Below are 57193 nucleotides of genomic sequence, written 5' to 3'. Positions count from 1 at the left end.
ACCGGACTGGAGCTCGGCGCCAGCGGCAAGCTCAGCGCGCGCCTGTCGGTGGGCGCCAGCGTGACGGCCACCCGTGCCCGTGCCAGCGACACCGGTACGGCCGCCTATGACGACCGGCAGGTCGTGAACGTGCCGCGCCTGCGCAGCAGCGTCTATGCCGACTATGCCCTGCCGGGGGTGGAGGGCGTGAACCTCATGGGCAGCTGGCTCTACAGCGCCAGCAAGCCCGCCACCCGCGATGGCAGCGTGAACCTGCCGGCCGTGCACGTCTTCAATGCCGGCCTGCGCTACCGGCTGCGCATTGGCGGCCACACGGCCACCCTGCGCGCCAATGTGGACAACGTCTTCGACAAGCGTTACTGGAAAGATGCCGGCCAGTACCTGGGCGACGGCTACGTCCACCTGGGCGCACCGCGCACGGCGCGCCTGTCCTTGCAATATGATTTCTGATCTGCTGTTCTGCTGAGAGCCCATGGACGCCGCTTCCCATCACCTCACCCGCGTCATCAGCCACGGCATGGGCGTGGAGCCTGTCATCTCCGACTGGCCCGCGCTGACCTCGGCCGAGGTGGCGCGCGTGCTGCGCCACTATCCCGGCGTGGGACAGCCGCTGCGACTGGAATGGCACAGCCCGCGCCCGTTCTCGGCAGCCTGCGTGATGCAGACCGAGAGCGGCCCCATCATCGTCAAACGCCATCACGCGCGCGTACGCGATGTAACGGCGCTGGCCGAAGAACATCGCTTCGTGGCGCACCTGAAGGCGCGCGGCCTGCCGGTCAGCAGCGCACTGACCACCACCGACGGCGCCACTGCGCTGGCCGACGATTACTGGACCTATGAAGTCTTTCCGCTGGCGCCGGGAGTGGATCTGTATCGCGAGGCGATGTCATGGACGCCCTTCACCAGCTGCACCCATGCGCATTCGGCGGGTCAGATGCTGGCCCGTCTGCATCAGGCCTCTGCCGGTTACGATGCCCCGGCAAGACCGGCGCGGCCGCTGGTGTCGAGCTTCACGATCTTCTCGCAGGAAGATCCGGTGCGTCCGCTGCAGCACTACATCGAGCAGCGCCCGGCCATTGCGGAATATCTGGAGAACCGCCCGTGGCGTGGCGAGGTGGCGCAGCACCTGCTGCCCTGGCATGCCGCACTCAAACCCTATCTGGATGAATTCGTCCCGCTGTGGACACACAACGACTGGCACGCCTCCAACCTGCTGTGGACCGATGCCACCGATCAGGCCAGGGTACAAACCGTGCTCGACTTCGGTTTGTGTGACCGCACCTGTGCGCTGCACGACCTGGCCACGGCCATCGAGCGCAACATCGTCGAATGGCTGGCCATCCCGCAGCGCGCCGTGCAGCTGGTGCATCTGGATCTGCTCGATGCGATGCTCGACGGCTATGCCGCCACGCTGCCCCTGAGCGCACGCCAGGTACGCGCGCTGGCGGCACTGCTGCCGCTGGTCCATGCGGAGTTTGCGCTGGCCGAGCTGGATTATTTCCATGGCGTCACGCAGTCGCCCCAGAATGCCTCGCTGGCCTATGACACCTACTTCCTCGGCCATGCCGACTGGTTCCACTCTGACGAGGGACAGCGCTTGCTGTCGCATCTGGAACAGCGGGCACAGGGGCTGGCAAAAATCTAAGTTTTTTCTGGCAGCACATTAAGAAAACGCGACCGCAAAACTTAGTTTTTAGGTCGCGCCGGATGCCAGACGAAGCAGAGGATCAGGAAAAGTCCTTGATCGTCTGCGGTTCGATCAGCACCATGTTTTCATTGGCGCCCAGCCAGATCTGTCCATCCTGAATCGTGCATTGCAGCTGCATGGTGCGCTGGGCCAGTGCGGCCAGCGCCTGGCTGGCCTCGGCGGGGATGTTGACGACCTTGAGATTCCTGGCGCGGTCGACGCGGCTGCCGGTCTGGTTCCACCAGATGTGGGAGGTGCTGCTGTAGCTGTACACCAGGACCTGTTGCGCGCGGCCACAGGCCTTGAGGATGGCGCGGTCGTCCGGTTGCCCGACCTCGATCCACAGCTCGATGGCACCGGTCAGGTCCTTCTGCCAGAGGTCCGGCTCGTCGGTATCGGACAGCCCCTTGCCGAAGGCCAGCGCCTCGCTGGCATGCAGAGCGAAGGCCAGCACGCGGATCATCATGCGCTCGTCGGTCTCGGAGGGATGGCGGGCGATGGTCAGTGCGTGCTGCTGGTAATAGTGCCGGTCCATGTCGGAGATCTGCAGGTCGGCCTTGAAGATGGTGGATTTGAGCGCCATGGGAATCTGTTCGTGCAAAGGAAAGGCAAGCGCGCGTGGCGGGCCGCCGTCAAAGGTTGGCAAGCATAGCCGATCTGGCGCGGCTGTGGGCGATTGTGGTGAGCTCCTGGTAGTGCGTGCGACAATGCCGCTATGAGCACTTCTTCACCTTCCCCCGCATCCCTTACGTCCTCTCCCGCTGACGCAGAGGTCGTCGCGCTCACGCGCGCCTGGCTGGAACAGGCCGTGATCGGCTTGAACCTGTGTCCGTTTGCCAAGTCTGTCCATGTGAAGGATCAGGTCCGCTACCGCGTCAGCCGGCATCAGGATTGGAATGAACTTTCAGTTGATCTGGAACAAGAACTGAGTTTTCTGGCAAAGGCCGACCCGGAACAGGTCGACACGACCCTCTTCATCATGCCGCTCGCATTAGCCGATTTTGTCGAGTACAACGATTTCCTGGACTGGGCCGATCGCCTGCTGGAAAGAATGGGACTGGAGGGCGAGCTGCAGATTGCCAGCTTCCATCCGGACTACCAGTTTGCCGATGCCGAGGCCGACGATATCGAGAACTACAGCAATCGCTCGCCTTTTCCCATCCTCCATCTGTTGCGAGAAAGCAGCATCGACCGGGCGGTCGCCGCCTACCCCGATGCGGCAGCGATCTTTGAGAAAAACATGGCTACCTTGCGCAATCTGGGCCTAAGTGGCTGGAATATGCTGCCATTTGTCGTATCAAAAGAACAACGCTAGCAAATGGGCAAAAAATCCTGTTAATATCTGTTACAAATTCGAAAATGAGTTTCTGCAACTATTGTGGAATAGAATTTTCTGACTGCATGAAAAATGTGCAATTATTTCTATATAGACATAGAATTATTGTTGTGCTGCTCCAAGCGCACTGGGTCAGAGAACAGAGAATTAGATAAGTGTTGTTTTGAAGCCGTTCTTTGATAGGGCTTTCGATATCTTGCAGAAAAAGGCAACGCCTTCTCGGATAACGTCAGTCGCGTTTTGCAGTTTTACAAACAATTAATGCATAGGCGCACAGCCTTCCACAAACATCTGCATAATGGAACGTCCCGATCATGACTACCCACGATACTGCTGAATCCAACTCGATCTCCGATCAAGTCAACTACGATCCCAACCACCTGCTCGATGCGCTGATCGAAAAGCTGCATCTGAAGAACGATGCGGCCCTGTCCCGCGCGCTGGAAGTGGCGCCGCCGGTGATCAGCAAGATCCGTCACCGTCGCTTGCCGGTGGGCGCATCGCTGCTCATTCGCATGCACGAGGTGAGCGAACTGTCGATTCGTGAACTGCGCGAACTGATGGGCGACCGTCGCGAGAAATTCCGCATCAGCGACAAGCAGTTCAAGCCGAAGCCAGGCGCAGCGCCGGCCGCACCGGCACCGAGCGGCAGCGGCATGCCGGAATGACACGGCCCCGGCTGGGCCACATCCCCACGCCGGACGATATGAAAAACGGAGCCATCGGCTCCGTTTTTCATTGCAACTCACTGCCTCGCTCAGGCCGGGAATACGCCGGTAGAGAGATAGCGATCACCGCGATCGCAGACGATGAAGACGATGGTCGCATTCTCCAGCTGATGCGACAGGCGCACGGCCACCTCGCAGGCGCCCGCAGCCGAAATGCCGCAGAACAGCCCTTCGGTCACGGCCAGCTTGCGCGCCATGTTCTCGGCATCGGCCTGGCTGACCGACTCCACCTGGTCCACGCGCGACCGGTCGAAAATCTTGGGCAGATAGGCTTCCGGCCACTTGCGGATACCGGGGATGGATGAGCCCTCTTCCGGCTGCGCCCCCACGATCTGCACTTGTGCATTCTGCTCCTTCAGATACTGCGACACGCCCATGATGGTGCCGGTGGTGCCCATGGCACTGACGAAGTGGGTAATGCTGCCCTTGGTATCGCGCCAGATTTCGGGACCGGTGGTCTCGTAGTGCGCCAGCGGATTGTCGGGGTTGGCGAACTGGTCGAGGATGAGGCCCTCGCCATTCTTCTGCATCTGCTCGGCCAGGTCGCGGGCGTATTCCATGCCGCCGCTCTTGGGGGTCAGCACGATCCTGGCACCGTAGGCGGCCATGCTCTGGCGCCGTTCTTCGGACAGGTTCTCCGGCATCAGCAACACCATCTTGTAGCCGCGCATGGCCGCCACCATCGCCAGGGCGATGCCGGTATTGCCGCTGGTGGCTTCGATGAGGGTATCGCCCGGCTTGATCTGGCCGCGCGCTTCGGCGCGGGTGATCATCGAATAGGCGGCACGATCCTTGACCGAGCCGGCCGGATTGTTGCCCTCGAGCTTGCCGAGGATGAGGTTGTTGCGGCGCCTGGCTTCTTCGCCGCCGATGCGTGGCAGCTGGATCAGCGGGGTATTGCCGATGGTGGATTCGATGGTCGGATAGGACATCTGCTTGGCTTCCTTGCGCAGCCGTGCGCGGGCACGGGGCGTTCTTTGGTCGAAACGGCCATTCTAATATGACTGCTGCGCATGTGTTGGCGGCGCGACCTAACAAGATCCTTATAAGGATATAGCCAAATCATTTAAAGCATGGCTTGTGACGGAGGGCGATGCCGCCCTCCAGAGCAGCTGTTTCAGCTTGCCGGCGTGGACAGCAGCAGTTGCCGCAGTGCCTCAGCGGCATGATCGGCCAGGTACCGGGCGCCGTATTGGCTCAGATGACCGGCATCGAAATAAAGGATGCGCGGCCCATCGATGACCTTGCAACCATGCTGATCACACAGCGTGGGGAAAGGATCGAAGACGGGGACCTGGAGCCGTTGCAGCAGCGGCAGAAGGCGATCGCGATAATGTTCGTCCATCTGCTCGGCCCTGGCCAGCGGCAGGTTGCAGAAATCGGCCTCGGAGAGGTGAATGCCACGCAGCACACAGGATTTGGGATTGGCGCCATTGGGTGGAGACAGCAGTACCACCACCCGCTTGCCCAACTGGCGGTAGTACAGGATGGTACGTTCCAGGGCGACCGGGAAACCGCTCTGATCGGAGGCGAAGTGCCCCGGCCAGTTCAGCGCCAGGACCACGGTGTGGATGGACGGCGTCTCGCGTGCATACTGCGCCACGCGTTGGGCAATGTCCAGGCAATAGCCGCTGGTGTAATCGATCAGGGATGGACAGCCGCCACGGGCAAACTGGCGGAAGGCCCATTGCGGCTGGGGATTGGTTTCATACAGCCGTGCCAGCATGGGCGCATAGGCCCCGGAGTAACTATCTCCGATGAGCAGCAGTTGCGGTGGCTCGGCACTGACCGGCTCGGCGCACCAGTCACGGGAATGCGCTTGCCCCATCAGGGAGGCGCAAGAAGGATGCGGCAATTCAAATTGGTTCAGCGAGGCCGTCTGCCTGACCTCATCGTTGAACAGCATCGCCAGACCGCCCAACTTGCGGAACGACATGCCGTCACGCTTGACGACAAGCCCGCCCAGAGCCGCCATGAGCAGCATCAACAGCAACAGCATCACCACCGTCTTGCGACCGGATGCACGCAGGCGCACCGGGATTTCCACCAGCCGATAGGTGAGCCAGGCCAGCACCAGTGCCAGCAAGAGCGCGCCCAGACGCACTTGCACCGAAGGCGTCTGCCCCATCAGCAGACGTGCGAAGGCCAGCAGTGGCCAGTGCCACAGATAGAGCGGGTAACTGATCAAGCCCAGCCACACCATGGTCCGCTGCGACAGCAAGCGACGGTTGACGCCGGCCCCAGGTCCGGCGGCCAGCAACAGGAAGGCGCCTGCCACCGGCAGCACGGCCCACCAGCCCGGGAAGCGGTCCTGCTTGGTGATGACGACAAGGGCCACGACGATGAGCAACAAGCCGATGGCCGCGAGCCGGTTGGCCAGGGATTCCCCGAGCGCTGCACTCCTGCTGCGCCAGTAGGCCAGCAAGGCACCTGCGCCCAGTTCCCAGAAACGCGACATCGGCAGGTAGAAAGCGGCGACCGCATCCTGATGAACCGAGACGAGGTTCCACACGAAGGACAGCGCCATGACCGTCAGCAGGATCGCCAGCATGGCGCGCCGACGTTTCCAGGCGGCCCACAGCAGCAGAGGCCAGAACAGGTAGAACTGCTCTTCCACCCCGAGCGACCACAGGTGCAGCAGGGGCTTGGTCTCGGCTGAGGTATCGAAGTAACCGGCCTCGCTCCACAGCACGATGTTGGAGACGAAGCCGGCGCCGCCCAGGACATGCTTGCCCAGTTGTCGATACTCTTGTGGCAGCAGGATGAACCACCCCGCCAGCAGAGAGGCCAGCATCACCAGCAGCAGCGCCGGGAAGATGCGTCTGATGCGCCGGATGTAGAAGTCGATGATGCTGAAGTGACCACGCTGCAGTGCCTCGAACAGGATGCCGCTGATCAGAAAACCGGAAATGACGAAGAAGATGTCCACCCCGACGAATCCCCCCGGCAGACACTCAGGGAAGGCGTGAAACACCACCACGCAGAGCACGGCGATGGCCCGCAGGCCGTCAATGTCGCGACGGTAGGCACCATGACTGGAGGGATGAGGACGGACACCCGCAGGTGTCTGGTGATGGCTGGCAAGCATGAATGCTTCGGGGCAAAGCTGCGTATTATATGGGCATTGCACCGCGCGCAGAACACGCGGGCGGTCTGGCCAGACAACAAGGCTTGCGCTGTTCATGGAGACGACATGCACACCCACGACATCACCAACCAGGTCCCGGACCTGTGCGACTACAACCTCTACCGCAGCGATGCTGCCCTGGTCGAAGCCGTACAGCGCGAAGGCGCACACTGGCACGACTGCACCCTGGCCAGCCAGGGCGAGGCGCTGGGCACGGCCGAGATGAGCGAGCTGGCCGACCTGGCCAATCGCCACGGCCCGGTGCTGCGTACCCATGACCGCACCGGCCATCGTATCGACGTGGTGGATTTCCATCCGGCCTGGCACACGCTGCTGGACCAACTGCGTCGCGCCGGACTGCATGCGCTGCCCTGGGTGCAGCCCGGGGACGGCGCCCACGTGGCACGTGCAGCGGGATACTTCCTGCATGCGCAGGTCGAGGCCGGCTCACTGTGCCCGACCACCATGACCTTTGCCGCCATCCCGGTGTTGCAGCAGGAGCCCGCCCTGTTCGCGCAATTGCGCAGCCGGCTCTTCTCGCGCGAGCACGACGGCCGCGACCTGCCCATGACGCAGAAGCGCTCCATCCTCATCGGCATGGGCATGACCGAGAAACAGGGCGGCTCCGACGTACGCAGCAATACCTCCATCGCCACCCCGGCCGATCCGCTGGATGGCGGACGCGGCAAGGCCTACCTGCTGTGCGGTCACAAGTGGTTTTTCTCGGCACCGATGTGCGATGCGCACCTGATGCTGGCCCGTACCGAGAATGGCCTCTCCTGCTTCTTCGTCCCGCGCTGGCTGCCCGAGGGCAGCCGCAATCCGATACTCATCCAGCGTCTCAAAGACAAGCTCGGCAACCGCTCCAACAGCAGCAGCGAAGTGGAATTCGAAGACGCCATGGGCATCATGGTCGGCGAGGACGGGCGCGGCATTGCGACCATCCTCGAGATGGCCAACCACACGCGCCTGGACTGCATCATCGGCAGTGCCGCGCTGATGCGCCAGGCGCTGGTACAGGCGCTGCACCATGCACGCCACCGCAACGCCTTCGGCCGCCGATTGGCCGAGCAATCCCTCATGCGCACCGTGCTGGCCGACCTGGCCCTGGAGAGCGAGGCCGCCACCCTGCTGATGCTGCGCGTGGCACATGCCTTCGATGCACCGGATGACCCGCTGCAGCGCGCATGGAAGCGCATCATCACGCCCGCAGCCAAGTTCTGGATCTGCAAGCGCGCGCTGGAATTCACCGGCGAATGTATGGAAGTCTGGGGCGGCAACGGCTACGTGGAAACCGGACCGATGGCCCGGCTCTATCGTGAAGCCCCCGTCAATTCGATCTGGGAAGGTTCGGGCAACGTGATGTGCCTGGATGTGCTGCGGGCCATGAGTCGCGAGACCGAAGGCCTGGCACGGTTGCTCATGGAACTGGACGATGCTGCCATGGCCCATCCCGCCCTGGCGCTGCGGGTGCATGCGCTCAAGCAGATGCTGGCGGCAGGCGAAGAAGAACAGCAAGCCGGCGCCAGGCGCCTGGTACAGCAACTGGTACTGGCCTTGCAGGGCATGCTGATGCTGCGTCACGCGCCGGCGGGATCGGCCGAAGCCTTCCTCGCCAGCCGTGCCGACAGCGATGGCGGACGGGTCTACGGCACCCTCAATGGCACCAGCGCAGCCGCGCAGCAGGCCATCCTGCAACGCGCCTGGCCCGAAGCATGAGGGCGCGGTATCAGCCCGGCAGTGACGGCATCAGCGGGCTGCGTTCGGCCCAGGCCACGAAGAGCTTGCCCCGACGCGCGCGCGGGCGACGCTTCTTCATGGCCGAATAAACCAGCTCGGCCAGGGTGCGCTGTTCGGCCGGACTCATGGTCAGCGACATGCGATACATGCGCAGCAGCATCAGGGCATTGTTCATGAAGGCGGTATCGGCAGCATCGCTGCGCGCCAGCGCAGCCATCTGCGCCGCCACGGCCAGGGTGCGCGCGCCCTCGGCGGCGGCTTGCGCGGGTTGACGCGATGCCAGGGGATCCTGTAGGGCGATGCGTTCGAGCACCATGCGGTAGGAAGCCTCCACCTCGCCGGCGCTCTCACCGATGGCGACACCGGCCAGACCGGCCAGCAGTTTTTCCAGTGCGCTCAAACTGACGGCATGACCGCTCCGCCCACCATCGCGCCAGCCGCCCCCGGCGGGATCCACCAGCCAGGCCAGGAAACCATGATCAAGCTGCGTCATCCGGGCCGCACGGCTGGCCAGCAGGCGCCGTGCGATCGCGGCCTCTTCGCTGCTCATGCGAGCGGCATGAGAAGCCAGCTCGGCGACGGCGTCCATGCTGCCGACCTCGCTCGTGGCGCTCGCCTGGCCGGTGGCAGAAAGGCCGGCATCGGCACGCCAGCGGCGATAGGCCGCCAGGTCGTGTGCCAGCGCGTCAATCTCTTCCAGTGCCATCGCGTGCGTCTGCGCATAGGCGTAGGCCTCGGCCAACAGGCGTCGATCTCCATAGGCAAGGAAGTCGCGCGCACTGGTCCCCGTTGCGGCACGGCGTACCGGAGCCGGTTCATCCTCACGGCGCGCAATGCCGAAGACACGTTGCAACAGCATCAGGTAAGCGCTGTCCTGTGCAGCGTGGGCACTGTTGCTGACCTGCAGCAGATCGGCCAGGCGCGGAGCCGCAGCGATCAGTTCGGCCAGCGACGGTCCCAGGCGCGGCAGCAACAGGCCCCGGATCACACCACCGGCCAGCGCCAGCGGCCCCAGCGGCAGCACCAGAGTTTCCAGCATGCGTGCCAGTTCGGCCTGTTGCTGCGGCGGCAGTGCGGCCGGCGCAGACGGTGACGCCAACTGGTAGAGATCGAGATATTGCTGCAGCAGTTGCGCGTAGTTGTCCGGATAGGCAGTCTGCTCCAATGCAGACAAGCTCGCATGGAACACCAGCGCCGCCGTGATGACCGGCTGCCAGTCACCACTCTCCAGCGCGCGCTGGAATACCGGTGCCCAGAACTTCTGGTCCAGGACAGTGCGCTGGTTGGCGGCCGCGTAACGTTCATTGATGGTGTAGGCCCCGCTGTCGTCATAGACGATGGCCGAGAGATCAGCGCGCGACTTGTCTGCAAACGGATTGTCGGCGCGTCCATACAAGGACTCGGTGGCCTGCTGCGCCTGGCGCAGACGTTGCGGATCGTCCGAGGGCGGCAGCTCGGCATCGGCTGCGGCAATCGCCTCGGCGCCACGGCGTGCCGCCACCAGGCGCGCTTCAATGGCAAAGAGCGTGTCGCGTGTGATGGGGCGCACCGCGTCGATGACGGACTTGGTAACAGCCTGCGACGAACTGTCCTGGACCGCTTCGGTGGAATCCACCGCCGCCGTGGTCACGCTCTCGACCGCCGTGGCCAGGGCGGCCATGAGCTTGCCCTGGGCCGACAGCGAGAGCGTTACGCCTTCTTCCGGCAAGACGGTCGCCGCCGCAGCAGGCGTGGGCGCAGGCGCCAAGGCCGTGTCATTGCGTGGCTGGTTCTGCTGGTTCAGTTGCGCGAGCGCTTCACGCGCCATGATGACCAGATCGGTTTCCATTGCCATGTTCACTCTCCTGGTTCGGAGTTCTCATGACTTGGTTACGGTAAAAGATCGTCAATCTTTACACTTGCAAACCGGCATCATCCAGGCGGGACGCGGCGTCTCGGGCGATGACGGCCCGTCGCGATGAGACCGGCGGCTCAGGATTTCTCCGATGCGCGTGGCCGCGTACAAACGCTACAGTGGTCTGCATCGAGGAGAATCCCATGAACAAGACCCATGCCCTCATCGCGCTGCTGGCGCTGATGCTGACCTGGCAAGCTGCGCGCAGTGAACGTGCCGTGGCCGCCAATGCCGGTGCACTGGACATCTCGGTCGTGGTCGCCGAGAAATGCCGGATCGATTTTTCCGAAGGCAGCGCCGACTTCTTCCAGGTTTGTTCCATTGGTCAGAGCAGCACCACTGAGCGCAGCCAGCAGGTCATGGGCGCCAACACCGCCCTGTCGCCGCAGGATGATCCCTACTTCCTGGAGCGAGACCCCGAGCGTCCCGGGCAGGTCGCCCGCGTCGGCGACGACCCGCCCTCCGCCGACGCGGCCGGGCGGCGTGGTCCCAAGGTCGTCGTCATCCCTTACTGAGATCGCGCTGCCAGCGTGATGCGACGCTTGTCCTGGCGTGGCTGGAAATGCGTGGGCGTGCTGTGCAATGCCTTGCGGAACATGTTGGAAAATGCGCTCTGGCTGCGATACCCCAGCGCCTGTGCCACCACCCCCACGGCATCGCCGCGTGCCAGGCGCACCAGGGCCTGACTCAGATGCACTTGTTGTACCCAGTGGCGGAACTGCAAACCCGTTTCCTTCGGGAAGAGCCGGATCACGGTGCGCACACTGGCGCCCCCCATCCCTGCCCAGTCCGCCAGGGAGAACTGCCGCCCCGGATCGGCCAGGATGGCTTCGCAGATGGCCTGCAGGCGGCGGTCGCGCGGCCACGGGATGGCCACCGGAATGGCGGGCGCGCGCGCCAGTTCCGACAGGATCAGTTCAGCCACATGGCCGGCGCGGCTGTGGGGCGCATACTCGCGCGGTTCGGCCAGCAGCGCCAGGATCAACTCGCGCAGCAGGACCGACACTTCCAGCAGGCGACATTGCCCGCCCAGCGCGCGCCCCTGGACCTGGTCGATGTAGAGCGTGCGCATGCTGACCCGGGTGAGCATCAGGATCTCGTGCTCCACCTGCGGCGGTACCCACAGCGCCCGTTGCGGTGGCACCAGCCACACGCCTTGCGGGGTACGCACCTGCATCACCCCCTCCACCGCATAGAGCAACTGGCCGCGCCGGTGCGAATGCGCCGTCAACAGATCCCGCGCCGACAGTTCGCGGGCAAACGCCACGACGCTGCTGGGCAGGTGCTGGAACGCATCCACTTCGGCACTGGGACACACGGAGGTCAGGTGGGCACGCATGGCATTTAATCGACAACAAGTGTCATCATCATCAATAGATGCCAATGATACGCTTCGAGTCTTCTTCCTGCATGCCATTCCCGACACCATGACCAGTGCCACCGACTCCAACGCCACCGCGCCCGCCAGCGCGACGGCCTCCGCCAATTCTCCTGCGGCCATTGCCGCCCAGCCGCTGGTGATGAGCATCATCCTGGCCTGCGGCGGCGCGCACCTGATCAATGACATGATCCAGGCGCTGCTGCCCTCGATCTATCCCATGCTCAAGACCGGCTACGGCCTCAGCTTCACTCAGGTCGGGTTGATCACGCTGACCTTCCAGGTCACGGCCTCTCTGCTGCAACCCTGGATCGGCATGTATACCGACCGCCATCCGCAGCCCTGGCTGCTGCCCAGCGGCGCCGTGGCGACCCTGAGCGGCATCGTGCTGCTGGCGCTGGCCGGCAGCTTCGGCGCCTTCCTGCTGGCCGCAGCGCTGATCGGCATCGGCTCTTCCACCTTCCATCCGGAAGCCTCGCGCATCGCCCGCATGGCCTCGGGCGGTCGCTTCGGTCTGGCGCAATCGACCTTCCAGGTCGGTGGCAACGCCGGCTCGGCCTTCGGTCCGCTGCTGGCCGCAGCCATCGTGGTGCCATATGGCCAGGGCAATGTGGCCTGGTTCGTCTTGCTGTCGGTGCTGGCCATCGTGGTGCTGTCGCGGGTATCGCGCTGGTATCGCGGCCATCTCGCGGCCAACAAGGGCAAGGCCAGGGCGCGCGTGGCGCAGACGCTGCCGGCCGCTACCGTGCGCCGGGCGCTGGTGGTGCTGGCGCTGCTGGTGTTCTCCAAATACTTCTACATGGCCAGCTTCACCAGTTACTTCACCTTCTATCTGATCGAACGCTTCCACATGTCGGTGGCCTCTTCCCAGTTGTACCTGTTCCTGTTCCTGGGGGCGGTGGCGGTGGGCACCTTCGTTGGTGGTCCGATTGGCGACCGCATCGGCCGCAAGCTGGTGATCTGGATCTCGATCCTGGGCGCCGCCCCCTTCGCTCTGATGCTGCCGCATGCCAACCTGTTCTGGACAGCCGTGCTGTCGGTGGTGATCGGCCTGGTCATCTCCTCGGCCTTTGCCGCCATCGTGGTCTATGCCCAGGAGCTGGTACCGGGCAAAGTGGGCATGATCGCCGGCGTATTCTTCGGCCTCATGTTCGGCTTCGGCGGTATCGGTGCCGCCCTGCTGGGCCACCTGGCCGATCTGTACGGTATCGCCTGGGTTTACGGCCTGTGTGCCTTCCTGCCGCTGGCGGGCGTGCTGACGGTATTCCTGCCGGATGTGCGTGAGCGCTGAGCTTCACTTATCACCTGATACACAAGAATAAAAAAACGCGCTGGCCTGCAAGCCAGCGCGTTTTTCTTCATATAGCGCACCTGGCGGCGCAGCCCGGCTTCGGCTCAGGCCGTTACCAGCGGCGCGGCTGCAGCCAGCTTGCTGCGACGGCGCCAGGCCATCCAGCCCACCATGCCCAGACCGGCCAGCAACATGGCGTAGGTCGATGGTTCCGGGACCGGCGCGACGCTGCGCAGCGAGGCGTTGGAAGTGAACAGGGTGACGTTGGAGAACGCCGGCACCTGGCCGCCGTTGTTGTTCCAGTTGATGGCAAAGGTGCCACTCTGGGTCTGGCCGGCCGTCAGCACCAGATTGTCGAAAAGGAAGGAGCCCGTGGCATTGCCGGCGTGAATGCCCAGCACCAGATCCATCTGCAGGCTTTTGCTGGAGGTAATGCTCCAGGTGCCGGACTTGCTGCCGTTGGCCAGACTGAAACTGAGCGTCAGATTGGAACCCAGCACTGAATTGGTGGAGCCCGAGAGTGCACCGGTGGAATCGATCTTGCCCAGCAGGTTCCAGCTACCGCCGCCGAAGGAGCTGCTGAACAGGGAGCTGTCACCGTTGGGGCCGGCCTGCGCATTGCCGCTCGCCCAGACGAAATTGTTGGCCTTCTGTCCGTCCAGGGTCACGTCATTGACGCCGGCACTGCCTGCGCCAGCACCACCGGGGGCAGCGACCGCGATTGAACTGGCTACCAGAAGGATGGCTGCAATCAGGGTTTTCATGGGTTCCTCTTTGTTGTCGAATTGATATCTCTTTGGATCTGATTTTAATCAAACGACAACAAAAAGTTGAGCAAATTTTACAACTTGTTGTTATTTAGATCACAAATTCTTGCTGTTGTGAAATTCATTGCCGCACAGTATCGCGCAAGCGGAACAAGGCCACGATTTCCGCCAGCCGCGCCGCCTGCTCCTGCAACTGCTGGGCTCCGGCGGCGGCCTCTTCCACCAGCGCGGCATTCTGCTGGGTGGCCTGGTCCATATGGGCCACGGCGTCATTGGTCTGCTGGATGCCCTGGCTCTGCTCGCGGCTGGCCGAGCTGATCTCGGCGACTACGTCGCTGACCTTGCGCACGCTCTCGACCACGCTGCGGATGGTGCTGCCGGCATCACTGACGGTCTGCTCACCGGCACGCACCTGTTCCACCGAATCGCCGATGAGGACCTTGATCTCCTTGGCTGCGGTGGCCGAGCGCTGGGCCAGCGAGCGCACTTCCGAGGCCACCACCGCAAACCCGCGCCCCTGTTCGCCGGCGCGCGCCGCTTCCACGGCAGCATTCAAGGCCAGGATATTGGTCTGGAAGGCGATGCCGTCGATCACGCTGATGATGTCCACGATCTTCTGCGAGGACGCATTGATGGCATTCATGGTCTGCACCACCTGCTCCACCATGGCACCTCCGCGTCCGGCGATCTCGGAGGCCGACTGCGACAGCTGGTTGGCCTGCTGGGCGTTGTCGGCGTTGTGGCGCACGCTGGAGGTCAGCTGCTCCATGGCAGCCGCGGTCTGTTCCAGGGAACTGGCCTGGGACTCGGTGCGCTGCGACAGGTCCATGTTGCCGCTGGCGATATCGCGCGTGGCGGCATGGATGGTATGGCTGGCTTGGCGGATGTCGAGCATGACATGCTCCACCTTGTCGACGAAGCGATTGAAGGCCGCGCTGATGCGGCCCAGCTCGTCGGCGCTGCCATGGGTGTCGAGACGACGGGTCAGGTCGCCATCGCCGTCGGCGATTTCTTCCAGTGCGCGCTGCACCACCGACAGCCGCCGCAACATGCGCGAAACCAGCGCACCCAGCACCAGGGCGGCCAGGATGGTCACCAGCACGGCCATGACGCCGGAACTGGCCAGCATGGCCGAGAGCGAGGCCAGCGCATCGGCGCGGTCCACGGCCACCACCAGCAACCAGTCGGTCCCGGCCACACGGGCGGCATAGAGCATCTGGCGGCGGCCATCCAGGCTCAGGTCCAGATGGCTGTTGGCGGCCATGGCCGCGGTCAGCGATTGCGGGGTGATGGCAGCATCCAGGTCCGACAAGGGTTTCAGACGCAGCTTGTCATTCGGGTGGGCGATGATCTTGCCGCCCAGATCGACCAGGAAGGCATAGCTGTTGGGCGTGGGCTTGATGGCCACCACGTCGGCCACGACACTGTCGAGCAGCACGTCGGCGGCGGCCACGGCGCTGACCTGACCGTCCTTGCTGACGGCTTCGGCGAAGGTTACCAGCAGCTTGCCGGTACTGGCGCTGGTGTAGGGGGCCGTCAGCACCGGCCCCTTGCTGGAGGCCGCCAGCTGGTACCAGGGCCGCTTGGTCGGATCGTAGTCCGGCGCGCGGCTGCGCTGCTGCGAGAACACCGTGCGCTTGTCGGCATAGCCCAGATAGGCCAGATCGAAGCCGCCGGCGGTCTCGGCCGCCTTCACGAAGGGCAGCGGCTCGGCGGCGTCGGCGGATTGCTTGATGGAGGACACCACCAGCTTCCTGGCATCGGCCCACTCGGCGATGGCCGATGCCTGGCTCTGGGCCAGCTGGGACATCTGGCCGTCCAGCGCGACCATGGTGCGCGAGCGTGCCGTGAGGAAGTTGGTCAGGACGATGGCCAGCATGGCCAGCACGACAATGCCCGCACAAAGGGCGATGAGTCGGGTACGCAGCGAGGAAGAAGTCATGATGTGAGGATCTGGAAAAACTGTGGATGATCGTGCAAACGCCCGCGCCGGCTGCGGCAAAGCGGCAGCCGGACCTGAAGGCAGGATGGAATGTCGTTATGACCCCGGTCTGACCGGAGTGCAGGGAATGGCCCCGTCCACCATCACGAGCCCGGCCCCTGCCGTGACTCGCCCCATTCTGATGCGACTGGACGCCATGTCCGGATCGTTCCCCCGTTGTAGTCATGCGATCCGATTGCTTGCAAGCGTAACAGCGGGCGCACCGGGAATTTCACAAATTCATGCAGTTCTTGGCAAAGCCATATGAAGTGATGCGCGCATGCCACGTTGCCCGCCGGGAAGCCTCGTCAGCAGACCACTTCAGGGCCGCTGCAAAGTTTTCTCCGGTTTTAAGTCTGGCTTAATTTTCGGGGCCTAGAGTAGCCACATCGAGACCTCCTCTTTCCCCTTGTCCGCTGCGACGACATCCAGCGGATCTTTCAGCCCGTCCTTCCCCGGACGGGCTTTTTTTCGTCCGGGCCGGCACCGGCGGCCAGGCGACCGGGCCCGTCAATGGCATGGCAACGAGCAGAATCTTTCACATATGCTCAGGCATATGAGATGATTAACTACCGGCAATCCTGTCCGCGACGCCCTCGGCGCTCCACCGCCCGTGGTCAGGGATGCCAAGCCAACCCGTTCCCCGGTCAGCCGGAAAGATGTACGAGAAATGTTGAAAAAAATTAAAACGGAGGATCTGGTCCTCGGAATGTATTTCTGCGGCTTTGAAGCAGCCTGGCTGGATCATCCGTTCTGGAAGAACAAATTCCTGCTCAAGAATGAGGCCGACCTCAAGCAGGCCCATGCCAGCGGCATCGCCCATTGCTGGATCGATCCCGAGCGCGGCCTGGATGTCACCGAGCCGGCCGCCCAGGCGGACCAGACCGATGATGCAGGGCAAGCCCCGGTGCAGGTCGAGCCCCTGGCGGAACTGCCCCCGGGTCCCGACATCGACACCACCCTGCTGGACGCCATGGCCCTGCGCGAGAACGCCAAGAAGGCGACCAAGGCCATGTTCAGCGAAGCACGGCTGGGCAAGGCGCTGGACATGGAGCGCTGCGTCTCGGTGGTGGAAGAAATTACCGGCGCCGTCCTGCAAAGCCCCAACGGTACGCTCAGCGTGCTGCGCCTGAAACTGGCCGATGAATATACCTACCTGCACTCGGTGGCGGTATGCGCCCTGATGGTGGCCCTGGGGCGCACCCTGGGCCTGGACGAGAAGGCCTGCCGCGAAGCCGGCCTGGGCGGCTTCCTGCACGACGTGGGCAAGGCCTTCCTGTCGCATGAACTGCTCAACAAGCCCGGCAGGCTGACCGAGGAAGAATTCACCCAGATCAAGAAGCATCCCGAACTGGGCTACAAATACCTGAGCCAGGACCCCAACGTGCCCGACTATGCGCGCGATGTCTGCCTGCACCATCACGAAAAGATGGATGGTCAAGGCTATCCGGAGTCACTGCGCAGTGGTCAGATCAGCCTGTATGCGCGCATGGCCGCCATCTGCGACGTCTACGATGCGCTCACCTCGGACCGCCCCTACAAACGCGCCTGGGACCCGGCCGAAGCCATTTCGAGCATGGCTTCCTGGACCGGTCACTTCGACCGCGCCATGTTCCTGGCCTTCGTCAAGACGCTGGGCATCTATCCGGTCGGCTCCATCGTCAAGCTGGAATCGGGCCGTTCCGGGTTCGTGATCCGGCAGAACGCCCAGGACCTCACGCGACCGGTGTTGAAGGTGTTCCGCTACAACGACGACATGGAAATGAGCGACACCGAGATCCTCGACCTGATGGCCACGCCCGACGCCGACACCATCGTCGCCCGTGGCGGCGAAGAGTGGGCGCGCCTGAGCCACCTGGACACCATGCAGCTGCTCAGTACCGGCACGCCGGACTGAGGCGCCATGACGCCGGGTCGCCCCGGCCGTGCCGCTCTCAAGCTGCGCTGACCTGGCGGATTGCCGCTTCCCAGGCGTGGATGCGCTCCTGTGCCTGTTCGCGCGTGAAACGCGGTTCGAACGTACGCTCCATGCGCCACTGGGCAGACAACTCGGACAGATCACGATAGACACCGGTAGCCACGCCGGCCAGATAGGCCGCACCCAGCGCGGTGGTCTCGGTCACCTGCGGACGGATCACCGGGATGCCCAGCAGGTCGGCCTGGAATTGCAGCAGCAGGTTGTTGGCGGCCGCACCGCCATCGACCCGCAATTCGGTAATCGGCGAGACCGCATCCTTGACCATCGCATTGAGCAAGGCCGTGCTCTGGAAGGCAATCGATTCCAGCGCCGCGCGGGCGATGTGGGCCACCGTGCTGCCCCGGCTCAAACCGACGATGGCGCCCTTGGCACCGGGATTCCAGTATGGCGCACCCAGCCCCGTGAAGGACGGCACGAACACCACCCCACCCGAATCTTCCACCGTGCAGGCCAGTGCCTCGACGTCGGTGGAAGTCTTGATGGCCTTCAAGCCATCGCGCAGCCACTGCACCACGGCGCCGCCGATGAAGACACTGCCTTCGAGCGCATATTGTTTGCGTTCATCGACCTGGCAGGCAGCGGTACTGATGAGACCATTGTGGGAGGTGGCGCACTGGTCACCCGTATGCAGCAGCATGAAGCAGCCGGTACCGTAGGTATTCTTGGCCATGCCGGGACGCACGCAAGCCTGGCCGAACAGGGCCGACTGCTGGTCGCCGGCGATGCCGCCGATTCTGACCGCCGCGCCCAGATGCCGGGCATCGACTTCGCCATAGATGTGCGCCGAGGCATGCACCTGCGGCAGCATGGCCGCAGGGATGTCCAGCCATTGCAGCAATTCCTCATCCCAGGCGCCGGTGTGGATATTCCACAGCATGGTGCGCGAGGCATTGGAGACATCGCTCACGTGCAGGCGGCCACCGGTGAGGTTCCAGACCAGCCAGGAATCGACGGTGCCAAACAGCAGTTCGCCCCGTTCGGCGCGCGCACGCAGGCCGTCGACGTTGTCGAGGATCCAGCGCAGCTTGGTCCCGGAAAAATAAGGATCGAGCACCAGCCCGGTCTTCTTCTGGATGGCCTCGCCCAAGCCACGTTCACGCAAGGCCGCGCACACCACTTCGGCGCGACGGTCCTGCCAGACCACGGCGTTGTAGACCGGCTTGCCGGTGGCGCGCTCCCACACCACGGTGGTCTCGCGTTGATTGGTGATGCCCAGGGCCGTCAGTTCTTCGGCCTTGATGCCGCTTTGCGCCAGCACCTTCTGCGCCGTCTGCAACTGGCTCTGCCACAGGTCCATGGGGTCGTGCTCGACCCAGCCCGGTTGCGGGAAGATCTGCGGAAATTCCTGCTGGGCGGTGGCGACGATGGCACCACTCTGGTCGAAGATGATGCTGCGCGAGCTGGAGGTACCCTGATCGAGGGCGAGCAGATAGGCCATGATGATTCCTTGCAGACGACTGAAATACTAAGGTTTGAAAATGGAATAACACATTCCTGCGGGCCGCAACCGCAATCCACAGGCGGTCAATCTAGGAAGAGACTAAGGTTCAACCCAAAACCAAGTCAACATGCTACCCATCAAAGTGAAGACGCCATCCCGACACCGGCCGGGATGGCGTCATCTCACGCGTGATGGCGATCAGGCTGCATCAGCGGACGCGGCCATCCTTCCAGGCTTGCAGCAGCTTGTCGTAAGGGATGGTCTCACCCTTCGGCTTTTCGTTGGCCAGCTTGGCCCACGGTGCGCCCTTGTCGGACAGCCAGGTGGCCGGATCCTTCTTCGGATTGAGCTTGGGCGCGCAATGCTTCATGCCGGCGCGCTGCAGGCGGGCCATGATACCGTCCATTTCATCGGCCAGGTTGTCCATCGCCCCTTGCGGTGTCTTCTCGCCGGAGATGGCCGAGGAGATGTTCTTCCACCACAGCTGCGCCATCTTCGGATAGTCAGGCACGTTGGTCCCGGTCGGGGTCCACGCCACCCGTGCCGGGCTGCGGTAGAACTCGATGAGGCCACCGTACTTGGCGGCGTTCTTGGTGAAGTAGTCGGAACGGATGTCGGAGTCACGAATGAAGGTCACGCCGACGATGGACTTCTTCAGCGAGACGGTCTTGGAAGTCGTGAACTGCGCGTACAGCCAGGCGGCGGCCATCTGGTCCGGCGGGGTGCTCTTGAGGAAGGTCCAGGAACCGACGTCCTGATAACCGTTCTGCATGCCATCCTTCCAGTACGGACCGTGCGGGCCGGGCGCCATGCGCCACTTGGGCGAACCGTCGGCGTTGACCACCGGCAGGCCCTGCTTGGTCATGCTGGCGGTGAAGGCGCTGTACCAGAAGATCTGCTGCGCGATGTGTCCCTGGGCAGGCACCGGGCCGGCTTCGGAGAAGGTCATGCCCAGCGCTTCGGGCGGTGCGTACTTCTTCATCCAGTCCAGGTACTTGGTCAGGGCGTAGACTGCCGCCGGCGAGTTGGTGGCACCGCCGCGCGAGACCGATGCGCCCACCGGGGTGCACTTGTCATCGGCCACGCGGATACCCCATTCATCGACCGGCAAGCCGTTGGGCAGGCCCTTGTCGGCAGCACCGGCCATGGACAGCCAGGCATCGGTGAAACGCCAGCCCAGCGAGGGATCCTTCTTGCCGTAGTCCATGTGACCGAAGACCTTCTTGCCATCGAGTTCCTTGACATCGTTGGTGAAGAAGTCGGCGATATCTTCATAGGCTGACCAGTTCTGCGGCACGCCCAGTTCATAGCCGTACTTGGCCTTGAACTTGTCCTGCAGATCCTTGCGGGCGAACCAGTCGGCACGGAACCAGTAGAGGTTGGCGAACTGCTGGTCGGGCAGCTGGTAGAGCTTGCCATCCGGTGCGGTGGTGAAGCTGGTGCCGATGAAGTCCTTCAGGTCCAGACCGGGGTTGGTGTATTCCTTGCCGGGGCCGGCCATGTAGTCGCTCAGCACCACGGTCTGACCGTTGCGGTAGTGGGTGCCGATCAGGTCGGAGTCGTTGACCCAGCCGTCATAGATGGACTTGCCCGATTGCAGCGAGGTCTGCATCTTCTCGACCACGTCGCCTTCCTGGATCACGTCGTGAATGACCTTGATCCCGGTAATGTCCTCGAAGGCCTTGGCCAGGGTCTTGGATTCGTAGGCGTGGGTATCCAGGGTTTCGGAGACCACGTGGATCTCCTTGACACCCTTGGCCTTGAGCTTGGCGGCCGCGTCGATGAACCATTGCATCTCGCTGACCTGCTGCTTGCGCGACAGGGTGCTGGGCTGGAATTCGGTGTCCACCCATTTCTCGGCGGCCTTGATGTCGGCCCAGGCATTGCCCGCGATACCGGCCATCGCCATGGCGGCGACCAGCACGGTCAGTTTGATTTTCCGCATGTTCTGCATCATGTCTCCTCGTCACCTTCCCCTGAATTGGCGTGCCGGGTAGGGAAGGAGAATCCCCGGACGTCCGTTCTAGTCTGTCAGATGTTGCGTATCACCTCGGGACAGGCCGCTACCCCTTGCGCATGATCAGCGCCAGCGCCACGAACCCCAGCGCTACCGCATACCACTGGTCCAGGTCGGTCAGTCCGACCCAGGCCAGGTTGATGTAGGCCGCCGTCAGCAATCCGATGAACAGCCGGTCACCGCGCGTGGTACGCATGGGCAGGAAGCCCTTGCGCTCGATGGTCGGAGAGCGCAGCTCCCACACCGTCATGCCCACCAGCATCAATGCCACGCACACGAAAAAGATCGCCACCGGCAGCGTCCACGACATCCACGAAAAAGCATTTCCCATGATCACACTCTCCCCATTGCGAAGCCCTTGGCGATGTGGTTGCGCACGAACCAGATCACCAGGGCTCCCGGAACAATCGTCAACACGCCGGCAGCCGCCAGGATGCCCCAGTCCATCCCGGCCGCAGACGCGGTACGGGTCATGATGGCGCTGATGGGCTTGGCGTTGACCGAGGTCAGGGTGCGGGCCAGCAGCAGTTCCACCCAGCTGAACATGAAGCAGAAGAAGGCCGTCACGCCCACGCCCGACTTGATCAGCGGCAGGAAGATGCGCAGGAAGAAACGCGGGAAGGAGAAGCCGTCGATATAGGCCGTCTCATCGATCTCGCGCGGCACGCCCGACATGAAGCCTTCCAGAATCCATACCGCCAGCGGCACGTTGAAGAGCATGTGCGCCAGCGCCACCGCGATGTACGTGTCCGACAGGCCGATGGTGGAATAGAGCTGGAAGAACGGCAGCAGGAACACCGCCGGCGGTGTCATGCGATTGGTCAGCAGCCAGAAGAACATGTGCTTGTCGCCCAGGAAGCGGTAGCGCGAGAAGCCATACGCCGCCGGCAAGGCCACCAGCAACGACATGACCGTATTCATGGCCACGTAGATGATGGAATTGATATAGCCCGAATACCACGAGGGATCGGTGAAGATGGTCTTGTAGTTGTTCAGCGTGGGCGCATTGGGCCAGAGCGTGAAGACCGACAGGGTTTCCTCATTGGTTTTCAACGATGTGTTCAGCAGCCAGTACAGCGGCACCAGGGTGAAGGCGATGTAGAGCAGCATCACCAGCATGCGGGTAAAGGTCTTGTCCTGAGTCTTAGTCATGTTGGCCACCCGAAGCATTGGCGTTGTTGCCGGCGCTCTGCATCCAGTTGTAGAGCACGAAGGACAACAGCAGGATGATGAGGAAGTAGATCAGCGAGAAGGCGGCGGCCGGACCGAGATCGAACTGGCCCACGGCTTTCTGCGTGAGGTACTGGCTCAGGAAGGTGGTCGAGTTGCCGGGACCGCCACCGGTGAGCACGAAGGGTTCGGTGTAAATCATGAAGCTGTCCATGAAACGCAGCAGCACCGCGATGACCAGCACGCCGCGCATCTTGGGCAGCTGGATGTAGCGGAACACTGCCCAGCGGCTGGCGCCATCGATCTGTGCGGCCTGGTAATAGGCATCGGGAATCGAACGCAAGCCGGCGAAGGCCAGCAGTGCCACCAGCGGGGTCCAGTGCCAGACGTCCATCACCAGCACGGTCAGCCAGGCATCGCTCGGATTGGACGCGTAGTTGTAGTCGAAGCCCAGCAGATCGAGCACGTAGCCGCCCAGGCCGATGTCGGCGCGGCCGAAGATCTGCCAGATGGTACCGACCACGTTCCATGGAATGAGCAGCGGCATGGCCAGGATCACCAGCGTGGCCGAGGATTTCCAGCCTTTGTGGGGCATGGCCAGCGCCAGGCCGATGCCCAGCGGAATCTGCACCAGCAGCACGCAGAAGGAAAAGATCAGCTGGCGCAGCAACGCCGCGTGCAGCTCGCTGTCGCGCATGACGTCGCGGAACCAGTCCAGGCCCACGAAGACCTTCTGCTCGGGGCTGATGATGTCCTGCACCGAATAATTGACCACCGTCATGAGCGGGATGATGGCCGAGAAGGCCACCGTCAGGAAGACCGGAAGGATGAAGAACCAGGCCTTGTTGTTGTAGGGCTTGTTCATGGCTTAGCGTCCTATTCTCTCGTCGTTGCTGAAGTAGATCGTCTCGGGCTTGGCCAGTCGCAGCCAATGCGCGCCGGTGGCGATCTTCATCTCCGGCGCCACGCGCGCCTTCACGCTCATGCCCTCGACCTGCGCCGTCACCAGCTGGCTGGTGCCGAGGTGTTGCACCTGGGTGATCTCGGCACTGACTGCACCGGCCGTACCAGGTGCGGCCAGCTCGACGAATTCCGGACGGATGCCCAGCTTCAGCTCGCCGCTGCTGTTCTTGAGCGCCTGCAATTGCGCGGCCTCGACCTGCACGCGCTGCTGGCCCAGCAGGAGCGCATCACCTTGCACGTGCACCGGGCAGAAGTTCATGCCGGGGCTACCGATGAAGTAACCGACGAAGGTGTGATCGGGACGCAGGAACAGTGCCTCTGGCTTGCCCTGCTGCACCACCTTGCCCTCGGTCATCACCACCACTTCATCGGCGAAGGTCAGCGCCTCGACTTGGTCGTGGGTGACGTAGATCAGGGTGAGCTTCAACTGATGGTGGATTTCCTTCAACTTCTGGCGCAGCTCCCACTTCATGTGCGGATCGATCACCGTCAGGGGTTCATCGAACAGGATCGCCGCCACATCCTTGCGCACCAGGCCACGGCCCAGCGAGATCTTTTGCTTGGCATCAGCCGACAGGCCCGCAGCGCGCTGCTTGAGGTCACGGGTGAGATCGAGCATCTCGGCGATCTCGTGCACGCGCGCCTGCACCTCGCGCTCGGCGACCTTGCGGTTGCGCAGCGGGAAGGCCAGGTTGTCGAACACGCTCATGGTGTCGTAGAGCACCGGGAACTGGAACACCTGCGCGATGTTGCGATCACGGGTGGCCATGCGGGTCATGTCACGACCATCGAAGAGCACCTGCCCTTCCGACGGTTGCAGCAGACCGGAAATGATATTGAGCAGCGTGGACTTGCCGCAGCCCGAGGGGCCCAGCAGTGCATAGGCGCCGCCGTCCTCCCACACCATGTTCATGGGTTGCAGCGCGTAGTCCTTGAGGCTGGCCGGGTTGCCACTGTAGGCGTGACCCAGGTTCTTGAATTCGATGCGGGCCATATCAGCGAGTCTCCAGCGGGGCGCTCAGCAGGCGACCCTGTGTATCGAACAGGAAGGCCTTGGTCGCGGCGATGCTCACTTGCACCGTGCTGCCGATGGCCACTTCATGCACGCCCGACAGCTGCGCCACCAGCGGGACATCACCATGGCGCAGGTGCAGGTAAGTTTCGGAACCGGAGAGTTCGGCCAGGGTGACGCGGCAACCCAGACTCACGCCCGGTGCGTTGAGCGCCTCCAGGCGCACGTCATTGCAACGGATGCCCAGCTTGCAGGGCTGGCCTTCGGGGAGGGACAACTGGCGTCCGGCAATTTCCAGCACGCTGCCATCGCTCATGCGGATCGCAGCCTTGCCTTCACCGGTGGAGATGGCCGTGGCATCGAGCAGGTTCATCGGTGGGTCATTGAAGATCGCCGCCACCCGCGTGGAAGCGGGGCTGTTGAACAGCTCCAGGGTCGGTCCGAACTGCAGCAGGCGGCCCTCGTGCATCACGGCGGTATGCCCGCCCAGCAGCAGCGCTTCCTGTGGCTCGGTGGTGGCGTAGACCACGGTGGTGTCGCCGGTGGTGAAGAGCGAAATCAGCTCGCTGCGCAATTCCTCGCGCAGCTTGTAGTCGAGGTTGACCAGCGGTTCATCCAGCAGCACCAGCGGCGCGCGCTTGATGAGCGCCCGCGCCAGCGCGCAACGCTGCTGCTGGCCACCGGAGAGTTCCAGCGGCAGGCGTTGCAGCAGATGCGCGATGTGCAACTTGTCGGCGATCTCCTTGACGCGCTTGGTGATCTCCTGCTCCGGCTGCTTCTGCAGACGCAGCGGCGCGGCGATGTTCTCGAACACCGTCAGGCCGGGATAATTGATGAATTGCTGATACACCATCGCCAGGTTGCGCTCGCGCACGCTCACACCGGTGACGTCCTGGCCATCGACCAGCACGCGACCTGCGGTGGGCTTGTCGAGCCCGGCGATGATGCGCATCAGTGAGGTCTTGCCGGCCTGGGTCGGCCCCAGCAAAACGTTGATGCCACCTTTGGCCAGGTTCAGGTCCATCGGGTACAGGTGCGTTTCGGCACCGACCGTCTTGGCCACTTGTTTCAGTTCCAGGGTCACGCTGTCTCCTCGCTACATTTTTTTGATGAATGGTGTGCGGCGACCTGGCTTACGGCTGGGCCGGGTCTGGCAGACTGGCCAGCCACGCCTCCAGCCGGGCCCGGTGCTGGGCACTGGCGTGCAGGCCCAGCTTGCTCCGGCGCCACAGGATGTCGTCCACCCCGCGCGCCCATTCGTGTTGCACCAGGTAACGCGCCTCGGCCTCGTAGAGGCCCGGTGTCAGTTCTTCGCCCAGGGCGGCCAGGCTGTCGGCCTGGCCGATGATGCGCTCCACGCGCGATCCGTAACTGCGCGCATAGCGATGGGCCAGGTCGGCCGGCAGCCAGGGATGGCGCGCCTGGACCTTGCGCAGATACGCCTCGAAGTCATAACGCGCCACCATCTTGCCGGGTTGCTCCAGGTCACCGCCGGGCAGCGGCGCACCGGCCGTCCACGGCTGGCTCGATGCACCCAGGTGCGGGGCCAGCATGGACAGGGCTTCCTCGGCCAGCTTGCGATAGGTGGTGATCTTGCCGCCCCAGACGTTCAACATGGGGGCGCCGGCATCGTCGCATTCGAGCAGGTAGTCGCGCGTGATGGCCGAGGCATTCTCGGCGCTGTCATCCAGCAGCGGACGCACGCCAGAGTAGGTCCAGACCACGTCATCCCGGCCGATCTGACGCTTGAAGTAGCGGTTGGCCATCTCGCAGAGGTAATCGATCTCGGCGGCATCGATCTCGACCTTGCCGGCGTCGCCGTGGTATTCGAGGTCGGTGGTGCCGATGAGGGTGAATTCTTCCTGATAGGGGATGGCGAAGATGATGCGCTTGTCCGGATTCTGGAAGATATAGGCGTAGGGGTGATCGAACAGGCGCTTGACCACGATGTGGCTGCCCTTGATCAGGCGCAGGCTGCGGCCGGTCTTGGCCTGCGGCACGGCCTGCGCAAACCGCGCAGCCCAGGGGCCGGCGGCGTTGACGATGGCGCGGGCACGCACTTCTTCCTGTTGCACGCCGCCTGCATGCTGATGCTCCAGCACGGCATGCCAGATCTCGCCTTCGCGACGGGCACTGATGCACTTGGTGCGGGTGAGAATGCGGGCGCCGTGTTCCTGGGCGTCCATCGCGTTCAACACCACCAGACGGGCATCGTCGACCCAGCCATCGGAATAGACGAAGCCACGACGGTAGTCGCCCTTGAGAGGCTTACCGGCAGCGTGACGGGTCAGATTGGCGCCTTCGGAGGCGGGCAGGATCTCGCGCTTGGCGAGGTAGTCATACATGAACAGGCCGGCACGGATCATCCAGGCCGGACGCTGGTTGGCATCATGCGGCATGACGAAGCGCAGCGGCCAGATGATATGCGGTGCCGAGCGCAGCAGGACTTCGCGTTCCTGCAATGCCTTGCGTACCAGCTTGAATTCGTAGTATTCGAGGTAGCGCAAGCCGCCATGGATGAGCTTGGTGCTGGCCGAGGAGGTGTGCTGAGCCAGGTCATGCTGTTCGCACAGCAGCACGCGCAGGCCGCGACCGGCTGCATCGCGCGCGATGCCCGCGCCATTGATGCCGCCGCCTACCACCAAGAGATCATATTCGAGCGTCATTCGCCGCTTCTCCGTGTTGGTTCCGTATTGATGCCGTATTGAAACTGTCTTGAATGCCGCAGCGACACCGTATTGTTTCCGGGTTGCAACTGTATTGCTGCGGTATTGCGACTGTATTGGTGCCGTGTTGCTGCTTTTCGGGGGCTGTATTGCTTGTGTGCGGTCACCGTATTGCCGTCTCAGCGGTCCGCTGTGTTTGCGTGCAACAGCTGCCCGGCAAACTCACACTTTCCCGGGAGTTGCCATGGACCGTAAGATAAGCGACATCCCGAAAGTAAATCAACAATTATTTGTTGTTTTATGTTCGTTTATGTTTTTTAATGTTCATATCCGATCAAAATTGTTTCCCAAAAATCAACGGAATTCGACTCTTTCCATGCTCAATCCCAGGCAACAGACGCTGCTGGAATGCGTTCGCAAGCACGGCACCATCTCGGTGGAAGAGCTGGCGCAGCAACTGAACGTGACCACCCAGACCGTGCGCCGCGACGTCAAGGCGATGGTCGATGCCAGCTTGCTGGCGCGTTATCACGGCGGTGTAGGCCTGCTGTCCTCGACCGAGAACATTGCCTATCCCGAACGCCAGGTCATGCACGCCGAGGCCAAGCGCCGCATCGGCCGCACGGTGGCCGCGCGGGTGCCGGACGGCTGTTCGCTGATCCTCAATCTGGGCACCACCACCGAGGAGGTGGCGCGCGCCCTGCAGCAGCACAAGAACCTGCACGTGGTGACCAACAACCTGAACGTGGCCAATTCGCTGGCCAGCAATCCGGCGCTGGAGGTCATCATTGCCGGTGGCGTGGTGCGCGCGCGCGATCGCGGCATCGTCGGCGAAGCCACCATCGATTTCATCCGCCAGTTCAAGGTGGACATCGGCATCATCGGCATCTCCAGCATCGAGATGGATGGCGTGTTGCGCGATTTCGATGCCCGTGAAGTCAAGGTGGCGCAGACCATCATCGAACAGTCGCGCCAGGTCTGGCTGGTGGCCGATGCCAGCAAGTTCGGACGACAGGCGCTGGTGAAGATGGCGCATCTGTCGCAGATCGACGTGCTCTTCACCGATGCCCCGCCACCGCCGGAACTGGCCACCCTGCTGGCAGAGACGGATGTGGAAGTGGTGATCGCGAAGTAAGCCGGCCGCGCGCGCATGCTGCAAGGGCATGCGCTGGTGCACTCCCCTTGTTTTTCAACGATGGGCGACATGGATCAATCCATGCGCAATCATCGATTGTCGTCATGCGGCACGCGGAGGATATTGACGCTTGCAGGCAGGAACAACAGTCGGCCATTGCAGCACAAGGCCGCCGCCCTGCCCTGGCATCCCGTTGATCCCCCCGAGGAGTGCATATGACGCAAATGATGAAAGCGGCCGTCGTCCGCGAATTCGGCAAGCCCCTGTCGATTGAACAAGTGCCTGTCCCCACGCCGGGGCCGGGCCAGATCCTGGTCAAGTTCGAAGCCAGCGGCGTGTGCCATACCGACCTGCACGCGGCCCATGGCGACTGGCCCGTCAAACCCACGCCCCCGTTCATTCCCGGACACGAAGGCACCGGCTACGTCGCCGCGCTGGGTGCGGGTGTCAAGCACGTCAAGGAAGGCGACCGCGTCGGCGTGCCCTGGCTGCATACGGCCTGCGGCTGCTGTTCACCCTGCCGCACCGGCTGGGAAACCCTGTGTGCCGAACAACAGAACACCGGCTATTCCGTCAACGGCAGCTTTGCCGAATACGGCCTGGCCGATCCCAACTTCGTCGGCCACCTGCCTGCCGGACTGGATTTCGGCCCGGCAGCCCCCGTGCTGTGCGCGGGTGTGACCGTCTACAAGGGCTTGAAGGAAACCGAGGTGCGCCCCGGTGAATGGGTGGTCATTTCCGGCATCGGCGGCCTGGGCCACATGGCCGTGCAATATGCCAAGGCCATGGGCATGCACGTGGTCGCCGCCGACATTCACGAAGACAAGCTGGCGCTGGCCAGGAAGCTGGGCGCGGACCTCACCGTCGATGGCCGCGACCACAATGCGGTGGCCGAAGTCCAGCGCATCATCGGTGGCGCGCATGGTGCGCTGGTGACGGCGGTGTCGCCCAAGGCGATGGAACAGGCCTTCGGATTCCTGCGCGCACGCGGCACGATGGCGCTGGTTGGATTGCCACCGGGAGACATCAGCCTGCCGGTGTTCAATACGGTGTTGAAGCGCATCACCGTGCGCGGCTCCATCGTCGGAACGCGCCAAGACCTGGAAGAGTCGCTGGTCTTTGCTGCCGAGGGCAAGGTGGCGGCGCACTTTACCTGGGACAAGCTGGACAATATCAATGCCATCTTTGCGCGCATGGAAGAGGGCAAGATTGATGGGCGGATTGTGCTGGACTTGACCTGAGTCCCCGAAGCCGAGGTAGAGCAGCAACATCAAAAATGGCAGCCCCTGCCGGAAGCTGCCATTTTCAGTGCACCTGTAGCTCTCTCATCACTGAGACGACGATATCTGCCGTCACATCGGGATGCAGACCTCCCAAAGCCGATCCCGCCTGTGAGGATGACTCCGGTATTACTTCAAGATCGCAGCCACTGCCCTTGCGGCGACGGCCACATCCGCGGCCACACTGCTGGAGAGTTTCTGGAATGCGATGACCTGGCCTTCGGCCCCTTCCACAATATCCAGATTCAGACTGGTTCGTCCGACGATGCTCTCATCTTCCGGGATCGCTTTTACCTCCCATTCGACGATGCCGGAAAAACGACGGCCTCCGCTGAAATCAGACTTGCTCAGCGTTGCGGCAATCTGCAGCCTTCGGGCTTTTCCTTTATCGCTCTGGTAATACAGATCCACTGCATCCAGTCGCTGCTGTAGCGCCAGGGAAATCGCCGCCCGCAGTTCGTCGGGAAGCGGTGCCGTCCACCGGTCGGCAGATGCCGGGGTCATGCTTCCATCGCCGTGTCCAATCATGATGCGTGAGGTATTGAGCGCTTCCGCCGTCCTGATCGGTAGCACCTCAATGAGCAGCGCATCACTGTCGCGACTGGTGATATGACCCGAGTTCTTCATGTCGACATTCACATAGTTGGTCAGCGTGTGATACCGCATGCCGGTGCTGCTGCATGCGACCAATCCAATGGCCACTGGCAACGCAATCAACAGGCAAAGCAGTTTGCTCATCCGGCGGGCACCCAATGCGTGGTGCTGATGCCGATCTGGCCCATACTCCATCTCACCTCCACAAGTCACTTGAGTCGCTGACCAGCAGTGCAGCGAAAAGAACGATCAGCATACTCAGCGATGCCAGGGCGATGCCAGGCACCACGGATGCAATGAGGCTGACCTGGCTGATGGTCACCAGCATTCCGATGATGTACATCTGGATCATCGTGCAGGGCCGCATCCTGTTGAAGACGCGGACAATCCGGTAGCGGGAGATCGCTTTGGACGGCGCACCGCGTAGCAACCTGAGGGCCATCGACAGCATCTCCAGCAATGGATACACAATGGTGGTGATCAGCATGATGAGATACACCGGTCCAGATCCGGCGGAGTTGGTCAACGTCAGACATTCGATCATCGTGACGCTGACCACTGCGCGCCCGACCATCATGTCGGCAATCGGGAAGATGTTGCCGACGACGAGAAGGAACAGCGCAGAAAACACCAACGGCAATCGCAGGTCTGCCTTCATGCCAATGCTCTCGAGGAACTCACCTGCTTCGCCCGCTTGCACATGGATAGTCAAAGGTCGCCGTGCTAACGCAGTTGGACCAGCAGTGCCTTCGCACCTTTATCAATCCCTGCCTTGGAGGCACTGAGAGCGCCCATACTTGCCCCGATATCCCATGGCTTGGGATACTGCTTGGTGATGTAGGCCTTGAGCAGTCGCTTGTCCGAGGCGTCGTACACCTCGACCGAATAGATGATGGAACCACCGACGAGGGCCTCCCGGTCACGCGCATTCTGGACTGCGTTGTAGAGGCCGCCGCCAATGTCGAAACGGGTAAAGGTCGATATCACGGCGGTGTTGGTCTGCGCACCGGTCAGGGTGAGCTTGATCAACAATGTCTTGCGCGTGCCTGCATTGCTCAGGCTGAAGCGACTGCGCAACTCCTCGGCAAATTTCTGTTGCATGTAGTTGGCCAGCGTCGCCTTGTCTTCCTCGCTCATGCTACCGAACTGATTATCAGCGCCCCGATAGATGGTAACCGGCGGCAGGACCGCGGCCTCATAACTCGTCCAGTCGACAGCTTGCGAATAGGAAAAGGGGACACGACCGGTACTGTCTCCTTCATTGGCGGTCAATACCTTGGACGAGTCGATCCCCGTGTATTTCACGGGATCCGAACTCGCGCACGCGGTCAATATGGCGCAGACAAGCGCAACGAAGCACAGTCGCTTCACCGTATGGGAAGAACGCATGATGTATTTCCTTTGTGATGTCAGGCCTGGCCTCAATCGCATGAGCGAAGTCCGCAGCGCGGCGTGAAGTTGCCAGGATAGCCAGAGGTTAACGACCCATCGCCACCGATCAGGCTGGGGATGGGGCACGGCGGCTGCACTATGGCCATAGCGCAAGATCACTATAGCACCGAATTGCCTGTTTACATACCGTCCGGACGGTTTTTATTTTGAACGAGACCGATATGCCACGCAAGTGCCAGCGGCACCCGGCGACTCAGTGCTTGCGTGGCTTGGATTGTTGGGGAGAGTTCTTTGTCCAGCGCGACTCATCGAGCAGGAGATCAAAGCAGCGTTGCCGCTCCTGCTCGGAAAGTGGGCACATATTGAAGAGCGAGGTCCAGAGCAAGCCGCGCGCAGCGGTCCACCGGAGAATCGCCAGGTCAGGGTCAGCGGCCTCTTTGCGGATGGCCGCAACATGCTCGGCGTCGGTCATCTTGACTCCCTCCACGAGCGAGGGTTGCTCGCTGATGGCACCAAGAATGGCCAAGGCCACCGAATGCGGCTGTTTGGAGGCTTCACGCAGAACTGAAATCTGCATGGCCAGGGCAGGCTCGGAAGAATGCTTGCCCTCCCCGTCCAGGAACTCACGTGCGAAATGGCCGAAGTGCACACGCTGGTTGTCCAACAGCGCCACCAGCACAGCCTGCTTGGTGCGGAAATGATGCAGGACGCCGCCCTTGCTGATTCCGGCCTCTTTGGCAATGGCGTCAATCGTCAGCTTGTTTGCCCCGTCACGTGCGATCACAGAGAGTGCAGCTTGGATGATGAGCTGCCTCGATTTTTCCGAGCGTGTGGAGTTGTCCATTTCTTGAGCGTCAAGGCTGGCTGGCGAAGCCCGACACAATAGCCGTTTCTGCCGAGGGGCGCAAATGCTCCGGCTTCGCCCCACGAGGTCCGATCGGGATCAATGTCGGTCTCCTACCAGAATCCCAACACCTTCCACCACGCCATCCCCACCGTCGCAAACACCAGCAATTCCACCACCGCCATCACGAAACCCACGCCCCACCACTTGCCCATGGAGACGTAGCCGCTGCCGAAGATGATGGGCGAAGTGCCGGTAGCGTAATGGGTCAGCGTCATCATCACGCCCGATCCTGCGGTCATCATCAGCATGAAGGGCTCCACATACTGCGGCGGCAGCAATTGCGCGCCCACCGTGAGAAAGGCCAGCATCATCGCGCTGATGTGTGCCGTGGTACTGGCAAAGAAGTAATGCGACAGCACGAACACCAGCAGCAGCACGCCGGCCACGGCCATCCAGCCCATGCCGCTGGCGACGATGGCGGCCTTCATGCCTTCCGAGAACCACGCTACCACACCGGTCTTGTTCAACTGCTCGGCCAGCATCACCAGGGCACCGAACCAGACCAGCGTATCCCACGCGCTCTTTTCGGAGAGCACATCATCCCAGTCAATCGTACCTGTGATGATGAGCACGAACAATCCAACGAACGCCACCACCGTCGGATCAAGCGTGAAGGCCGCCCCCAACAGCATGGCCGGGACGTTGGCCCACAGCAGCAGCAGCAACGCAAAGGTCCCCAGCATCACCTTCTCGCCAGCCCCGAGCTTGCCCATCTTGTCGAGTTCGCTGCGGGCATAGTCCACCGCGTTGGGCGTGGACTTCAATTCCGGCGGCGAGAGCAGGTAGATCACCATCGGCATGATCAGCAGACACACCAGACCGGGCAGGAGCATGCACAGCGCCCAGGTGGTCCATGAGAGTTGCAGCGCATGACCGGTGGCCTTGGCCACGTAGTTGACCACCAGCGGATTGGGTGCGGTGGCGGTGAGGAACATGGCCGAGGTGATCGGGTTGGCGTGATAGTTGACCAGCGCCAGGTAGGTGCCGACCTTGTTCTGCGTGCCCTTGGCCGGATCGGAATCAAAGGCGTTGGCAATCGACTTCATGATGGGATGGACGATGCCGCCGCCACGCGCCGTATTGCTGGGCGTGAAGGGCGCCAGCACCAGTTCGCAAATCGCCAGGCCATAGCCGATGCCCACCGTGCGCTTGCCCAGCAGCGCGATGAACATCAGCCCGACACGCCGCCCCAGCCCGGTCTTCTTCAAACCACGCGAAATCAGGATGGCCACCACGATAAGCCAGATCAGCGGATTGGAAAAACTGGCCAGCGCATCGGCAATCGCTCCCTTGGAGGAAGTCGAGGTGACCTGCGAGAGCGAGACGATGACGATGGCCATCATCGCCATCACGCCGATGGGCATGACCTTGAGGATGATGGCCACGATGGTGGTGAGGAAGATCGCCACCAGCGCCCAGGCCTTGGGCTCCAGGCCGCCCGGACAGGGGGTGAGCAGCAGCAGGATCAGTACCGCCGTGGCAATCAGGGCCGGCACCAGCTTGAAGGGAACAGCGTCGTTGAAATACTTGAAGGTGGCTTTGAGTTGATTGAACATCGCATCATCCTGAAGACTATGAAAGCAAGATGGCCGCACAGCCTGTTGCCGTGTGGCCATCCTTGCGCCAGTATAGTCAGCCGGTCGCTGCGCCAGCGCCGGAGAGTGTGGATGTTTTGATCTACGCCAGCATTAAAGTGACTTTAATGCTCTTTGGCATCACCGCAGCGAGACGCCGTCATTCTCGGCCATGGCCGAACGGCAAGCAAGCGTGAGCGGTACAGTCGATCCGTCATGGACGCATGCCCGCGCATTTTGACCACAGCGGCGCCGCATTGTTATGATCCCGCCTATCACTCTAGGGGAATGGCAATGCAGCGCTGGACAATTTCGGTCGATGACGACCTGGCGGCAGAGTTCGACAGGTTCGTGGACAGCAAGGGCTATTCGAACCGCTCCGAAGCCTTCCGTGACCTGGTGCGCAAGGAACTGGGACAGACTGAACTGGAGGAGGGCAAGTCGCGCTGGTGCGTGGCCACCGTCAGCTACATCTACGACCACCATGAGCGCATGCTGGCCAACCGGCTGACCCAGCTGCAGCATGAGCATCACGACGTCGCCATCGCTTCCCAGCACGTCCACCTGGATCACGACAATTGTCTGGAGACGACGATCCTCAAGGGACGCGTGGACGAAGTACGCGCCTGCGCCGACGCGATCATTTCACAAACCGGCGTGCGGCATGGGAACGTCCACATCGTGCCGGTCGAGATGAAGAGGGAAAAATACGTGCGTGCCACCCACGGGCATGGCCACGTTCATTTTCATCCGAAGTCTTGACGCGCGCTCAGGGAGGCGCTCAGCGGATATCCGATGCGGGCGGCAGATCCAGTTCGTCATAGCGCCGCCACTTGTAGATCAGCAGCGATAGCAGCCAGGCGGCCACGAAGAGCCCGATGATGAGATAGCCGATCACGCCGAAGCTGTCGCTGAGCCGACCGATGAAGTCCCAGAAAGCACCCGACAATTCAAGCTTGTCCGCCATCAGCCCCAGCACTTCGATACTGCCCACCAGTACCGCTACCAGCACCGAGACAAAGGTGATGGTCATGTTGTAGTAGAGCTTGCGCACAGGCTTGACGAAGGCCCAGCCATACGCGCCCAGCATCAGGATGCCGTCGGTGGTGTCGATCAGCGACATGGCAGCCGTAAAGAGCAGCGGGAACAGCAGGATGGTCCAGATCGGCAATCCATTGGCCGTCTGGGTCGCCGAGATGCCGAGCAGGGAAATTTCGGTGGCGGTATCGAAGCCCAGCCCGAACAGGAAACCCAGCGGATACATGTGCCAGCTGCGCGTGATGAGCTTGAACATGGGCCGGAAAATGCGCGCCATGAAGCCACGATTGCCCAACAGCAGATCAACGTCTTCCTCAACGTAAGGTTTGCCACTGCGCAGGTCGCGGAATTTGCGCCAGACGGACCTGAGCACGATCAGGTTCAGCATCGCGATGAGCAGCAGGAAGAAGGCAGAGACCAGCGTCCCGATGATGCCGCCGATTTCATGGAAGGCTTCCATATGCGTCTTCAGGGCCATCGCACTCAGAGCCAGCAGCAGGCAGGCGAGAATGACCACCGTCGAGTGGCCCAGCGAAAACATCAGGCCGACGGCCACCGGCTTCTTGCCATCCTGCATCAGCTTGCGGGTCACGTTGTCGATGGCGGCGATGTGATCGGCATCCACAGCGTGCCGCAGCCCGAAACCATAGGCCAGAAACGCCGTCCCAAGCAGCAGGGGCGTCTGCCGGAACGCCAGATACGCCGCAATCCAGACGGCAACGTTGAAGAAAATCAGGAAGGCATAGATGCCAATGAGCTTGTTCCGCAGTTCGGGGGCGGCGTCATTGAGCACGGTGCGCAAGGATTGAAGCATGGCGGCCTGGCAATGGGCGGCTGGCTCCGGAAAGAGCGCCGACCTTCATATGATTAAAAAATAAATCATCATACTCTTTATCGCTGACCATGAGCTGACTGCACAGCTTGTGCCGATGGGATGACGGCAGAAAAGAGAACGCCCCGTTGCACAAGCTGCACAACGGGGCGCTTTCCAGGCATGCAGAAAATTCATGCCTGCATGTGCATCCATTCCTTGCGTGCCTGCTTCAGACGGGCCACACCTTCGATGATCTCCGCGGGTTGGGCGTTGGCGAAGGACAGCCGCCAGTGGCCCGCCTCGGCCCGGGTCGCGTAGAAGGCGCTGCCGGGCACGTACATCACGTTGTGGCGCACCGCCACCTGCAACAGCGCGCTGGCGTCCGTGCCATCCTGCCAGCTGGCCCAGATGAACATGCCACCTTCCGGCGCGATCAGCGAGAGGCCATCACCGAAGGCTTCGCGCAGGGACGACAACATGATCGCGCAACGATCGCGATAGGTGGCGATGATGTGAGGCAGGTGCTCCTCCAGATGACCGTCCTGCAGATAGCGCGCCGCGACCATCTGCATCCACGGCGCAGTACACAGGTCACCGGTCTGCTTGGCGATGACGGCCCGACGCAGGATCTCGCCGGGGCCACACATCCACCCGATACGCAAACCCGGTGCCACGGTCTTGGACAGGCTGGACAAGTAGACCAGCCAGTCGCGCGCGCCTTCGATCTCATGCGCGACCTGCAGCAGGGGCGGTTCGGCCTGCCCGGAGAAGCGCAGCTGGCCGTAGGGATCATCCTCGATCACGATGAACTGGTAACGCACCGCCAGCGCCAGCAAGTGGCGCCGCCGTGCCAGCGGCAAGGTGGCACCGGTCGGATTGGCAAAGCTCGGCACCAGGTACAGCAGCTTGGGCCGGGCGCCCGCCAGCAGCATGGCTTCCAGCGCACCGGTATCCATGCCCTGGCCATCACCGGGGATTTCCATCAGCTCGGCCCCGGCCAGGCGCAGGGCCTGGATCGCCGCCGGATAGCAGGGCCGCTCGATGACCACGCCATCGCCCGGTTCCAGCAGGATGCGCAACAACAGCTCAAAACCCTGCTGCGAACCGGTGGTCACGATCAGATCACCCCGATCGGCACCGCCGATGCGCTTGCGCGTGAGCTCCCTGAGCACCTGCGCCAGCTGCGTCGTGCCCTCGGTGGCGCCATATTGCAGACAGGCCGCAGCCGCGCTGTCGAGCAGGGTGGCGGCGCTCTTTGCCAGCCCTTGCGTATCGAACAGCGACGGCGCCGGATAACCGCCGGCAAAGGAGATCATGCCGGCTTGCTGCGTGTACTTGAACAGCTCCCGGATGGGCGAGCCCTGGGGCGACTGGAAGGCCGGACTGAAACGATAGGCTGCGGTCATGATCGACAAGGGCTTATTGCTCGATCATGCGGTTCCAGCGGTTGTTCCACTCGGAGCGCTTTTCGTTGACGGTGTCCCAGTCCACGGTGTTGAGGTTCCTGGTCAGCACTTCGCTCTTGCCCAGCTTGGCTTGCGCGGCCTCCGACAACGGCACGTTGCGGTTGACCGGAATGGAGTTGGCCAGTGCCATGCTCTTGGCCTGTACCGCCGGGGTCAGCAGGTATTCCAGCAGCTTCTGGGCCAGTTCTGGCTCGCTGTTGCCCTTGATCGGGCAGGCGCCGGTCATGAGCAGCACGCCGCCTTCCTTGGGGGTGGCGAATTCGGCCGGGATGCCCTTGTCCTTCAGATTGGCGATACCGGTCACGGTCAGAGGGAAGATGGCCGCTTCATTGGTCTGCACCATCTCGGAAATCTTGGCCGAGCTGGAGAGGTATTCGATCACGTTGGGGCCGATGGTGCTGCCCCATTTCTTGAAGCCGGGATCGACGTTCTTGTCAGTGCCGCCCACCAGACGGTTGAACATCATGAAGCCATACAGACCGAAGGTGCTGGCGGAGATGGATTGGAAGACCACCTTCTGCTTGTACTTGGGATCGGCAAAATCCATCCACGAGGTCGGTGCCGGCCAGCCCTTCTCGGCGAACAGCTTCTTGTTGTAGCCGATGCCGAGCACGCCCATCTCGATGGCCACGGCCTGGTCATTGGCCAGACGCGCGAAGGGATAGACGTCCTTGAGCACGGCGGCGTCCTTGACCTTCTCGCACAGGTTCATGTTGATGGCGCGGTACATGATGCCGTCATCGAGGAAGGCCACGTGCATCTGCGGCTTGTCGCGCTGGGCCTGCATCTTGGCGATGATGTCCGAAGAGGTGCCGGGCACCACCACCACCTTGACGTTGTTGGCCTTCTCGAAGTCAGGGAAGATCGAGGCGGTGTAGTTCTTTTCCATCGTGCCGCCGTTCATGCCGACGTAAATGGTCTTGGTCTGCGCCTGCGCGCCCGTGGCGAGCAGGGTCGCGGCGATTGCACAGGTGACTGCCAGGGTCTTCATCTTCATTACTGCACTCCTTGCCGGTTTGCCGTTGTGGATCCCGCTTGCGCGGGCGTGGGTCGTGGGATGCCCTGCCGGATCCCTTGTGGTGGAGCTGGGATCCGGCAGGGGTGCTGCATGTTTCCAGGGGAATGAGCCGGTGGACTTCGCCGTCGCTCAGTCGATGTCGAACTTCACGCCCTGCGCCAGCGGCAGGGTCTTGCTGTAGTTGATGGTGTTGGTGGCGCGGCGCATGTAGTTCTTCCAGGCGTCGGAACCGGATTCGCGGCCCCCGCCGGTTTCCTTTTCTCCGCCGAAGGCACCGCCGATTTCCGCACCGCTGGTGCCGATGTTGACGTTGGCCAGACCGCAGTCGCTGCCGGTAGCCGAGACGAAGAGTTCGGCCTCGCGCATGTCATTGGTGAAGATGGCCGAGGACAAGCCTTGCGGCACGGCATTGTTCATGGCGATGGCCTCGCTCAGTTCATCGTACTTGACGATGTAGAGAATGGGCGCGAAGGTCTCGTGGTGCATGATGGCGGTCTGGCCCGGCATGGTGACCAGGGCCGGACGCACGTACCACGATTGCTGGCCCATCACGTCCACGCGTTCGCCGCCGGTGACTTCACCGCCCTGCGCACGCGCCTGCGAGAGCGCCGCCTGCATCGCATCGAAGGCGGCCTGATCGATCAGCGGGCCGACCAGGGTGTCGCCCTGCAACGGATCACCGACCTTCACGCTGGCGTAGATGCGCTTGATCTGCGCCACCACCTGATCGTGGATGCTGCTGTGAACGAACAGGCGGCGCAGACTGGTGCAGCGCTGGCCGGCCGTGCCCACCGCCGAGAAGGTGATGGCACGCAGCGCCAGGCTCAGATCCGCCGAGGGCGCCACGATCATGGCGTTGTTGCCGCCCAGTTCCAGCAGGCTGCGACCCAGGCGCTCGGCCACGACGGTGGCGACCTTGCGGCCCATGCGCACACTGCCGGTGGCACTCACCAGCGGCACGGCTGCCGAGCGCGACAGGGTTTCGCCCAGATCGGCACCACCGATGAGCAGGCCGCACAGCTGCGCCGGCACCAGGTTCGGACGCTGCGCCGAGAAACGCGCCACAGCCTTGGCAAAGAGCGCCTGTACGGCCAGGGCGGTGACAGGCGTTTTTTCCGAAGGTTTCCACACCACGGCATTGCCGCACACCAGTGCCAGCGCGGCGTTCCACGCCCACACCGCGACCGGGAAGTTGAAGGCGGTGATCACGCCCACCACGCCCAGCGGATGCCAGGTTTCCATCATGCGGTGGCCGGGCCGCTCGGAGGCGATGGTCAGGCCATGCAGCTGGCGCGACAGGCCGACGGCGAAGTCGCAGATATCGATCATTTCCTGCACCTCGCCCAGGCCTTCGGAGAGGATCTTGCCGGCTTCCTGAGTCACCAGGGCACCCAGTTCATCGCGATGCTCGCGCAGCACTTCACCCAGCACGCGCACCAGTTCGCCGCGCACCGGCGCCGGCACTTCGCGCCAGGCCAGGAAGGCTTGTTGCGCACCGGCGATGGCGGCTTCAGCGTGGGCCGGCGTCTGCGCCTTGAGTTGCGCGATGATCTCGCCATCGCGCGGCGAGCGAATCACCAGATCGTTGCCGGCGTAGGCCGAGAAGTCGGCTCCCAAGGTGGAGAAGATGCGTGGAGAAGACATGGGATTCCCTTGAAAAGTGGAGTGGGATGGGTCTGGAACGGTGCAGTATAAGGACAGCAAGTGCCATTGTTAAAACCAAAAATATTCACCACATCATGAGTTTTTGGAATGCACCGACCTGGCGCGCGAGAATCGACGGGGATGAGCAAGGATGGTGCGGCGCATCACTTCATATCGCCCGGAAGCGCCGGTGGAACGGGCGTTCCGGCGCCGATGCCGGGGCCGCTCGGGAGGCCGCTTGCGCGCCATTCACGGCGCGCCGGGAGGATCACCAGCGCGCGCATGCAAACCGCGCGGGCATGAGTTTTAGTCAGCCTGGGAAATTCGCGCACCGAATCGATGCACATGCACGAGGGGCCTCACCCTCCCTGCGCTTCGCTCAGAATCCACTCACGGAACTTGAGGATGGCGGCCTTGCCGGCATTCTTTTCGGGATAGACGAGGTAATAGGATTGCGGGCTCTTGACCGCCAGCGCGAAAGGCACATGCAGTTGCCCCAGGCTGATCTCGGTCTCGACCATGAACTTGGGCATGAGCGCCACGCCCATGCCGGCCACGGCGGCCTGGATGACCATGGCCAGTTGCTCGAAACGCGGCCCCGACAAGGCATTGGGGCAATCCACGCCGACGTGGCGGAACCAGTCCTGCCACGCCTGCGGACGCGTGGTGTGCTGCAGCAGCGTGACGTTGGCCAGGTCATCCACCGTGCGCAGACGTTCGGCCAGCGCCTTGCTGCAGACCGGCACCACTTCCTCGCCCATCAGGCGCACCATGACCGTATCGGGCCAGTCGGGTTCGCCAAAGTGGATGGCGGCATCCACCTGGCGCGTATTGAAATCGAAGGGCAGCACTTCCGTGCTCAGGTTCAGCAGGACGTCCGGATGGGCGGCGGCAAACTTGGCCAGGCGCGGAATCAGCCACTTCACGCCGAAGGTCGGGAGGATGGCCAGGTTGAGCACGCTGGCCAGGCTGTTGTAGGTCATGACCTGGAAGGTCGCCATCTCGATCTGCTTCAGGATGGTGGAGACCTGGGACGCATAGTCGCGCCCGGCCTCGGTGAGGATCAGGCGGCGGTTGATGCGCTCGAACAGCTTGACGTTGAGGTACTCCTCCAGGATCGCCACCTGGCGACTCACTGCGCCCTGCGTCATGTGCAATTCATTGGCCGCCTTGGTGAACGACATGTGCCGTGCCGAGGTGTCAAAGGCAATCAGGCAGGACGTTGACGGGATGAAACGACGCATGGGACGGATGCCGCTGGCTGAAGGCGGGGCAGAAGATGACGGACCCCGCACTATAGCAAATGGTCCGCCCTCCTCTCCAGCGTGGCCGGCACGCGTCATGTGAAACGCGTATTGCCCAGCAGGCAGTGCGGATCGAACACCGCTTGCACACGGCCGGCCAGTGCGCGTTGTGCGGGCTGCGTGTAGCGCTGGTAGTAATGCTGGTTGAAGGGACCGATGCCATGCTCGGCGCTGAAGCTGCCTTGGTAACTTTTTGCAACCAAGTCATAGAGCGCGGTGCGCAAGGCTTCGATGCGTTCCGGCGGGAACTGCGGCTGATGTGCCGGTGCGATGGCGAGGTTGAAGTGCACGCCACCGTCGCCCCAGTGACCGAAGTCGAATACCTCGGCACCGGCGAAGTCACGCGCCACCAGGGCCAGTGCTTGCGCGCGGAAGGCCGGCATGCGCGAGCGCGAGACCGAGATGTCGAAGGCGACGATCTTGCCTTCCTGCTTGACGCTGTCGCTGATGGCATGGCGCAGACGCCACAGCGTCTCGGGCTTGTCGACTACGGCATCGACGATGGCATCGTCGAAGTGACGCTCCAGCCAGGCCATGAAAAGCTTGTCGAGATCGAAGTGCTCGCTGGCCTGCGAGGACGAACTCACTTCCACCAGCAAGGCATAGTCCGGAATTGGATCAAAGGGTGCGTTCACCTGCGGCAGGTGGCGCAAGACGGAGGCCAGCGCATTGCGCGAGATGCCCTCAAAGGCCGAGAGGAAATCGGCGAACTGTGTCTGGGCATCCTGCAGCAGGCGCAAACCCGCTTCCAGCGAGGCCGGCACGATCAAGGCGGTAGCGCGCTGGCGCGGCAGCGGATGCGCGCGCAGCACCGCCTGGGTGACGATGCCATAGCTGCCGGCCGTGCCGATGAAGAGCTGTTTCCAGTCCGGGCCGGTATTGTTCTTGTGCAGGCGGTTGCCCATCTCCAGCAGTTCACCGGGCGGCTGCATCAACAGGGCTTGCAGGCCCAAGGTGTTGTGGCGCACGTCGCCATAGCGGATCAGGCGCGCGCCGCCGGTGTTGGCGGCCAGCATGCCGCCCACCGAGGGATCGGCTCCCAGGTCGATGGGGAAGCACAGGCCGTGCGGGGCCAGCGCCTGGTTCAGGTCCGACAGGCGGGTGCCGGCCCAGGCCTGGACCACGCCATCGACCGGATCGATATCGATCACGCCCTTGATGCGCTCCATGCTGAGGATTAGTTGCAACCCTGAACTATCAGGCGAAGCCGCACCGACCAGGCCGGTGTTGGCGCCCTGCGGGATCAGCCGGATATTCTCGGCGGCGCACAGGCGCATGAGCTCGGCGGCCTCGGCCACATTGGCCGGACGCGCCACGCACAGGGCCTGTCCGGCCCCATAGCGCGGGCCGTGCTCATAGGGCTGGCGCTCGGGCGCAGAGGTGATCAGGCCGGCGTTGCCCAGCAGGTCCTGCAGGCGCGCCAGCGCGGCGTCAGCAGACACTGGCCGCCTCGTCGCTGGCCGCACCGGGGGCCACCGCCTCGGTCATCTTGAAGATGCCTTGCGCGTTGCCGCTGTCAAACGTCAGGTCCAGCTTGCGCTGGCCGGCCTCGTCGGCGAAATAGTCACGCGAGATGAATTCGTAGAACGAACCCGGCACGGTGACGGCGACCGGCTGGCCATCCTCACCCTGCAGCTGGTAATCGACCTTGACCGCACGGAAGGCGGTCTGGCGCACGCGGCCATTGCGCGAGACTTCCACCTGGTCCTTGATGGGACGGCCCAGCTGGCGCTGGCGTTCGGCGGTGGCGACCACGTCGGTGACGCGGTCGGTGGCGTGATTGAAGGCGTTCCCCTCGGTGGAGATCCAGGCCATCTCGGCGGATTCGGCCTTGAGCGTTTCGTATTGCGCCAGGGTCGGCAGGTCGTGATGGCGGGCGAAGCACTTGAGCATCGCGGGCAGCAGGCGCCTGGCCTCGTCCATGCCCAGCTTGCCTTGTGCGGAGAGCTTGGCCAGGAGGGCCAGCACCTCATCGGAGAGCGGATTGCGCGAGGTGGCCAGCACGGCGTCGACGGTCTGCTGGAATCGGGGCGAGAACTGTTCCGGATGCAGTTCGCTCACGAAGAACTGGGCGATCTGTTCGGCGTCGTCGATGTGGGTATAGACGCGGCCGGTCATCTTGATGCGCGCCAGCGGGTAGGTGCCGGTCTGCTGGTAGCCCAGCGGCAGCAGCACGCTGGTGAAGAGCGTCTCGCCATCGGGGAAGCCGCTGTCGCGGCCCAGGCGCACGGTACGCACGGCACCGTGGTCGAAGCAGATCTTCACGCCCTCGCGCTCGGCATCGGCCACGTAGTCACGACCGGTGGCGACCTGTTGCAGCAGGCCTTCGAAGAGCAGCATGTTCAGGGCCTGCGCCAGTTCCAGGCGCGAGACCTCGGCGGCTGCCGGACGCAGGGTCGAGGCAGGGACTTCCAGGCGCGCGAACTGGCGCTGCACCAGGGCCTCGTCGCCGTAGTGGGAAAGCAGGAGTTGATGGAGATTGCTGTGCTGCGCGGAGATCGTCATTTGCGTGCCTTTGACCGGGTGACTATGAGATAGCCTCATGGTAAGGGCAGCTTGGGGTCGGAATAAAACGATTATTTCTGAGGCTTCAATGCCTTTTACTCATGCAAGAGGGGACTATGGAGAGACGAACACGGACCCGCGCGGGACTGGCGGGAGCCGTTGATGCCAATGTCGATCACGATGCCGAGCAGATGCCTGATCTGTCCATTGACGGTCGTCCCGGAGAGGAAAGTCGGGTGCATCCTGCGATGGTTCGGCATCGCCCTCTTCCCTCTACAGTGCTGCACACCGAAAACCCCCTCCACGGTGACGCAGCGCCGGCGCGAGCTTTCGCCCGCAGTGCCCCCCGACACCTGACCGACAGGGAACGACAGGGGAACTGTATTACAAGCAGGACAATTTGATTAGCCGTCCTTTTACGAATGAACTCGTTAATCAAATTGAACAATGCGAAGAGAGTCTGACCTCACCGCGCCGGCCGATCTCCGTCTTCAGGCGGATGCCGACGTGCGAAATATTCCTCGATCTGCGCAATGCAGGCCAGGATCTTGGCGGGCACCGCGTCACGGTGGCGGGTGGTGATGAAGGCCCAGAATCCCTCCAGTGACCACTCCGGCAGCACCTCGACCAGCCGCCCTGCCTCCAGATCGGCTTGTACCTTGCTGCGCAGGAAGCGGCCGATACCGTGTCCCTGGAGCGCCAGCTGCCGCACCGAACGTGCGTGGTTGGCGGTGATGCGTGGACTGAGCCGCATCTGCGCGCACTGCCCGGTGCGATGGTGGAGCGTGAGCTCGACGATGGCATCGGGCGCATGGGGGGTGAAGAACAGCATCTGCTGTTGCAGCAGATCCTCGGGGCGACGAATCGGTGGCCGCCCCGTCAGGTAGGCCGGTGCCGCGCACAGCACGGCTTGCATGCGGGCCAGCGGGATATCGGCGGGGCCGGGTGTCTTGCCAACGCGCAGGGCCAGGTCGACGCTGTGATCCATGAGATCGACGTTGTGATCGCAGACGTCGATGCTGATGCGCAGCTGGGGATGGCTGCGGATGAAATGTTCCAGGGCGGGCACCAGGTATTCGGGAGCCATGAAGCTGGAGGCGGCGATACGCAGTTCACCCACCAGTTCCTTGTGCAGGCTCTCGGTGGCATCGCGGGCCTCGTTGGCCAGAGCAACGATGCGTGCGCAGTGGGCATAGAAACCCTGGCCGGCTTCGGTCAGGCTGAGCTTGCGGGTGGTCCGGTGCAGCAGGGTGGTACCGAGAATGGATTCGAGCGCACTGATGTGCTGGCTGACCGAGGAAGAGGTCAGTCCCAGTTCGCGAGCGGCCTTGGAAAAGGCCCCCAGCTCGACGACGCGGGAGAAAATCACCATGCGGGGCAGGTAATCCATGGCGTGGTTTTTCATCTTGGCACGGTAGGAGGTCGATGAGTCAGAGTGCGCCAACTATAGCGCGCGCAGAGGTAGGATGAGCAGATGAGCTGAGTGGGAGATTGGGGCCTGTTTCCTGTTTGGCAGGAGAGATGGGGGGCGCGATGAGATAGTCACGGAACTCACCGAGATCATCGATCCGCACAGGCTGATGAGGATGCCCGGCATGGTGAGAGGAAGCGCCAAAGTCATCTGCGAAAAGCCCGGACCAAAGATGATCACTTCCCCGGCACCGCCATCTGTTGCGCAACATGCGCGAAGGCATTACAGCCATCGGGGTGTGCTGGAACCATGCCGACCTGGATGAATTGCAGCAGCTGCCGTATCGCCATGACAAAGGGAGGGTGAGGCGGTAAGGAGTCAATATCATGCGCATCATAGAGATGACATTAAATCATATAAGGTTACATCTATAATACAAACAATGAATGATAGACGAACATAGATAATTCATTAACCCTTATAATGTCACATCTATGAACGGAGAAAAGCATGCCCAAGAAACTCTCCACGGCGCAAGACTGGCCAACGCTGGTACAGGAACGTCTGACGACCTGGGGCAAATGTATTGCCACCCAGCGCCTGCGCCAGCGCATCACTGCCAATGATCTGTCTGCCCGGCTGGGAATCTCGCGGGTGACGCTGGCCAGGATGGAAAAAGGCGATCCCGGTGCCGGCGTGGGCGCCTATCTGACTGCGCTTCTTGCGCTGGGCCTGTTCGACCAGGCCGTACCGGCATTGCCTGCCGAGCTTTGGCAAGGAGACTACGGTCAGCGTGTCAGAACCAGCCGGGAGAAAAAGGGAGCCGACGACGATGACTATTTCTAAACCGGTCTATGTCTATCTGCAGCGTCCCGACAATGGCCAGTGGGTCACCGTTGGCCGGTACAAGACGGGCGGTCCTGGCGAAGGATTTTTCAGGTATGCCCCCTCTTACATCGAGGCCGGGCATACCTGGACCATTGACCCGCAGAACTTGAAGTTTTTGCCGGATAGGGATTTCCGGGCACAACGGTATCAAGGTCTGCATGACGTGTTACGCGACGCCTGCCCGGATGCCTGGGGGCAAGCGCTGCTGCGCCGCGCGCACAATCTTTCGGAAGATGCTCCGCCGCTGCAATACCTGCTCAAGGCCAGCAATCTGGACCGCTGGGGGGCGCTCGCCGTGGGCACAAGTACCAAGCCGCCCGGTGCGCAAATCAACACGCCTGGCCTGCCTCAACTCAATGAGGTGATTGAAGAACTGGCAGCACTGGCGGAGCATCGTCCTGCCATCCGTGCCAGCCTTCGCAAACGGCTGGTCCAGACCGCCAGCGTCGGCGGTGCGCGGCCCAAGGCGACGGTGCGAGGCGACAACGGCCAGTTTTGGCTGATCAAGCCGGAGATTGCCACAGACGCTGGCCCTGTTCCCCTGCTTGAGCACGTCGGGCAGCAATGGGGTAGGGCCAGTGGATTGCACTTTGCCGAAACCGTCTATCACGCCCAAGCCGGCGGCAGAAAGACGGTACGGGTTCTCAGGTTTGACCGCACAGGTCAGCAACGCCACATGTGCGTGAGCGCCGCCTCCTTGCTGCAGGCTGAATATCCGGGGCGTCACGAGACGGACCGCTGGAGCTATCCGCGTCTGGCCGAAGAACTCAGGTTGGCGGGTGCGCCAAGTGAAGACCGTATCGAACTGTTTGGGCGCATGGTGTTCAATGCCGTCTGCGGCAACGATGATGACCATGTGCGCAATCATGCGATCGTCTATCAGGAAGACGAACGCCGCTGGCGCCTCGCACCCGCGTTTGACGTGGTGCCGAACCCGGTGGAAACGCCCGCCCGTCTGCACATGCAGCTATCACAGGGGCGCTTCGACATTTCCCGAGACGCCGTTCTGGCTGACGCCCATCGTTTCGGATTTGCCAGTCGCGAGGAGGCCGCAACTTGGCTCGACAAGCTGCTGGTACGCATCACGGCCAGCTTTGACGAGCTTGCAGATTGCCTCGATCAGCAATGGCAAACCCTGCTGCGCGAACGCTTGTCTCAGCAGGTCGCCCTCCTGAGCGGACGGCCACAATGCCACGACAGCTAGAAGCTAACGGAGAGACAGTCGCAAAGGCAGTTTGACGCTGGCCGACGCACGCGTCTCTCGCTCAGGCTCAGGCGGCTTGCGACAGCGTCGGCTGGCCGGCCTGGGTGCGCAAGGCCGTGATGTGATCGAACAGGTAGCGCGCATCACGGTCGATGCCCGAGAAGCGACCCGATCCCCAGGTGTATTGCCACGGCAAGCCGAGGAAGTACAGACCGGGGGCAGCCGTCACGCCGCGCTCATGGCCGGGATAGCCACGACCGTCAAAGATGGGCTCGGCGATCCAGCTGAAATCGGTACGAAAACCAATGCACCACACCACCGCCGAGATGTCGCGCCCGCGCAAATCCAGCGTGCGCAGTTCCTCTGCCGGAGGCTGCCACACGGGCACGTAGCGCGCCTCCGTGGGCGCCTCGATCTGCTGCGCGGCGATGAACTTGTCGATGCTGTCCTTGATGCTTTCGGAGACCGCATCGGCTTCGTCGAGATAGCCCTTGAGACCGCCACCGAAACGTACCACGTCGCCTTCCAGTCCTTCGAACTTGCCGTAGAGCTGCATGCCTTCCAGCGCGAACTTGCGCAGGTCGATGTCGCGTCCGCCATCGCGCCCGGTCACGTAGTGATTGGTCTTCTCGCGCACGCCCGTGCCCAGCGGGTGCTGGTCCACGGGGAGATCGTAGTACTTCATCTTGTCCAGCCATTCCACCACGTCCTTGCCGCGATAGGTGCGCGCCACGCGCGGTGCCTCACCCACGCCGAGGTGCACGCGGCGACCGGCCAGGTGCAAGTCTTCGGCGATCTGGCAGCCGGACTGGCCGGTGCCGACCACCAGCACTTCGCCCTCCGGCAACGATTGCGCATTGAGGTACTGGCTGGAGTGGATCTGCACGATGTCGGCCGGCAGGCGCTCGGCCGCGCGCGGCACCACCGGGATATGATAGCCGCCGACGGCGACCACCACCTGATCGGCCGTGTAGGCGCCATCGCTGGCGGTGATGTGCCAGCGCTCGCCCACGCGCCGGAGCTTCTCGACGGTCACGCCTTCGCGCACCGGTGGCTGGAAGCTGGCTACGAAGCCATCGAGGTAGGCCACGATCTCGTCTTTCTTCATGAAACCGTAGGGATCGTCGCCGCGATAAGGATAGCCGGGCAGATTGCATTGCCAGTTGGGCGTGACCAGGCAGAACGTGTCCCAGCGCTCATGGCGCCAGGCGTGGCCGACCCGGTGTTTTTCCAGCACCAGGTGATCGATGCCGGCCTGCTTCAGGTACCAGCTGATGGACAGGCCAGCCTGGCCGCCGCCGATGATGATGACGCCGTGATGGCGCGCTGCGCCTTGGGCTTGGGTGGACATGGTGTTCCTCTTGCAGTGATGTCGTGTTGAATGGAAAGTCGGTGACGAGGTGATCAGGGCCTGATCAGGGAATGAAGGACTCAACCCGGACCACGGGATCGGCAGTGCTCTCGAAGCGAGCCGCCGTTTCTTCGATGCGGCGCAACTGGTCCAGCGCCGATGAGCAGGCAAAGCCATACTTCTGCCGCACCCGCTCGCTGCCGATGTTCAGTGCCGTGGCACTACGCTCGACGAACTCGGCCAGGGCATAGGTGCGGCCAGCCTCCAGGTGTTCCTTGACCACCAGCGAAGGCGAGTAGCAATCGGTGACGGTATCGTCCGGCCAGCGGACACGAAAGTGCATTTCAGGCATGGTGTTCCTCTTGGAATGAGGCCGCTGCTGGACAGCGGCTGATGAAATTTTCATAAAGCGTCACATGGCGGCTTGCCGAGCGCGCCCACGAAAAACGCGCGCACACGTCCGCACCCGCCTCCACCATGGCCATGCGCGCAGCCGGGTCCAGTGCGTGGGCGATGCCCGCAGCAATCGCAGCGGGATCATTCGGATCGACCCAGGCACAGCAGTCGCCATCGAGATATTCGGTAAAGGGCGCGATGCGCGAGACCACCACCGGCACGCCGCTGGCCATGGCCTCCAGCACCACCAGGCCGAAGCCCTCCTTCAGGGAAGGAAACACCAGCGCATCGGCACAGCGGAACAGTGCAGGCATGTCGGCATCCGCCACCTCGCCCAGAATGCGCACGACCCCGGCAGGCAGGGACGCTGCCTCCAGCTCGGCCTGAAACGCGCGCTGGTAGCCGGCGTGATCGAGCACGCTGGCGCCGCCCGCAATGACCAGTTGCGCCTGCGGGTAGACGCGGCGCAGGCGCAGGAAGGCCTGCAGGATGCCCAGCGTATTCTTGCGCGGCTCCACGCCGCCCACGGCCAGCAGCAAAGGCGCACCGACCAGGCCAAGCGACTGACGCAGAGTCTGCTCATGCAGCCCCTGGCGGGGAGCGTAGCGTGCCATGTCGACGCCATTGGCGACCAGCTCGGCACGGATGCCGTGCTCGCGCTGCAGGATGTCCTGCCAGGTGCGGCTGACGCACAGCACCAGGTCGGCAGCGCGATAGCCGCGCTCCTGCCAGTCATGCAGCCGCACATCGTCGAACTGGTCGAGATGGTGTACGGTGCGCACATAGCCGTCGATCACGCCGCGCTCCGTCAACGTGGCCAGCGCATTGGCGCTGATGGAATCCTGGGCATGGCAGATATCGAAGCGCGCCATGTCGATCTGCTCGAAGCAGTGCAGGTAATCATCGATGCGCTGGCGCACCATGTCGGCCACGTCCGCGCAATACACCGGCCCCGGCACCGCATGGAAGGTGCAGGCGGCGCGCCGGAACAGTCCACGGCCGCGTGCATCGGGCGCGAACAGCGTGGTCTCGTGACCCAGCGCCTGCAAGCTCTCCGCCAGTTGCAGCGCATGCACCACGCCGCCGCGCGGGTTGACGGAATGGGTCAGCATGGCGATGCGCAGGTGTGATGACAGCTGCATTCATGCCTCCCGGCGCAAAGCGCAGCCGATCAGCGCTTCGTCATTGAGATTCCAGAACGGCAGGCGCTGCCCTTGCATGCACAGATCGAGCTGGCCGCTGTCGTCGATGCGCCCGATGGAGGCGGCCGCGATGTCGCGTGCCGCAAAGCGCGCCAAGACCTCAGGCAGGTCATCGTCGGCCACGCTGAGCAGAAAACCGTAGCTGGGGAAAGCCGTGAGCCAGCGCGTGAAATCCACTCGCGGCGGACAAGGCAAAGCATCCAGGTCAATCACCGCACCCTTGCCGGAACACTCCAGCAGCATCAGGGCGGTACCGATCACGCCGGCCATGCTGATGTCCTTGGCGGCGCGCGCCAGGCCCTGCTCGGCCAGTTCGGGCAGCAATTCAAGGTCGGCGCGCAGGCGCTCGGCGGGCGCGCCGGTACTGGCGTTCCAGTAGGCATAGGGTTCCTGGAAGCGGCCGCGCAGATCGATGGCGGCCACCAGGTGTTCTCCGCTGCGGGCATCGAAACTGGTCAGCAGGCGCCTGGCCCGGCCGATGATGGACACCGACAGCTGCTCGCGGTCATTGCGGCGATTGCTGTGCCCGCCCACCAGCGGTACGCCATACACGCGCGCCCCCTCGGTCAGTCCGGCGAGGATGGGCTGCGCGGCCTCGCCGCCACGGCTCCACAGGGCATCGACCACCGCCAGCGGACGGCCGCCCATGGCGTAGATGTCGCTGACGTTGACCATCACCCCGCAGTAACCGGCAAACCACGGCTGCTGTTGGACGAACTCGTTGATGAAGCCTTCGATGGCAAAGAGCAGGTAGCCATCGCCATCGGGAATGGCTGCGCAATCATCGCCCACGGCCAGCGTATGGCCCTGGTGCTGCATGGCCGGCGCCAGCGGCAAAGCCTGCACCACCGCGTCGATATCGCGCTTGTGGGCGATGCCGCGCGAGGCGCGCAGATCCTGCACGATCTGCGCCAGCGAGGACGAGGTGTCGCGCGCGTTCATGGCCGGCGCTCCTCGCGGCCACCCACCAGGAAACCGATATCGCCGTCACTGATGGGCGGATAAAAGCCCAGGTCCGCCTGCATCTGATGATGCGGCAGCCCGTGCACTTCGATCTCGGCCAGGGTGTGCCAGTGCAGACGCCGGAACAGCTCTGCATTCTGGCTCTGCACCTGGGCCAGGAAAGTATGGCAACCATGCGCATGGGCGGTGCAGACGGCCAGCCTGATGAGGCCGCTGCCGACCGAACCGATACGGCGCGCATGCTGCGCCACGGCCAGGCGCGAACCGTGCCAGACACCTGCCGCAGATTCGTGGATGCGCACCGTTCCTACGACTTCACGACAACCGTCATCGTGTTCCAGCACGGCCACAATGGGCATGGCAATGTCATCGATGGCATCGGTATCATCGTCGCGGAAGACCCCCTGCTCGGTGCAGAAAACGTCACGGCGCAAGCGACGTGCTTCTTCGCGCTCCCACCGGTCCAGCGCCAGCTTGATGCGCACGCCGCGGGCCTGAACTTCCTGTGCCAGTGCGTTTTTTTCGGCTACGTCGCTCATGTCATTTCCTTTCGAACGCAGACAGAGATGAACAGGCGCCGCACTTGCCGCAACCTGCCTTGGCATCGCCTGAGCGCATGCCGGCGTTCTCCAGCATCTCTGCCAGCGGTGCGAGCAGGCGGCGCATGGCGGCGGCATCGGGGGAAGGATGGTCTTCTAACGGCGTGCCCGAGATGGGTACGAAGGGCACCACGAAGGGATAGACGCCCAGCGCGATCAACTGCTCGCTCATGCGCAGGATGGCCTCGTCGCTGTCGCCCAGGCCGGCCAGGATGTAGGTGCTGACCTGGCCACGCCCGAAGACCTCGACGGCGGCAGCAAAGGCGTCCATGTAGCGTTGCACCGGCACGGTGGCCTTGCCCGGCATGATGCGCTGGCGCACCTCGGGCGTGACCGCCTCCAGGTGCATGCCCAGCGTATCGATGCCGGCATCGTGCATGCGCCGGAACCAGGCATCGTCGTCGGGCGGCTCGCACTGTCCCTGGATGGGGAGGTTCACCGCCGACTTCACACCGAAGGCGCTTTCGCACAGGATCTGCGCGCCCCGGTCCGTGGCATTGGGCGTGCCGGTGGTCATGACCATGTGCCTGACGCCATCCAGCAACACTGCCGCGCGCGCCACTTCACCGAGTTGCTCGGGGGTCTTGCGCAGGATGGTGCGGCCGGCCGCGAGCGACTGCCCGATGGCGCAGAACTGGCAGGACTTGCGGCGGCTCTCATAGCGGATGCAGCTTTGCAGGATAGTGGTGGCCAGCACGTCGGCGCCGTGCAGGGTAGCGATCTTGCCGTAGGGGATGCCGTCGAAGGTCTGCATCTTGTAGAAGCGCGGCTGGCGCGGGAAGGACACCACGCCCACCTCCACGCCATCGCGCAGGATGCGCGAGGCGCCATCCGCGCCGGGCTGGGTCGCCACGTAGGGCGAGGACCAGGCACCGGCCGTGTGGACCGGGATCATCACGGTATGACCATCGACGGTGACTGCCTTGTGATCCGACGGCCCGGCCCCGCCTCGCCGGCTCTGTGCACCGGCGCCGGGATCGTCAAGACGCAGCCCTAAGGATTGCAGTTCCGAGATCAACTCCATGGGGGCCTTGCGGCTCGGACGCTGGGGATGCAACTGGATGACGGCTGTCTGCATGATGGGACCTCGCGGAAGGATGAGTGACAGGAGCAGGCTGTTCCGCCGGGAACAGCGAGGACATGGGAGAAGTACGGCGATCATCGATCACCAGGTGCAGCAGTTCGGGGCGCGCATAGTGGCCGACCGAATCCATCATGCGCTTGCGCTTGGTGACCAGTTCCATGTCCAGGTCGGCCACCAGGATGCCTTCGCCGCTGCGCAGGGGCTCGGCCAGCAGCTTGCCTTCCGGCGAGACGATGGCGGTACAGCAGCCACCGCGCAGCGCCTTCTGTGCCTTGGGATCGGGCTCGATGGCGGCGATCTGTTCATCGGTCAGCCAGCCGGTGGCATTGATGACGAAGCAGCCCGACTCCAGTGCGTGATGGCGGATGGTGACCTCCATCTGGTCAGCGAAGATCTGCCCCACCATGGAACCGGGGAACTGGGCGCAATGGATTTCTTCGTGCTGGGCCATGAGGCTGTAGCGCGCCAGCGGGTTGTAGTGTTCCCAGCAGGCCAGCGCCCCCAGGCGCCCCACGGCGGTAGGCACCACCTTCAGGCCGCTGGCATCGCCCTGCCCCCAGATCATGCGCTCGTGATAGGTCGGCGTGATCTTGCGGCGTTTCAGCACCAGCTCGCCGTCGGCATCGAAGACCAGTTGCGTGTTGTAGAGCGTGCCGTGGTCGCGTTCGTTGACGCCCAGCACCACCACCGTGCCATGCGCGCGTGCCGCTTCTGACACCGCCTGAGTTACGGGGCCGGGCACCGTCACCGCACGCTCGTAGAGCAGCAGGTGTTCCGGACCTGACGCAAAGGGCGGCCGCACGAACGAGAAGTACGGATAGTAAGGAACGAAGGTTTCCGGAAACACCACCAGTTGCGCGCCTTGTCTGGCAGCCTCGGCAATGGCCTGGCATACCTTGGCCATGGTACCGAGCTCGCTGTCGAGGTCGGGCGCGATCTGCACCGCCGCCGCCCGTACCGTTCTCTTGTGGATGCTCATGTGCCGCCCCTTTCCATTACAGGGTCCAGGTATCGAGGATGAAGGCGTTGTCGCGACGATGCAGCAGCACCAGGTCGAGCACGTCCAGCGGATTGATGGGGCGGATGCCGGGAATCAGCGAGGGCTCGCCGTGGCCGTACAGCGCCTGCAGGGCGAAGCGGCAGGCGTAGACCTTGCCGCCCTCTTCCATGAACTTGACGATCTGCTTGTTGAAGTTCTGGTGACCGGGGAAGGCTTCGTCCCCCAGCGTGGGGAAACCGCGCTGCACGCCCAGCGTCACGCCGGGACCATAGAGCAGGATGGAGGTCTCGAAACCCTTGCGCTTCAAGCGGGTTGCCTGCAGCAGGTTGACGAAACCGATCGAGCCTTCGAAGGCCACCGTATGGAAGGTCACCAGCGCTTTTTCTCCCGGCTGGGCTTTGACGTCTTCGAACACCTTCTCTTCATAATCCACCAGGAAATCGCCGGGGGCGTGGGCTGCTTTGGTGACTGCGGGCATGGTGATACTCCTCTCGATTGCTGTTGGTCTGCACTTGGGGAAGTGGTCCGGCGAGTTCGCCGCGACACTGGAATTGAAGGCATCAGTCATGCCACCAACACCCCGTCAATGTGCGAATTGACTGCATAAAAATCCCGTCAATCCTCCCCTCACAGAATGGAATCCAGCATCTGCGCGGCTTGCCGAATCGGTGCTTGCAGCATGGTTTTTGGGCCATGTGAAGCAATCCATTCAATCGCTCCATACAATCGGACAGCATCGCGCAAACCCTTGTGCACTCTGGCGTTGCGGCGCGTCTTGAGTTGGTGCAGAGCGCTGCGCGCGGATGATGCAAGACGGTGCAATTTTGTACCTGTACGGCAGAGATTGGATGGAATGCAAATTGCATTCAATGACACCAGTCGATACGGTCAATATTGAAGTCAGGAAACGAGGAAGTTGCCATGACCAAGAACAGCGCCATGTGGGTTCCCAAATTGAAGAAAGGTGGCGGCCCGCTTTATCTGGCCATCGCCAATGCGATTGCCGAGGACGTCGCCACCGGCCACCTGCAGCCCGAGCAGCGGCTACCGCCGCAGCGCAAGCTGGCCGAGGTGCTGGACCTGGACTTCACCACGGTCGCGCGCGCCTATACGGAAGCGCATCGGCGCGGACTGGTGGATTCGGTGGTGGGACGCGGCACCTTCGTCTGCGGCAAGCGCCGCCCGCGCATCCCGCGCCTGACTGAAGGCCGCCCCAACGTCGACATGTCGATGAACATGCCGCCCGAGCCGGATTCGCCGGAGCTGATGGAGTTGATGCAGTCGGGCTGGAACAAGGTCAATGCACGCCTGCGCGACCTGATGCGTTATCAGGATTTCGGTGGTTCGCCCGAGGATCGCGAAGCCGGTGCGCTGTGGCTGCGCCGGCGCGGGCTGGTGGTGGAACCGGAACGGGTGCTGGTGACGCCGGGGGCGCAATGTGCGCTGCTGGCCATCCTGACCATGCTGGTCGGACCTGGCGGAGTGCTCTGTTGCGAGGACGTGACCTACCCCGGCCTGCGCGCCCTGGCCGGGCATCTCAACATCAAGCTGGTTGGCTTGCCGATGGACAATGAGGGCATTGATGCGGTGGCCTTTGCCGGGGCCTGTGCGCAATATGCGCCGAAAGCGCTGTATTGCAATCCCACCCTGCTCAATCCGACCACCTGCACGACTTCGGTATCGCGCCGCCAGGCGCTGGTGGAGATCGCCCGTCACTATGAAGTGGCCATCATCGAGGATGATGCCTATGGCTTCCTGCCGCGTGCAGCACCGCCGGCCATTGCCAGCATGGGCAGCGAGCTGACCTACTATGTCACCGGACTGGCCAAGACCGTGGGGGCCGGTTTGCGCATCGCTTATATGGTGGCGCCCGATGCCGCCTCGGCGGCGCGCCTGACGGCGGCACTGCGTGCGACGACGGTGATGGCTTCACCGGTTACCTCGACCCTGGCAACTTATTGGATACGCGATGGCGTGGCGGATCTGGCGCTGGCCAATATCCGCAAGGAGTCGATGGCGCGGCAGAAGATTGCGGCCCGCATCTTGCCCGAGCATGGGTATGCCTCGGAACCGGAGGCGTTTCATTTGTGGGTGAAGCTGCCGGGGGGATGGCAGGCCAGTACCTTCTCGGCACAGATGCGCGCCAATGGGGTGGCGGTGGTGGGAGTGGATGCGTTTGCCGTGACTACTGCGCCGGTGCAGGCTGTGCGTGTTTGTATTGGGGGGATTGTCAGTCGGGGAGATATTCAGCATGCGCTGATGTTGATGCGGGATACCTTGGGGGAGCAGCCGTTGGTCAGGGCGGCTGTGGTTTGAGGGTGCCGGGGCCAAGTATCCAACAATACGCCTATTCACCTTCGAAGTAATCTGAGTCGATCTTTTTGATCTCGTAGACGCCGACTTGAGCGACGCCGACATTATGATCAACCATAAATTTTGCTAGCTGCTTTCCGTCTAGAAGAATGATCTTGGAGCTGATTATGTTTGCGTAATCTTCAGCATCTTTCGAAAAAACTGAGGTGGTAATGAATACCCCTTTGTTTGCACGCTGCCCCTGCAGTGCACCGGCGAATTTCTGGATTTCTGGTCTTCCAACCGTTCCATCCCACCTCTTGGCCTGGACATATATGACATCGAGGCCCAGACGGTCTTCTTTGATGATGCCGTCAATTCCTCCGTCGCCACTCTTTCCAACAGCGCTCGCAGCGTCCTGTCGAGAACCGCCGTACCCCATCGCAACCAGTAGATCAATAACAACTCTTTCGAAAAATGCAGGAGACATTGATTTCACCTGCTCAAGTAGATCAGCTTCGAGGTTGTTGCGAAGGGTGCTGTATGCGGTGGCTAAGGCGTCCTCCGGGGTCTGATCACTCATTTCCGTTGAAATGTCCAAGACTCCGGACGTATCCGCATCCTTTGTTCGCCGTCGAACTTGGAATTCGCGGAACTCTTTAAACTGGCGCAGAAACTCCACATCAATTTTTGCCGGCGATTGCCTGAGAAGGTCGGCGCCCCTGTCAGTGATCTGAAGTATTCCTCTTTTTGCGGAATAGAGAAGTCCGGCTTGCTTCAAGTATGTTCGCGCCCACCCGACTCGATTATCGAAAAGAGGTGCAGTTCCGCTTGGCAGCATTTCTGAACGCTCGGCATCAGTCAGAATAAAATCAATAGCTAGAACTCATTTCATAAATAGGGTCTGTTAACTTTTTGTCGTGCGTGTTAACTTCTTCGTATGGCGCGAAGAGAAG

Annotated in this window: 51 protein-coding genes (1 of these 51 cut by a window edge); 14 read left to right on the top strand and 37 right to left on the bottom strand. The window is 62.7% G+C overall.

The genetic code is table 11. The features are described from left to right. Together HWE01_RS14985 and HWE01_RS14980 are read left to right on the top strand one after the other, a co-directional pair. On the top strand, positions 1–450 hold the 3' end of the coding sequence (locus tag HWE01_RS14985) for a TonB-dependent siderophore receptor (protein ID WP_241822224.1). The gene continues 1722 nt to the left of window position 1, outside the view; only the last 450 of its 2172 coding nucleotides appear in the window; the start codon falls outside the window, past its left edge; its stop codon occupies positions 448–450. A gap of 22 nt (positions 451–472) precedes the next feature. After that, on the top strand, positions 473–1645 hold the full coding sequence (locus tag HWE01_RS14980) for a phosphotransferase enzyme family protein (protein ID WP_241822223.1): 1173 nt from the start codon (positions 473–475) through the stop codon (positions 1643–1645). Between the two features lie 82 nt (positions 1646–1727). Here the strand turns inward: HWE01_RS14980 and HWE01_RS14975 are convergent, their stop codons facing one another. Then, entirely contained in the window at positions 1728–2270 is a 543-nt protein-coding gene (locus HWE01_RS14975; protein ID WP_008325943.1) for a YaeQ family protein, read from the bottom strand. A 132-nt stretch (positions 2271–2402) separates the two neighbouring features. Here HWE01_RS14975 and HWE01_RS14970 point away from each other — a divergent pair, with 132 nt between their 5' ends. Together HWE01_RS14970 and HWE01_RS14965 are read left to right on the top strand one after the other, a co-directional pair. After that, positions 2403–3002, top strand: coding sequence for a DUF1415 domain-containing protein (locus HWE01_RS14970; RefSeq protein WP_241822222.1), 600 nt, complete (start codon positions 2403–2405; stop codon positions 3000–3002). 335 nt (positions 3003–3337) lie between these two features. After that, positions 3338–3691, top strand: coding sequence for a hypothetical protein (locus tag HWE01_RS14965; RefSeq protein ID WP_241822221.1), 354 nt, complete (start codon positions 3338–3340; stop codon positions 3689–3691). An 89-nt stretch (positions 3692–3780) separates the two neighbouring features. Here the strand turns inward: HWE01_RS14965 and cysM are convergent, their stop codons facing one another. Continuing rightward, entirely contained in the window at positions 3781–4683 is a 903-nt protein-coding gene (gene cysM, locus HWE01_RS14960) for a cysteine synthase CysM (RefSeq protein ID WP_008325937.1), read from the bottom strand. Positions 4684–4868: 185 nt separating this feature from the next. Further along, positions 4869–6839: an acyltransferase family protein gene (locus HWE01_RS14955; protein ID WP_241822220.1), complete on the bottom strand. Its 1971-nt coding sequence runs from the start codon at positions 6837–6839 to the stop codon at positions 4869–4871. Positions 6840–6944: 105 nt separating this feature from the next. Here HWE01_RS14955 and HWE01_RS14950 point away from each other — a divergent pair, with 105 nt between their 5' ends. Then, positions 6945–8597: an isovaleryl-CoA dehydrogenase gene (locus tag HWE01_RS14950; protein WP_241822219.1), complete on the top strand. Its 1653-nt coding sequence runs from the start codon at positions 6945–6947 to the stop codon at positions 8595–8597. A gap of 10 nt (positions 8598–8607) precedes the next feature. Here HWE01_RS14950 and HWE01_RS14945 read toward each other — a convergent pair whose 3' ends face one another. Beyond that, positions 8608–10452 (bottom strand): hypothetical protein, encoded by a 1845-nt coding sequence (locus HWE01_RS14945; protein ID WP_241822218.1) that lies wholly within the window; start codon positions 10450–10452, stop codon positions 8608–8610. A 203-nt stretch (positions 10453–10655) separates the two neighbouring features. On the opposite strand from HWE01_RS14945, the gene HWE01_RS14940 reads away from it, so the two are divergent. After that, the gene (locus tag HWE01_RS14940) at positions 10656–11027 is read left to right on the top strand and encodes a hypothetical protein (RefSeq protein WP_241822217.1); all 372 of its coding nucleotides are present in this window, start codon (positions 10656–10658) and stop codon (positions 11025–11027) included. Here HWE01_RS14940 and HWE01_RS14935 read toward each other — a convergent pair. Beyond that, positions 11021–11851 (bottom strand): AraC family transcriptional regulator, encoded by an 831-nt coding sequence (locus HWE01_RS14935; protein ID WP_034349797.1) that lies wholly within the window; start codon positions 11849–11851, stop codon positions 11021–11023. The genes HWE01_RS14940 and HWE01_RS14935 overlap by 7 nt on opposite strands. An 88-nt stretch (positions 11852–11939) precedes the next feature. Here HWE01_RS14935 and HWE01_RS14930 point away from each other — a divergent pair, with 88 nt between their 5' ends. Then, positions 11940–13181, top strand: coding sequence for an MFS transporter (locus tag HWE01_RS14930; RefSeq protein ID WP_175342728.1), 1242 nt, complete (start codon positions 11940–11942; stop codon positions 13179–13181). A 104-nt stretch (positions 13182–13285) separates the two neighbouring features. Here HWE01_RS14930 and HWE01_RS14925 read toward each other — a convergent pair whose 3' ends face one another. Continuing rightward, complete coding sequence (locus HWE01_RS14925; protein ID WP_008325930.1) at positions 13286–13945, bottom strand: PEP-CTERM sorting domain-containing protein; 660 nt, start codon at positions 13943–13945, stop codon at positions 13286–13288. Positions 13946–14069: 124 nt separating this feature from the next. Beyond that, complete coding sequence (locus tag HWE01_RS14920) at positions 14070–15890, bottom strand: methyl-accepting chemotaxis protein (RefSeq protein WP_175342726.1); 1821 nt, start codon at positions 15888–15890, stop codon at positions 14070–14072. Positions 15891–16599: 709 nt separating this feature from the next. On the opposite strand from HWE01_RS14920, the gene HWE01_RS14915 reads away from it, so the two are divergent. After that, complete coding sequence (locus HWE01_RS14915) at positions 16600–17826, top strand: cyclic di-GMP phosphodiesterase (RefSeq protein ID WP_241822216.1); 1227 nt, start codon at positions 16600–16602, stop codon at positions 17824–17826. 37 nt (positions 17827–17863) lie between these two features. On the opposite strand, the gene glpK is transcribed toward HWE01_RS14915, so the two are convergent. The 8 genes from glpK to glpD all read right to left on the bottom strand — a co-directional run bounded on the left by glpK (position 17864) and on the right by glpD (position 27176). Further along, positions 17864–19345, bottom strand: a complete 1482-nt coding sequence (gene glpK, locus HWE01_RS14910; protein WP_008325925.1) for a glycerol kinase GlpK — start codon at positions 19343–19345, stop codon at positions 17864–17866. A gap of 211 nt (positions 19346–19556) precedes the next feature. After that, positions 19557–21305: an ABC transporter substrate-binding protein gene (locus tag HWE01_RS14905; protein ID WP_034349793.1), complete on the bottom strand. Its 1749-nt coding sequence runs from the start codon at positions 21303–21305 to the stop codon at positions 19557–19559. 106 nt (positions 21306–21411) lie between these two features. Then, the gene (locus HWE01_RS14900; RefSeq protein WP_008325923.1) at positions 21412–21696 is read right to left on the bottom strand and encodes a DUF2160 domain-containing protein; all 285 of its coding nucleotides are present in this window, start codon (positions 21694–21696) and stop codon (positions 21412–21414) included. A 2-nt stretch (positions 21697–21698) separates the two neighbouring features. After that, positions 21699–22517 (bottom strand): carbohydrate ABC transporter permease, encoded by an 819-nt coding sequence (locus tag HWE01_RS14895; RefSeq protein ID WP_085943551.1) that lies wholly within the window; start codon positions 22515–22517, stop codon positions 21699–21701. After that, the gene (locus HWE01_RS14890) at positions 22510–23400 is read right to left on the bottom strand and encodes a carbohydrate ABC transporter permease (RefSeq protein WP_008325921.1); all 891 of its coding nucleotides are present in this window, start codon (positions 23398–23400) and stop codon (positions 22510–22512) included. Before HWE01_RS14890 ends, HWE01_RS14895 begins: the two co-directional genes overlap by 8 nt. Before the next feature lie 3 nt (positions 23401–23403). Beyond that, positions 23404–24492: an ABC transporter ATP-binding protein gene (locus HWE01_RS14885; protein WP_175342724.1), complete on the bottom strand. Its 1089-nt coding sequence runs from the start codon at positions 24490–24492 to the stop codon at positions 23404–23406. A 1-nt stretch (position 24493) separates the two neighbouring features. Next, positions 24494–25594 carry an ABC transporter ATP-binding protein gene (locus HWE01_RS14880; protein WP_241822215.1) on the bottom strand — a complete coding sequence of 367 codons (1101 nt, stop codon included), beginning with the start codon at positions 25592–25594 and terminating at the stop codon, positions 24494–24496. Between the two features lie 49 nt (positions 25595–25643). Then, the gene (gene glpD / locus HWE01_RS14875; RefSeq protein WP_241822214.1) at positions 25644–27176 is read right to left on the bottom strand and encodes a glycerol-3-phosphate dehydrogenase; all 1533 of its coding nucleotides are present in this window, start codon (positions 27174–27176) and stop codon (positions 25644–25646) included. A gap of 376 nt (positions 27177–27552) precedes the next feature. On the opposite strand from glpD, the gene HWE01_RS14870 reads away from it, so the two are divergent. Further along, entirely contained in the window at positions 27553–28311 is a 759-nt protein-coding gene (locus HWE01_RS14870) for a DeoR/GlpR family DNA-binding transcription regulator (RefSeq protein WP_175342721.1), read from the top strand. Positions 28312–28526: 215 nt separating this feature from the next. Beyond that, the gene (adhP, locus tag HWE01_RS14865; protein WP_241822213.1) at positions 28527–29552 is read left to right on the top strand and encodes an alcohol dehydrogenase AdhP; all 1026 of its coding nucleotides are present in this window, start codon (positions 28527–28529) and stop codon (positions 29550–29552) included. 168 nt (positions 29553–29720) lie between these two features. Here the strand turns inward: adhP and HWE01_RS14860 are convergent, their stop codons facing one another. The 5 genes from HWE01_RS14860 to HWE01_RS14840 all read right to left on the bottom strand — a co-directional run bounded on the left by HWE01_RS14860 (position 29721) and on the right by HWE01_RS14840 (position 34040). Beyond that, a complete protein-coding gene (locus tag HWE01_RS14860) occupies positions 29721–30329 on the bottom strand; it encodes a PqiC family protein (RefSeq protein WP_241822212.1) in 609 nt (202 codons plus the stop codon). A 52-nt stretch (positions 30330–30381) separates the two neighbouring features. Next, complete coding sequence (locus HWE01_RS14855; RefSeq protein WP_241822211.1) at positions 30382–30843, bottom strand: paraquat-inducible protein A; 462 nt, start codon at positions 30841–30843, stop codon at positions 30382–30384. A gap of 65 nt (positions 30844–30908) precedes the next feature. Beyond that, positions 30909–31574 (bottom strand): DUF3313 domain-containing protein, encoded by a 666-nt coding sequence (locus HWE01_RS14850; protein WP_241822210.1) that lies wholly within the window; start codon positions 31572–31574, stop codon positions 30909–30911. A gap of 256 nt (positions 31575–31830) precedes the next feature. Continuing rightward, a complete protein-coding gene (locus HWE01_RS14845; RefSeq protein WP_241822209.1) occupies positions 31831–32421 on the bottom strand; it encodes a TetR/AcrR family transcriptional regulator in 591 nt (196 codons plus the stop codon). 113 nt (positions 32422–32534) lie between these two features. Continuing rightward, a complete protein-coding gene (locus HWE01_RS14840) occupies positions 32535–34040 on the bottom strand; it encodes a DASS family sodium-coupled anion symporter (RefSeq protein WP_241822208.1) in 1506 nt (501 codons plus the stop codon). Between the two features lie 312 nt (positions 34041–34352). On the opposite strand from HWE01_RS14840, the gene nikR reads away from it, so the two are divergent. Further along, positions 34353–34820: a nickel-responsive transcriptional regulator NikR gene (gene nikR / locus HWE01_RS14835; protein ID WP_008325869.1), complete on the top strand. Its 468-nt coding sequence runs from the start codon at positions 34353–34355 to the stop codon at positions 34818–34820. Between the two features lie 19 nt (positions 34821–34839). Here nikR and HWE01_RS14830 read toward each other — a convergent pair whose 3' ends face one another. The 8 genes from HWE01_RS14830 to HWE01_RS14795 form a co-directional block, all read right to left on the bottom strand. Further along, entirely contained in the window at positions 34840–35910 is a 1071-nt protein-coding gene (locus HWE01_RS14830; RefSeq protein WP_175342716.1) for a HoxN/HupN/NixA family nickel/cobalt transporter, read from the bottom strand. Positions 35911–36101: 191 nt separating this feature from the next. Further along, on the bottom strand, positions 36102–37316 hold the full coding sequence (locus tag HWE01_RS14825) for an aminotransferase-like domain-containing protein (RefSeq protein ID WP_241822272.1): 1215 nt from the start codon (positions 37314–37316) through the stop codon (positions 36102–36104). A gap of 13 nt (positions 37317–37329) precedes the next feature. After that, positions 37330–38367 carry an ABC transporter substrate-binding protein gene (locus tag HWE01_RS14820; protein ID WP_369770070.1) on the bottom strand — a complete coding sequence of 346 codons (1038 nt, stop codon included), beginning with the start codon at positions 38365–38367 and terminating at the stop codon, positions 37330–37332. A 156-nt stretch (positions 38368–38523) separates the two neighbouring features. Beyond that, positions 38524–40038, bottom strand: coding sequence for an L-piperidine-6-carboxylate dehydrogenase (gene amaB / locus HWE01_RS14815; protein WP_241822207.1), 1515 nt, complete (start codon positions 40036–40038; stop codon positions 38524–38526). A gap of 359 nt (positions 40039–40397) precedes the next feature. Continuing rightward, on the bottom strand, positions 40398–41282 hold the full coding sequence (gene gcvA, locus HWE01_RS14810; RefSeq protein WP_175342713.1) for a transcriptional regulator GcvA: 885 nt from the start codon (positions 41280–41282) through the stop codon (positions 40398–40400). 95 nt (positions 41283–41377) lie between these two features. Beyond that, positions 41378–42784 carry an FAD-binding oxidoreductase gene (locus tag HWE01_RS14805; protein WP_241822205.1) on the bottom strand — a complete coding sequence of 469 codons (1407 nt, stop codon included), beginning with the start codon at positions 42782–42784 and terminating at the stop codon, positions 41378–41380. Continuing rightward, positions 42774–43847: a DUF1338 domain-containing protein gene (locus HWE01_RS14800; protein ID WP_241822204.1), complete on the bottom strand. Its 1074-nt coding sequence runs from the start codon at positions 43845–43847 to the stop codon at positions 42774–42776. The genes HWE01_RS14805 and HWE01_RS14800 overlap by 11 nt, the downstream gene beginning before the upstream one ends. A gap of 466 nt (positions 43848–44313) precedes the next feature. Then, the gene (locus HWE01_RS14795) at positions 44314–45237 is read right to left on the bottom strand and encodes a LysR family transcriptional regulator (protein WP_008325841.1); all 924 of its coding nucleotides are present in this window, start codon (positions 45235–45237) and stop codon (positions 44314–44316) included. A gap of 531 nt (positions 45238–45768) precedes the next feature. Between HWE01_RS14795 and HWE01_RS14790 the strand changes: the two genes are divergently transcribed. Both HWE01_RS14790 and HWE01_RS14785 read left to right on the top strand, forming a co-directional pair. Beyond that, entirely contained in the window at positions 45769–46104 is a 336-nt protein-coding gene (locus HWE01_RS14790; protein WP_241822203.1) for a helix-turn-helix domain-containing protein, read from the top strand. Then, a complete protein-coding gene (locus HWE01_RS14785) occupies positions 46091–47350 on the top strand; it encodes a type II toxin-antitoxin system HipA family toxin (protein WP_241822202.1) in 1260 nt (419 codons plus the stop codon). Before HWE01_RS14790 ends, HWE01_RS14785 begins: the two co-directional genes overlap by 14 nt. 67 nt (positions 47351–47417) lie before the next feature. On the opposite strand, the gene HWE01_RS14780 is transcribed toward HWE01_RS14785, so the two are convergent. From HWE01_RS14780 to HWE01_RS14745, 8 genes are all read right to left on the bottom strand, one after another. Then, complete coding sequence (locus tag HWE01_RS14780; RefSeq protein ID WP_241822201.1) at positions 47418–48701, bottom strand: MSMEG_0569 family flavin-dependent oxidoreductase; 1284 nt, start codon at positions 48699–48701, stop codon at positions 47418–47420. A 64-nt stretch (positions 48702–48765) separates the two neighbouring features. Beyond that, positions 48766–49053: an MSMEG_0570 family nitrogen starvation response protein gene (locus HWE01_RS14775; RefSeq protein ID WP_175342710.1), complete on the bottom strand. Its 288-nt coding sequence runs from the start codon at positions 49051–49053 to the stop codon at positions 48766–48768. Continuing rightward, positions 49046–50239 carry an MSMEG_0565 family glycosyltransferase gene (locus HWE01_RS14770; RefSeq protein WP_241822200.1) on the bottom strand — a complete coding sequence of 398 codons (1194 nt, stop codon included), beginning with the start codon at positions 50237–50239 and terminating at the stop codon, positions 49046–49048. The genes HWE01_RS14775 and HWE01_RS14770 overlap by 8 nt, the downstream gene beginning before the upstream one ends. After that, entirely contained in the window at positions 50240–51241 is a 1002-nt protein-coding gene (locus tag HWE01_RS14765; RefSeq protein ID WP_241822199.1) for a sll0787 family AIR synthase-like protein, read from the bottom strand. Next, positions 51238–51801 carry an MSMEG_0567/Sll0786 family nitrogen starvation N-acetyltransferase gene (locus tag HWE01_RS14760; RefSeq protein WP_008325833.1) on the bottom strand — a complete coding sequence of 188 codons (564 nt, stop codon included), beginning with the start codon at positions 51799–51801 and terminating at the stop codon, positions 51238–51240. Before HWE01_RS14760 ends, HWE01_RS14765 begins: the two co-directional genes overlap by 4 nt. A 1-nt stretch (position 51802) precedes the next feature. Beyond that, complete coding sequence (locus tag HWE01_RS14755) at positions 51803–52885, bottom strand: MSMEG_0568 family radical SAM protein (protein ID WP_008325832.1); 1083 nt, start codon at positions 52883–52885, stop codon at positions 51803–51805. Beyond that, positions 52842–53924, bottom strand: a complete 1083-nt coding sequence (locus HWE01_RS14750) for a Nit6803 family nitrilase (RefSeq protein ID WP_241822198.1) — start codon at positions 53922–53924, stop codon at positions 52842–52844. Before HWE01_RS14750 ends, HWE01_RS14755 begins: the two co-directional genes overlap by 44 nt. A 16-nt stretch (positions 53925–53940) precedes the next feature. After that, on the bottom strand, positions 53941–54423 hold the full coding sequence (locus tag HWE01_RS14745) for an MSMEG_0572/Sll0783 family nitrogen starvation response protein (protein WP_006463016.1): 483 nt from the start codon (positions 54421–54423) through the stop codon (positions 53941–53943). 443 nt (positions 54424–54866) lie between these two features. On the opposite strand from HWE01_RS14745, the gene HWE01_RS14740 reads away from it, so the two are divergent. Further along, the gene (locus HWE01_RS14740; RefSeq protein WP_241822197.1) at positions 54867–56261 is read left to right on the top strand and encodes an aminotransferase-like domain-containing protein; all 1395 of its coding nucleotides are present in this window, start codon (positions 54867–54869) and stop codon (positions 56259–56261) included. Between the two features lie 31 nt (positions 56262–56292). On the opposite strand, the gene HWE01_RS22935 is transcribed toward HWE01_RS14740, so the two are convergent. Further along, positions 56293–57114 carry a restriction endonuclease gene (locus HWE01_RS22935; RefSeq protein ID WP_349641004.1) on the bottom strand — a complete coding sequence of 274 codons (822 nt, stop codon included), beginning with the start codon at positions 57112–57114 and terminating at the stop codon, positions 56293–56295. Positions 57115–57193 lie beyond the last annotated feature (79 nt).

Origin of the sequence: Herbaspirillum sp. C7C8 (genome assembly GCF_022627875.1) — a bacterium.
Lineage (GTDB): Bacteria > Pseudomonadota > Gammaproteobacteria > Burkholderiales > Burkholderiaceae_D > Herbaspirillum.
The sequence above is the reverse complement of the archived record's forward strand: the minus strand, read 5'-3'. Positions and strand labels throughout refer to the sequence as shown.

Excerpts from the sequence above, each read along its gene's own strand:
- HWE01_RS14980 (WP_241822223.1), top strand. The coding sequence starts at position 473 with ATGGACGCCGCTTCCCATCACCTCACCCGCGTCATCAGCCACGGCATG.
- HWE01_RS14975 (WP_008325943.1), bottom strand. The coding sequence starts at position 2,270 with ATGGCGCTCAAATCCACCATCTTCAAGGCCGACCTGCAGATCTCCGAC.
- HWE01_RS14970 (WP_241822222.1), top strand. The coding sequence starts at position 2,403 with ATGAGCACTTCTTCACCTTCCCCCGCATCCCTTACGTCCTCTCCCGCT.
- HWE01_RS14965 (WP_241822221.1), top strand. The coding sequence starts at position 3,338 with ATGACTACCCACGATACTGCTGAATCCAACTCGATCTCCGATCAAGTC.
- cysM (WP_008325937.1), bottom strand. The coding sequence starts at position 4,683 with ATGTCCTATCCGACCATCGAATCCACCATCGGCAATACCCCGCTGATC.
- HWE01_RS14955 (WP_241822220.1), bottom strand. The coding sequence starts at position 6,839 with ATGCTTGCCAGCCATCACCAGACACCTGCGGGTGTCCGTCCTCATCCC.
- HWE01_RS14950 (WP_241822219.1), top strand. The coding sequence starts at position 6,945 with ATGCACACCCACGACATCACCAACCAGGTCCCGGACCTGTGCGACTAC.
- HWE01_RS14945 (WP_241822218.1), bottom strand. The coding sequence starts at position 10,452 with ATGGCAATGGAAACCGATCTGGTCATCATGGCGCGTGAAGCGCTCGCG.
- HWE01_RS14940 (WP_241822217.1), top strand. The coding sequence starts at position 10,656 with ATGAACAAGACCCATGCCCTCATCGCGCTGCTGGCGCTGATGCTGACC.
- HWE01_RS14935 (WP_034349797.1), bottom strand. The coding sequence starts at position 11,851 with ATGCGTGCCCACCTGACCTCCGTGTGTCCCAGTGCCGAAGTGGATGCG.
- HWE01_RS14930 (WP_175342728.1), top strand. The coding sequence starts at position 11,940 with ATGACCAGTGCCACCGACTCCAACGCCACCGCGCCCGCCAGCGCGACG.
- HWE01_RS14925 (WP_008325930.1), bottom strand. The coding sequence starts at position 13,945 with ATGAAAACCCTGATTGCAGCCATCCTTCTGGTAGCCAGTTCAATCGCG.
- HWE01_RS14920 (WP_175342726.1), bottom strand. The coding sequence starts at position 15,890 with ATGACTTCTTCCTCGCTGCGTACCCGACTCATCGCCCTTTGTGCGGGC.
- HWE01_RS14915 (WP_241822216.1), top strand. The coding sequence starts at position 16,600 with ATGTTGAAAAAAATTAAAACGGAGGATCTGGTCCTCGGAATGTATTTC.
- glpK (WP_008325925.1), bottom strand. The coding sequence starts at position 19,345 with ATGGCCTATCTGCTCGCCCTCGATCAGGGTACCTCCAGCTCGCGCAGC.
- HWE01_RS14905 (WP_034349793.1), bottom strand. The coding sequence starts at position 21,305 with ATGATGCAGAACATGCGGAAAATCAAACTGACCGTGCTGGTCGCCGCC.
- HWE01_RS14900 (WP_008325923.1), bottom strand. The coding sequence starts at position 21,696 with ATGGGAAATGCTTTTTCGTGGATGTCGTGGACGCTGCCGGTGGCGATC.
- HWE01_RS14895 (WP_085943551.1), bottom strand. The coding sequence starts at position 22,517 with ATGACTAAGACTCAGGACAAGACCTTTACCCGCATGCTGGTGATGCTG.
- HWE01_RS14890 (WP_008325921.1), bottom strand. The coding sequence starts at position 23,400 with ATGAACAAGCCCTACAACAACAAGGCCTGGTTCTTCATCCTTCCGGTC.
- HWE01_RS14885 (WP_175342724.1), bottom strand. The coding sequence starts at position 24,492 with ATGGCCCGCATCGAATTCAAGAACCTGGGTCACGCCTACAGTGGCAAC.
- glpD (WP_241822214.1), bottom strand. The coding sequence starts at position 27,176 with ATGACGCTCGAATATGATCTCTTGGTGGTAGGCGGCGGCATCAATGGC.
- HWE01_RS14870 (WP_175342721.1), top strand. The coding sequence starts at position 27,553 with ATGCTCAATCCCAGGCAACAGACGCTGCTGGAATGCGTTCGCAAGCAC.
- adhP (WP_241822213.1), top strand. The coding sequence starts at position 28,527 with ATGACGCAAATGATGAAAGCGGCCGTCGTCCGCGAATTCGGCAAGCCC.
- HWE01_RS14860 (WP_241822212.1), bottom strand. The coding sequence starts at position 30,329 with ATGAGCAAACTGCTTTGCCTGTTGATTGCGTTGCCAGTGGCCATTGGA.
- HWE01_RS14855 (WP_241822211.1), bottom strand. The coding sequence starts at position 30,843 with ATGAAGGCAGACCTGCGATTGCCGTTGGTGTTTTCTGCGCTGTTCCTT.
- HWE01_RS14850 (WP_241822210.1), bottom strand. The coding sequence starts at position 31,574 with ATGCGTTCTTCCCATACGGTGAAGCGACTGTGCTTCGTTGCGCTTGTC.
- HWE01_RS14845 (WP_241822209.1), bottom strand. The coding sequence starts at position 32,421 with ATGGACAACTCCACACGCTCGGAAAAATCGAGGCAGCTCATCATCCAA.
- HWE01_RS14840 (WP_241822208.1), bottom strand. The coding sequence starts at position 34,040 with ATGTTCAATCAACTCAAAGCCACCTTCAAGTATTTCAACGACGCTGTT.
- nikR (WP_008325869.1), top strand. The coding sequence starts at position 34,353 with ATGCAGCGCTGGACAATTTCGGTCGATGACGACCTGGCGGCAGAGTTC.
- HWE01_RS14830 (WP_175342716.1), bottom strand. The coding sequence starts at position 35,910 with ATGCTTCAATCCTTGCGCACCGTGCTCAATGACGCCGCCCCCGAACTG.
- HWE01_RS14825 (WP_241822272.1), bottom strand. The coding sequence starts at position 37,316 with ATGACCGCAGCCTATCGTTTCAGTCCGGCCTTCCAGTCGCCCCAGGGC.
- HWE01_RS14820 (WP_369770070.1), bottom strand. The coding sequence starts at position 38,367 with ATGAAGACCCTGGCAGTCACCTGTGCAATCGCCGCGACCCTGCTCGCC.
- amaB (WP_241822207.1), bottom strand. The coding sequence starts at position 40,038 with ATGTCTTCTCCACGCATCTTCTCCACCTTGGGAGCCGACTTCTCGGCC.
- gcvA (WP_175342713.1), bottom strand. The coding sequence starts at position 41,282 with ATGCGTCGTTTCATCCCGTCAACGTCCTGCCTGATTGCCTTTGACACC.
- HWE01_RS14800 (WP_241822204.1), bottom strand. The coding sequence starts at position 43,847 with ATGACGATCTCCGCGCAGCACAGCAATCTCCATCAACTCCTGCTTTCC.
- HWE01_RS14795 (WP_008325841.1), bottom strand. The coding sequence starts at position 45,237 with ATGGATTACCTGCCCCGCATGGTGATTTTCTCCCGCGTCGTCGAGCTG.
- HWE01_RS14790 (WP_241822203.1), top strand. The coding sequence starts at position 45,769 with ATGCCCAAGAAACTCTCCACGGCGCAAGACTGGCCAACGCTGGTACAG.
- HWE01_RS14785 (WP_241822202.1), top strand. The coding sequence starts at position 46,091 with ATGACTATTTCTAAACCGGTCTATGTCTATCTGCAGCGTCCCGACAAT.
- HWE01_RS14780 (WP_241822201.1), bottom strand. The coding sequence starts at position 48,701 with ATGTCCACCCAAGCCCAAGGCGCAGCGCGCCATCACGGCGTCATCATC.
- HWE01_RS14775 (WP_175342710.1), bottom strand. The coding sequence starts at position 49,053 with ATGCCTGAAATGCACTTTCGTGTCCGCTGGCCGGACGATACCGTCACC.
- HWE01_RS14770 (WP_241822200.1), bottom strand. The coding sequence starts at position 50,239 with ATGCAGCTGTCATCACACCTGCGCATCGCCATGCTGACCCATTCCGTC.
- HWE01_RS14765 (WP_241822199.1), bottom strand. The coding sequence starts at position 51,241 with ATGAACGCGCGCGACACCTCGTCCTCGCTGGCGCAGATCGTGCAGGAT.
- HWE01_RS14760 (WP_008325833.1), bottom strand. The coding sequence starts at position 51,801 with ATGAGCGACGTAGCCGAAAAAAACGCACTGGCACAGGAAGTTCAGGCC.
- HWE01_RS14755 (WP_008325832.1), bottom strand. The coding sequence starts at position 52,885 with ATGGAGTTGATCTCGGAACTGCAATCCTTAGGGCTGCGTCTTGACGAT.
- HWE01_RS14750 (WP_241822198.1), bottom strand. The coding sequence starts at position 53,924 with ATGAGCATCCACAAGAGAACGGTACGGGCGGCGGCGGTGCAGATCGCG.
- HWE01_RS14745 (WP_006463016.1), bottom strand. The coding sequence starts at position 54,423 with ATGCCCGCAGTCACCAAAGCAGCCCACGCCCCCGGCGATTTCCTGGTG.
- HWE01_RS14740 (WP_241822197.1), top strand. The coding sequence starts at position 54,867 with ATGACCAAGAACAGCGCCATGTGGGTTCCCAAATTGAAGAAAGGTGGC.